This is a genomic window from Anoxybacillus sp. TBDG-1, assembly GCF_054815885.1.
On sequence record NZ_JBTZSY010000006.1, the window covers coordinates 1 to 57,671 of the forward strand.

Consider the following 57,671-nt stretch of genomic DNA (forward strand, 5'->3'; position numbering starts at 1 on the left):
TGTATATAGAGTTTTACAATTTTTTATAAAAACATTTTAACAGCACTTCACCTCCTCGGCAACGAGCTGTAAAAATAGTTGAACGAGTTGTTCAGACGGCTTTCCTCCGCCTGTTTGCCGTTCATAAAAGCGTGTAAATAACGTTTCAATTGGTACATCGGTATACCCTTCACGAACGATTTCTTCTTTCTTTATATAATTCGGGCGAATATGGACAAACCCGTCATACATTTTGCGCAAACGGTGTGTTTCTTCTAATGTTAACGATTGCTCGACATCAATTTCCAAATCAATCCATGCACCGTGGTCGCGCCCTTCTTTGATCCAACGATCCACTTGCGCAAGCCCTTCTGTCGCCCGCCATTTGACGAGTGGACGCCCTTTTGACAATAAATATTCAGAAATCATCGGCGCACAGCGTGGCTGCACGTCAATAATCGTAACGGACTTGCTGTATCCTGCTTCTGAAAAACTGTAAGCAAGCGGCGACCCAGCATAGCGTGCAGGCATGGCGGCATGTCTGACATCTTGCGGACGATGTAAATGACCGAGCGCGACATATTGCGCGCGTGTAGGGAAGCTTGCAGGCGAAACAGTGTACGCTCCTCCAAGCTCAATCGGGCGCTCGGAGTCGCATGTAGCTCCGCCTGCGACATATAAATGGCTCATTGCAATGTTCACCGCATCTTCTCGAAACGATTCGTTCATTTTCGCAAAAATGGCGCGAATGCGTTCATCATATCGTGCGCGCAACAATGCTTCGTCGCACTCCTCTGACAACAATTCGTTCAGTCGCGACTCTGACGGATATGGAAGCGCTCCGATCATTAATGTTTCATCGCTCGATGGAACATGAATTTGTTGCACACGATCCGTCGGAAAGCCTAGCAACGTAATGGCGTGCTGTTCGGCAATCGGAGCAGCAGCGCTCAAACGTCCCGGATGATCATGGTTTCCCGCAATCACGACGACGTGACGCTTGCCATAATCACTTAAACGCGAAAGCGCTTCGTAAAAAAGCTTTTCCGCATCGGCAGGCGGATTGACTGTATCAAACGCATCCCCTGCAAGCAATACGACATCAATGTTTTCTTTTTGTACGATTTCTACGATTTCATCAATCACCGCTTCTTGCTCTCGAAGACGGCTTCGCCCTTCAAGCGTTTTTCCTAAATGCCAGTCAGCCGTATGCAAAATACGCAAATTAATCTCCTCCCATCGGCACAAGTAAAGCGCCATCAAAAGCGTACACGTACGTTTCTGTTACTTCCTTTTTCCAAATGGCTTCAATCGCTTCCCGATATAGCGCCAATTGCCCTTTGTATCGTCGCTTTAATTGCTCTCTCGGCTCGTTCATCCACGATACGCGATCTGTTTTATAGTCAATTAAAACGAGCCCGTGCTCATCTTCAAACACGCAATCAATCACCCCTTGAACGACAACTGTCTCACCGTCCATTTCGTGCGCTAAATAAAACGGCACTTCACGCTCAAGCCGCGTCGCTCGTTGCATTCGTTTGCCAAGTGGAGTGTTAAAAAAAGCGACGATACTTTCTACATCAACAGCTTTTGCCTGTTCTTCCGTTAGCCATTCACCGTTTACCATGCGTGCGATTTGCTCCTGCACCGCATCAACGGTGACTTCTTTTGTGACATCAATATGTTGCATGACAAGATGCATCATTGTTCCTCGCTCAGCTGGCGTCATCGTTTTCGCTTGTAAAAAGCGAGGGCGTTCAATAAGCTCTTTTCGAAACGGTTGTTCCGCATGCCCGCCGTATATGTCACGCTGTCGCTTTAACTCTGATACGCTTTGTTTTGCTCGTAACACCGTGGCGTCGGCATACGTGTACGTCCAAAAAAGGCGGCGCTTTATTTCTTGTTCATATTCGCTTTTCATTGGCACAGACTGCAGTTGTTGAATCGCTTCGACAATGTCTCGATGTTCATTCACTTGCTCATCTTCTTGTTCAAGCGAATGCGCTGACACAACGTGCATCTCCCATAGCGATGCATCGTGAAGCACCGTTTTCGACGGACAAATGCTTTGTGGATGGCGGATGAGAGCATAACCGAGCCAATCCGCATAGCTTTTTGCCTTTTCGATGACATACGCAGGAAGTTCCCACGTCGATGTGTAAGTAACTTCTTGCCATTTTTTCTTTTCCGCTTCGATATCCTTTACCGTCGATACGATATATAACTTTTCTTTTGCCCGCGTCAGCGCGACGTATAAAACGCGCATTTCTTCCGCAAGCATTTGCAGTTTCATTTTTTTCTTTATCGCCAATTGCGCGACCGTCGGATAACTTGCTCGCCACGTCGGATGAACGAAGCGCATCCCTAGTCCGAAATCTTTATCTAATATATAGTCCCCACGTAAATCTTGCATATTAAATGATTTCGCTGCACCAGCTAAAAAGACGACAGGAAACTCAAGCCCTTTACTTTTATGAATCGTCATCATGCGCACAACATCTTCTTGTTCTGTAAGCGAACGTGCCGCTCCAAAATCGTCTTCGCGTTCTTTTAGCCGTTCAATAAAGCGTAAAAAGCGGAAAATGCCACGAAATGACGTTTGTTCATATTGTTTCGCGCGATCATACAACGCGCGCAAATTCGCTTGCCGCTGTTTTCCTCCCGGCATTCCACCGACGTAGTCGTAAAAGTTTGTATCACGATACAATTGCCAAATCAAATCGGCAAGCGGTTTTTGTCTTGCTTCGGTACGCCATTCGAATAAATATGAAAGCCAACGGTTCATTTTTTCGTGCAGTTCATCATGTGGTGGTTGCTCGACAAAAGCAAGCAACGCCTCATAAAATGCTCCGTCTTTTTTCGCTAGGCGAATGCGCGCCAACTCCTCTTCGTTTAAGCCAACAATTGGGGAGCGAAGCACTGCTGCAAGCGGAATGTCTTGATACGGATTGTCAATCACTTTTAAAAGCGACAACATGATTGACACTTCTGTTGCGGAAAAGTAACCGCTAGATAACTCAGCATATACAGGAACGTTTTGTTTGCGAAACTCCTCTAACATTGCTGAAGCAGATGACATCGATCGGCATAAAATGACGATGTCGCGATACATTAAGCGCCGTTCCCCTTTTAAGCGACGGTCGTAAACGAAAAACGGCTCGGCAAGTAATTGTTTAATTTTTTTAGCAATCCAGCGCGCTTCCAACTGCACAGCCGTTACATCCTCTTGTTCTTCTTCATCGCTTTCTTCTTTTGCTTGATTAATCCACACGCATTCAACAGGCACTTGTTTTTCAGGATAATCAAGGGCGCCAAAGCGAAGCGCAGCATCGTCGTCATAACGCATGTCGCCGATCGTTTCTGTCATGAGTTGTCGAAAAATAAAATTCGTTCCGTCTAATATTTCTTTTCGGCTGCGAAAGTTTTTCGCTAAATCGATGCGAAGTCCACCATCGCCTTCTTTCGTGAAGCGACCATATTTTTGTAAAAAAAGCGACGGTTCCGCTAGACGAAAGCCGTAAATCGACTGTTTCACGTCGCCGACCATAAACATGTTGCCCGTTGCTTCATCGTCATTTGATACGAGCCGTAAAATCGATTCTTGCACCATATTCGTATCTTGATATTCGTCAACGAGCACTTCAGCAAATTGTGCTCGATAATAAAGGGCGGCTTCTGACGGCTTCAGCTCATGCTCCATAGAAGAAGCGCGTAAAATGCGTAAACAGTAATGTTCTAAGTCAGAAAAATCAACGATGCCTTTTTCATCTTTTTTCGCTTGCAATAAATTAGCAAACCGTTGCACGATTTGGACGATCGTTGCAGCAATCGGCTTCATTTCGCGCAAATGGCGAATGTATGTCGCCGGTTGAAACGAAAACAACTCTTCTGTTAAACTGCTTATTTCTTTTTTCACTTGGTCGCGCAATTTTTTTACATCGTCCACAAGCTGTTCATCATACGCTCCGTCTTTCGGCTTTCTTTTTGCAGTCGCAAACGATACGTTTTTGATCGCTTCATGCAACTTTTGCCACGACTCATCACGCGCTTCTTTTAGCTTTGCAATGACTTGTTGATCGCTCACGAGCGTATCATGCAAATAATCGGGTCCGCCCGGCTCTTTCGTTTTTTGCAGCGCTTGCAACAATCGTTGTTCCGCTGCTTCAAACGCCAAATCGACCGCTTGAAAAAGGTAGTGAGCATACGGCAAATCGTCGATGCGTGCGTGTTCTGCGACATCGTACATATGAACGATTTGTTTTAGCCATTCGTTTGGATTAGGATGCGAACGTGAAAATTCATATAGACGCAAAATGAGCGTTTGTAAATCTGCATCCGTCCGATCGCTCGTATATCGATCTACAACAGCTAAAAATGCTTCATCGTTGTCGGCGTAATATTGCTCAAATAATGTTTCTAACACTTCTTCTTTTAATAAAGCCATTTCTCCCTCATCCGCAATACGAAACACCGGATCGATGCCGATGACGTAATAATATTTGCGAATGACATCTAAACAAAACGAGTGAATCGTTGAAATGGACGCTTTTTGCAAAAGACTGAGTTGTCTTCGTAAATGGAGCGAATGTGGCTCTTTTTCAAGCGCTCGTTCTAACGCTTCCCCGATGCGTTGGCGCATTTCGGCCGCTGCGGCATTTGTAAACGTCACAACAAGTAGCCGATCGACATCGATCGGTCGCTCTTTATGCAATATTTTTTGAATGATGCGCTCAACAAGCACCGCTGTTTTTCCTGAACCTGCGGCGGCGGCAACGAGCGTATGCTTTCCAGTCGCATAAATCGCTTGCCATTGCTCATCCGTCCATTGACTTTCTCGTGGTTTTGGCGGAATCACATCATCACCCCTTTAACCATTCGTCGATATGTTTCGTTGTTAATACGCGATATTGTTCCGCGTCAACCCCTTCATCGAATTGGCACACATCACGAAACTCACAATATTGACAAGCTGTTTTATTTTTTTGTTTGTACGGTGCAATATGCGTCACACCGTTGATCATTTGTTCACCTACATCGACGACCATACGGCGCACATGTTGCCGTAGCATCGTAAATTGTTGCTCTGTTAACACTTTGGAATGTTGAGCAAACGTCCCGTTTTTATTTAAGCGGACAGGAATAACGAGAGAACTTGTTCCTGGCTCTACTTGTTCATCCATCAGCCGTACCGTTTGTTCATCCGCTAATACGTAGCCCCCCATTTTAAACTGTTCTAAAAACTTTTTCTCTAGCTCGTGTTCATCAACCCATTCATTCAGTTTCATCGTCGGGTTATGAACCGGAAAGTACAACACTCCTGCCGGAAACGCTGATGTGCCAACGAGCTTTTCCGCATACTGAAGCACGACATCTAAATACGCTAACATTTGTAATGCTAAACCGTAATATACTTCCGTTAAATCAAGCGTCTTTTGCTTTGATTTATAGTCGATGATGCGAAGAAGCACACCTTGTTCGCTCGTTGCTTGGTCAACGCGGTCAATACGGCCGACAAACTGCAACACTGTTCCGTCGGATAACGTAAACGAAAGCGGTGGAAGCGGCTCGCCTTCACCGAATCCTAATTCGACGCCAATCGGTACAAATCCGCTTCTTTTTGCGTGTTCACTTAATACGGTCGTCGCTTTCGTCATAATCGTTTGCAATTTTTTCTTCATATATCGATAACGGTGTGTACTTAATAGCACTTCTTGTTGAATGTATGGGGCAATTTGTTCAACCGCCTCATATGACAGTTGCTCGCATTGCTGTTTAGATAGTTGACTCCACGGACGCTGCTCTTGACGCAGACGATCAGCGATCACTTTTAACGCCTGATGAAACAACTGACCCATATCAGGCGCCTTTAACTGAAAGACGGTTCGTTCTTTTAACTTTAATCCATGCGCGGCAAAATGAGCGAACGGACAACGGTTAAACGTCTCCATACGTGAAATGCTCGCCTTCACTTTTTTTCCATATAACTCTTTGGCAAGTTGCTTATTTAATCGTTTTGCGCGATTTTCATAAAATAACGCCCGCCCAACGACCGCGATTCGTTCTTTCCATTGTTCATGTTGCACGTATGCGTTGTATACATCCCACCATATCGGTTCGATAGCATATTGTCGCTTCCATGCTTCCAATTGTTGCACGAGCGGACCGAGCGTTGCGACATCGTTTGTCACATACGACAGCTGTTGTTGCAGTGGAAGTACAAACGGATCGGCTCCCCATTGCATTTTTTTCACGTACGGGAACATGTCCATTAACCGCTTAATAAACATCGATGGCAACAACGTTTTTTCTTGTTCATCAGCTAGCGCATACGTGACATATAAACGTTCAGACGGGCTAACAAGCGCTAAATAAAGCAAAAAAGGTTCGTCAAGTAACCGTTCGCGACTAGCTGGAGCAACATGTAAAGAATAATGGTGCAACAATTCACGATCTGTTTCTGACAACATGCCGTCATCATTTTTGCGCATCGGAATGACGCCTTCGTTTACCCCTACAAGAAACGTACAACGAATGTTCGAAAGACGCGAACGATCGAAATGAGCAATTAACACTTGATCCGTCGCTGGTGGTACGAGAGAAAATTGTAAACTTTCAAGTCCTGTTTCAATAATCGTAAAAAACGTTTCAAGCGAAAGTGATTCATCGCCTAATATTTCAACGTATTCATCAAGCAAATGAATAAACGCTTGCCATACTTGCTCATGATGGCGGGCAGCGGACAAATCGCCTCTTTCTTCTGCTTCATCGCGCAAACGTTCTAATTTTTGCGGAATATGAAGCTGTTCTGCATATGCATATAGCGCCTCGCATCGCTCACGCCCTGTTTTTGCTTGCTTCAACCGCTTTTGTAAAAACAACAGCGGCGAAATGACAAGCTTGCGCCATTCATTTAATTGTTGTTCATATCGTTTTTCTTCATCTGTTTGTGGCGTGTGCACACCTTCGAGCCCTTTATACTTGCGATACGTCCAATGCTCCGTCCATTTGTCTCCTTGTATGCCGGAAGCGAGCACGTAGTTTTCAAGCTGATCGATTGCCATGCGCATCTCATGAACAGGTTGATCAAGCGAGAAAAACAAGTCTGTTTTTGCAGCACGAAACACCGCTTCATAACGAAAGTTCGTCCGCACCGCTTCCATACTTGCGCGCAAAAATTCAATAAACGGATGATCAAGCATCGGTTCTTTTTCATCAATAAAATACGGAATACGATAATCTGCAAATACCGTTTTTAACACGTCGCGATAGTCTGAAACATTGCGAATGAGCAAAGCGATGTCACGATAGCGATATCCTTCATCGCGCACAAGCTGAACAATTTCGCGCGCAATCCCTTCCATTTCTGCTCGTCGCGTTGTCGCTTCTCCGATAGCGATCGCTTCCGTTTGTTTTTTCGACTTACAAACAGGTCGTGCATCGTAATAGGCTTCAAGATGACGAAGTTCTTCATGTTTGTGACGGACGTTGTCATGAAGTTGCACGACGTTTTCAATCGCTACCCCATTTTGTAGTGCAATTTCACGCAGTTGCGCATACGTCTGCCACGTGTTGCGGAATACGTGTAACTCGTTTGGCAGCTGTTCATACGGAGCGTCTAACGTGAGCGCAATCGTCACATGCGGGCAATGAATAAATAGTTGTTCAATGACCATATATTCTTGGGGCGTAAATTCATAAAAGCCGTCCATGTAAATACGGGCACGCTTCATGTAAGAAGAATGGCGAATTTTTTCAGCAAGCAAGCGCAAATAATCCTCTGAATCGACATAATGATGCGCCATATGCTGTTCAAATTGCTCAAAAATCATTGCTGTATCTTTTAATTTATCGGCAAGTACCATTTCGTTTGCTGTCGCATGACGACGCAGCTCTTCTTCCGTTTGTTTTAATGCTGCTGGCGTGACACAATATCGTTTATATTCCGTCAACATTTGTTCCAGTTGTTCAATAAAGCCGCGTTTATCCGCCGCTTTCCGAAAGAGCTTTAACTGTTCTTTTTGCTGTTCAACAATTTTCCTTAGCAACATATGTACGCCTGTTTGCGTTAAATGATGGCGGCTCATGCCGCCTGTCTCTTGCAAGACGCGCCAAGCAAGACGTGTGAAACTAAACACTTGAGCGCGAATCATTCCTTTTATGTTTTCTTTCATTAAAGCGTATTCCGATTGAAACGTCATTTGTTCAGGAACAAGATAAATGATCGGAGCGCCATCGGGTTCATGCGCAAGTTGTTCGATCATTTCTTTTAAACACATCGTCGTTTTTCCGCTTCCTGAGCGCCCGATGATGAAGCGTACAGACATATTCGTTCATCCTTTCTTATTTTCCGTCATGCAATGCGAAACGTTGCTCGACTTTTTTTCCAATATACCAAAGGAGAAAAATGGCGACTGCCACAAACACCGTACGCATCGGTTGGCGAATAAGCGCCACCACATCATAACCAATAAAACTAATCATAAACACCATCACCATTTTTCCAAGCAAAACAGCAAGCATATATTGTTGCATCGCAATGCCCGATAGCCCTGCAACCACATTGACCGCCGCTGATGGTGTAAACGGAAAACAAAGGAGTAAAAAGAGCGGACCGAATCCGCGTCGTTCCACCCAATGCATCATGCGGCGAATCGTCGGGTGGCGATGTAAAAAGGAGAAAAATCGTTGCCTCCCGATTTTTCGAACGAGGAAAAAGACGAGAAGAGAACCCACACTCGTCCCAATCCATGAAATGAGAAATCCTTTCCAAAGACCAAATGCCGCGGCATTTGCCATAACAAAAACGAAAAGCGGCAAAAATGGTAAAAACGCCTCCGCCATCGGCAGCAATACACCAGGAATCACGCCAAACGAACGATATTCCGCTAACATATCAAGCATATGTTTTATCGTAAACCATTGTTTTAACTCCTCTAAACTCATACTGTAACCCCTTTGCCACGTGCTCATGCTTATATTGTACAAGTTTAGAGGAAAAGAGAAAACTACTACGACCATTCCTTTTCCCGTAAATATAATAAATACATCATTTTCCTTTCGCGTGCTTCAATTCGTTCGTTCATTTTTGTTCGCAACTGAGCCGTACGATGTAGCTGATTCACGAATGAATGATGCGAAATACATAGCTCTACGCTCATGCCATTTGAAAACGTAATGCGCGTTTTCCCACCTTGAACATGTTCATGATGACGAATATGCAAATGAGATAGCCATACACATTGAGGATTCATTGGGGAGATCGTTGGAAAAAAGAAAATTTCGTTCGTTGGTTCGACTGCAATTGGTGCTTTATGCGAAGTGCCGATAATATGTCTCGCTCCATCTTTCCTTCCTCTTAAACTTGCGCCATAATACAAACAACTTTGTTCAATAATTTCCATCGGACTTTTTTTCACGATGATTTCTCCATCTTCCTCCAACGCTTTCGTCCATATTTGTTTATCATGAAAAAACGGGAAAAGTCCCATCGTATAGCGCGTCAAATGGAGATGCTCGACAATGAGCATACAGCTCCCTCCCTTATATACACATTTCGACAATATTATACCATAAATATGCGAAAATTTCATAAAAAATCCCCTCGTTTTTTTCGAGGGGATGTTATTTTATGCACTTGTAAATTGTTCTTCTTCTGTTGAACCTTTTAACGCCACCGTTGATGCTTGACCGCCTGTGATAACAAGCGATACTTCGTCAAAGTAACCTGTTCCGACTTCGCGTTGATGGCGTGTAGCTGTGTAGCCATATTTTTCTGCCTCAAACTCCGCCTGTTGCAATTCAGAGTAAGCCGCCATGCCGCGATCGCGATAGCCATGCGCTAACATAAACATACTGTAGTTGAGTGCATGGAATCCTGCTAATGTAACGAATTGGAACTTGTAGCCCATTTTTCCGAGCTCCACTTGGAAGTTTGCGATCGTTTCGTCATCCAATTTTTTCTTCCAGTTAAATGAAGGCGAGCAGTTGTACGCAAGCAATTTGCCCGGGAATTTTTCATGAATCGCTTCCGCAAAACGACGCGCTTCTTCTAAGTTTGGCTCGCTCGTTTCGCACCAAATTAAATCTGCATACGGTGCATACGCTAATCCGCGCGCAATCGCTTGGTCTAAGCCCGCACGCGTACGGAAGAAGCCTTCTGGCGTACGCTCACCTGTAATAAATTCTTGATCGCGCGGGTCGATGTCGCTTGTAATTAAATCCGCTGCGTTCGCATCTGTGCGCGCAATTAATACGGTCGGCACACCCATAACGTCTGCCGCAAGTCGCGCCGCAATTAAGTTACGAATCGCTGTTTGCGTTGGAAGCAACACTTTTCCACCTAAATGGCCGCACTTTTTCTCAGAAGACAATTGATCTTCAAAGTGGACGCCTGCTGCTCCTGCTTCAATCATCGCTTTCATTAGTTCAAATACGTTTAATTGACCGCCAAATCCTGCTTCCGCATCAGCGACGATCGGCAAGAAATAGTCGATATCTTCTTTTCCTTCGACATATTGAATTTGATCGGCGCGTTGAAGCGCTTGGTTAATACGCTTTACAACGTGCGGCACACTGTTTGCTGGATATAAACTTTGGTCTGGATACATATGACCCGCCAAGTTCGCATCCGCTGCCACTTGCCAGCCGCTTAGATAAATCGCTTTTAAACCTGCTTTTGCTTGTTGTACCGCTTGGTTTCCTGTTAACGCCCCAAGCGCATGAACGTAATCTTCCGTATTTAATAAATGCCAAAGTTTTTCCGCTCCGCGACGCGCTAGCGTATATTCAATATCGAGCGAACCGCGCAACTTAATAACATCTTCCGCGCTATACGGGCGCGTAATCCCTTTCCACCGTTCATCCAACTGCCAACTTTCTTCTAACTGTTTCACACGTTCTTCAAACATGCTCTCTCCCCCTTGTTTTTTATCGTAAACCCCTCTGTTTCCGTGCATATGACCCCCAAAAAGTTATGACGCTCTTTTCTCTATGTACGAGCTTTAATACATCTCCCACCCTTCTTGTTATAATACACATTTTTCTTTTGACGCTTTTATTATATAACACAATTTTCAGAAAAGAAAGTATTTTTATGAATTTTTTTTCAAAGAAAATTATCTCGCTTCTATTGTTTCTCTAAAAAGATTATTCGTTCTAAGATCGTCGGATGGCTGTAACGAAATAGTTTGACAATATATGGTGGGTGTACTTGACTTAAGCTTGAACGCGTCAATTGTTGAAATGTTGAGATCGCTGCTTCTTTATTTTTCGTTAGCTCAATCGCATACTTGTCCGCCGCATGTTCTTCATAACGGGAAATGGCATTCATTGCAGGACTTGCCGCAAAACTTAATAGCGAAATCAACAGTAAAAACATCGGCAAAGATGCGAGGTCATTCCATTTTTTAATGCGACAAAGCGCGCCAAAACGTTCAATCATTCGTTTCATCCATCGATTCGTTAACAGCAATCCGATAAATGTGACAACAATGTATAACCCAATTCCCCAATAAATATGTTTCATGACGTAATGAGCCATTTCATGCGCCATAATAAATAAAATTTCATCTTCGCTTAACCGCTCAAGCGTCGTATCCCATAATACAATGCGCGAGTTGCCGCCAATGCCCGTGACATATGCATTTAACGCATTCGTCTTTTCCGACATATTTACTTCAAATACGTGTTCAGTCGGAATGTTCGCCTTTTCCGCTAACGCTAAAATTTTTGCTTCTAGCTGTTTATTTTTTAGCGGATAAAAATCGTTATAAAGCGGATCGATGAAAATAGGTTGAATAAACGTTAAAAAAAGCGTAAATGGAATGGAACAAAGCCAAGCATACACCCACCATCGTTTTTCGAATTTTTTCATAAGCGTATATAATACATAAACGATGACAACCATGATCGCGTAATTTACCCAAAAATCAATGAGCTCGTCACGCATCCAACTCGAAAACGTTTGGATTGAAATGTTATACATTTTCGTGACGTAATAACTTGTGTAACTAATCGGAAACGTAACAACTTGTACGAGAAGCGACAGCCAAAATACGTAAATCGCCGTTTGCATAAACCGACGTTTTGTCGTTGCCTCCGCCCACTGTTGAAAGCGCGCTGACAAACCAAACAACAACACAAAAATATAAATGACCCACTCATATGGAACAGATAAGAAAAATAAAAAGTTTTTTACTTCCGAAAACTGTTCAGCAAGCATCAGTTCTTTTTTCGTTAAAAACGTTGCAGGATCTGCGCTTGTTCCTTTATATTGTGTTGGAATGGATGAGTCTGTCCATTGAAATAAGTAAAATGCAAAAAATATCGCATACATTGCATAAAGGAACAACGTCCAAAAAGCGATTTTTCTCATTGCCCTTTCCCCCTTGTCCATCGTTACTATTAGTTTAGTTTCCCGTTCACGATTTAGAACAACGAAAAAATTCAAATAATTGTCACGTCCCATTCTCCTCATTGGCACGTTGATTATGTATGATGAAAGTGGGAGGGATATACGTTGAAAAAACTATATATCGGTTTTTTTAGCTTACTTGCACTTTGTATTGGCATAGGCATATTTTATTTTTCTTTTTATCGGCAAGAAAAAATGGAGTTTCCAAAAGACGTGACGATGGAAACCGCATGGGGAAAACCGTATGCATTCAACAACATGGAACCGAAAGTGCGCCTATTGGAGTTTGTGTACACAAACTGTCCAGACATTTGTCCAAGTACGTCATTTCAAATGAAGCAGTTAAAAGAGCGATTAGAAAAAGACGGTTTATTTAAAACGAAAGTGGAATTTATTACAATTACGATCGACCCTAAACGCGACACACAACAAGTGATGCAAACGTATGCGAACATGTTCGGGGTAGAAAGCGATGACGAAGGATGGATTTTTTTGCGAGGTAGTGAAGAAGACACAAAAAAAGTAGCGGACGCGTTTAACTTCTTATACCGTGATCCCGGCAACGGCATGCTTATTCATACGACGCTCACATACTTTTTAGACGAAAACAACCGCGTCATCGCCACATTCGGCATGGGCGAAAAAGGGTTTGACAGGGAAAAAGTATATAAACGAATTGTAAAAGAGGCGAAATAGCCTCTTTTACTCTTGTCAGACTACTATATCCCATATTAATATGTTTAATATGTTGTCGTAATAGTACTTTAGAACTATGTAGGGGGAGTATATCATGAAAAAATGGAAAGACCGAAGTCTTATTTTTCGCACGACCTTTTTACTTTCAACAATTGTCGCAATCATTACAATTAGTGCCGTTTCTTTTTTGTTGTACCAGTTTTTAAACGAAGAAAAGCAGTTAACCAAATCATATGCGGTAGCTGAAACAAAATCATATGCACATCGTATCGAAACGCTTTTCGCAAATGCTGAAACGATTGCTGATACATTTGGAAAGTATATGTTATTCGCGAGGAAACATGGTTTAAGTCGTGAGCAAATATTAGAACATATGCACGATTTACTCGATCATAACAAGCAATTGCTCGGTATTTATACGTTGTGGGAGCCAAATGCATTTGATGGGAACGATGCTATGTACAGCAATCAAGAAGGGCATGATGCAACAGGTCGTTTTGTCCCATACGTCGTTCGTAGCGATGGAGCAATTATTGTTGAAGCAAGCCGTGATTATGATAAAGAGGGCGCAGGAGATTATTATTTAACACCAAAAAACACAAAAAAACCGTTATTGCTTGAACCTTACACATATGAAGTGAATGGAAAAAACGTGTTGCTCACATCACTCATTCTCCCTCTCATTGATCCTAAAACAAATCAGTTTTTAGGCATTGTCGGTGTCGACTTTGAAGTTTCGTTTTTACAACAACTGATTAGAAAAGAAAAACCGCTTGGAGGATATTTAAATTTTATTGATGGAAACGGAACGATTATTGCCAGCGGTTTAGATGAAAAGTTTATCCGACAAACAATTACATTAGATAAAGAAAAAACAGCATTAAAACGAATCACAAACCATGAGCATTTTTCCGACGAAATTTATTCTAAACTTGTTCAAGACGATGTTTTGCGCGCTTTTGCACCAATTGATCTGCCGCGCTTCGAAAAAACATGGGCGATTGTATTATCCGTCCCTTCCCATGTCGTGTTTAAACGTGTACAAACATTCGCAATTGAAGGAGCAGTTGGCGTGATCGTCATCGTTTTATTGCTTACCGTTTTTATTACAGTGACGCTCCGCCGTATTTTATTACCTGTACGCCATACAGCACTTGCTGCCCAACAAATTGCTGAAGGGAATTTAAATGTTCGTATCGAACCGTTACCTTATGCAGATGAAGTCGGAACGTTAACAAAATCGATGGAAACAATGGTGAACCAACTTCGCGAGCAAATAGGAACGTTATCTGACGAAAGTAACCTATTAACAAATGAAGCAAATCATATCGCTACAAACGCAAGACAAAACAGTGAAGCAAGTGCCTACGTTCATGAAGTGATGAGTGAAATTACGGAACGAACGACGTCACAAACTGAAGCATTGTTTGAAAGTATGAAGGCAATGGAAGAAATGGCAATTGGAGTTCAAAAACTAGCCGAGTCGACATCAGAAGTAGCTGATTCAGCGAAAGAAATGTCCGATGAAGCAAAACAAGGAAAAGAGCAGCTTGAACAAACAGTAAAGCAAATGAATCAAATTCAACAATCTTTCGCTCTTATTAACAAACAAGTGAATAGTCTCACATCATATTCTGAACAAATTGGACATATCGTCGCAACTATTAGTGCGATTTCATCACAAACAAATTTGCTTGCTCTAAATGCCGCCATTGAAGCAGCCCGAGCAGGAGAAGCGGGAAAAGGATTTGCAGTCGTTGCCGAAGAAGTTCGAAAACTAGCCGAACAAGCAGATGAAGCAGCAAAACAAGTAAGTGATCTCATTGGACACGTCCAACATCAAGTGGAGGAAGTTGCCGAAGTAACAAAACAAGGTGCCGGCGACATTAAGCAAGGTAGCACAGTCATTGCAAGCACGACGCAAACGTTTGAACGGATTGTCCAAAAAACAAATGTTGTTTCAGAAGAAATTCAAGAAATATCTGCAGCAACAGAACAAATGTCGGCTGGTGTTGAACAAGTCACCGCATCTATCGAAAATATTGTAGAAACAGCAAAAGATGTTCAACAAGAAATTCAAGAAGCGACAAACTCAATTGACGAACAAGCAAACATTTCAAAACAACTAGATGAGTCTTCAAAACAACTTGCTCATATTTCAATGAAACTACAACAACTAATTCAACGCTTCACCTTGTAGATCAGCCAATGGCTGATCTACTTTTTTTTCACTGTACTTTTCTCGTCAAGCATCATTAAAATATATGAAATAATGAAATAAATATGGATTTTTTTTGTTTCATCAACATGACGCAAAATATTTATAATTTTCTCTTCTACCTCACTTTTATCCTCCGTTTGCTCTATCCGTTCATTTGCGACTAACCAGTCTATTGAAACATCGAGGGCGCGACTAATTGGAATAAGCAAATCTACCCTTGGGGTAACTGTTCCATTCACAATCTTATTGATTGTACTTTTCGACTGTCCTGTTTGTTCAACTAAATCTTTTTGTTTTAAATTCAACTGCTTGAGCCGCTGCTTAATCCTTTTGCTGATGACACCTTTTACATCATCCACATTCACCATTCCCTTCATGTTTTGTTTCTTTTTTGGATTTTTTTATTGAAAAATTCCTAAAAAGAAACTATAATATACACGAACAAACCTTTCTTCATTTTTTTCGCTGTAATAAGGCGGTGAGTTCATGGACGTTTATGCTTATGCAAAACGTACCATTTATACATTAGTCATATGTTGTTATACAATTGTTTCCTTTGTCCTCATCTACATCGGTGTTTCAAAAAGTTTTTATATCATATGCTCATGGTTCGTAGCCTTGTCCTTGTTTATCGTTATTGTTGAAAAGAAAATAAGAAAATTAAAAAGTTTCAAAAAAGAAGAAAATGAGCATGGTGTTTACAAATACATATATGTATTAAAAAAACAACCGTTAACAATAATAAGTGTTACATCACTTTGCTTTTTTGTGTTCATCTCCTTATTGTTTTTATTTCAACTGCCAAGTGAGCATTTTATCGTTGCAATTTGCTTATACGCGTTATGGCATCCGATCATCTTTCACATTACTTATCGTTCTTTACAAAAAGTGATTGAACATGATGTTTGTTATTTTTTTAAACGCGGTTATCAAAGTGCCGTGATGGCAACAGATTTTGTTCATTTATCACACTTACAAAAAATGTTCCACTACGGAATAGGAATAATTGGCATAACCTTTACGTATATGTCGTTTACCGAACATTTTTTTATTCAAAATAAAATGAGCATGACGTTTTTTTTCGCTTCTTTTGTTTTTTTCATCGTTTTCTTAGCATTCTATATTGGAATAAGTTATATTACATCAAAATATATAAAGCAGACGTTTCATTGGCTTCGGCAACAAACAGGAGATAAAACGATCGCAAACATATTTATCGATGAGATGACTTTACTCGTTCATACGCTAAACATATATAATGATAAAACAAAATACGCTCTATCTTTGCTGGCGGAAATAGAGAAACAAAGCGATGAACATAAATATATTGCTGAACATTCACGACGCGTTGCGAATTATTGTTTGCAAATCGGTGCACATATTGGCTTATTAGATGACGAGTTGAATAGTTTATATCACGCTGCCCTTCTTCACGACATTGGAAAAATAGGTATACCTGACTATATTTTATTAAAAAAAGAGCCTTTATCTAAAGATGAATTTTCAATCATAAAGCAATACCCGATAATCAGTTACCTTTTGACAAAAACAATGTTTCAAACTACAAACAAAGACTTATTACATGCCGTCCTCTATCATAAAGAATATATAGATGGAACCGGATACCCGAGTCAAATAAAGGATAATTCGATTCCTTTACTTGCTAAAATTATTTCTGTCGCAGATGCTTTTGATGCAATGATGTCATTTCGACCGTATCGAAACAATAAAAGTAAACATGAAGCCATTCGTATTTTAAAAGAGGGAAGCGGAACGAAATGGGATGCAGAAATCGTTCATATTTTCACCCATTTATTAACTAAAAAAGAAATTAATATGATATATTAGCGATAAGAAGCTTTCGACTTCGTATCGCTTTTTTCTTGGGATGGAAAGGAGAAACGTTCATTGAACTGTACGAACTTATTAAAATCAACTCTCTCTTGTTTTGAACAACAAATCAATCGACCAACTGTTTTAATGATCAATGAGACGATCATTTTCTCACACCATTTATCAGATGATGTGAAATATTTTTTTTATAAAAATGAATCTACAATTAGAGAAGATTCATTCCGTATATCCACGCCTACATTATTGCAGTATGGCGCTGCACAATGGGAAGTTTGTCCGATCGAAACCAATTTGAAGGGCGTAAAATCTTTACTATTTGTTGCGCGCCCTTATCACTATGAAGCACATCATTATATTGAATGTCTCATTGATTTATTTGGACTAATTATTGCAAAAGAGTATAAAGAAAAATTATTAGCAGATCAAATTGCACAACTATCCGAACGGGAAAAACAAGTCTTTTTTCTATTAATAAAGGGGTATAGTAACGAAGAGATTGCGAAGGAGCTCATTTTAAGCAAACATACAATTAAAAATCACATTAATAACGTCTTTCAAAAACTTGAAGTAAGACGTCGTTCGCAGTTGATCGCAAAATTTAGCCATTTGTTATAAATTAGGTGATAAAACATGGACATTTACGTAGGTAGACAACCAATTTTTAATAAAAATTATGAAGTCATCGGATATGAGCTGCTATATCGGAACGGAGACAAAAATTTTTATGATGCAATTGATGGAGACAAAGCGACTATTGATGTACTAATCAACAGTTTTATGAACATCGGTATTGAAAAATTAACGAATGGCGCGCGTTGTTTTGTTAACTTTACGGAAACTTTATTAAAAAAGCAATTGCCCTTTCATTTCCCAAAAAATTTAGTCGTTGTTGAAATTTTAGAAAGCATCCCATATTCAAAGGAATTGTTAGATATTTGTAAGAAACTAAAAGAAGAAGGATATATGATCGCTCTTGATGATTTTATTTTTTACGATCAATACATCTCTCTTTTTCCATACATCGATATAATAAAAATTGATTTCTCGAAGCAAAATGATTATAAACAATTCAAACCGTACATTGATATGTATAATATTCACTTGCTCGCAGAAAAAATTGAAACGAGGAAACAACTAGAAAAAGCATTTCACGATGGTTTTTCTTATTTTCAAGGCTACTTTTTCAGCAGACCATTGATAGTAAAAGAAAAATCTTTGCCAAAAATCGCGTACACATCTCGTCTTTCTTTAATTAAACAATTAAACAAAAATGAATTAAATTTTGAGGAAGTTGTTGCAACAATCGAAAATGATCCTTCTTTAACATATCGCTTATTAAAAACGGTTAATTCATTTTTTTTATCTTCAACACCAAAAATCAAATCGATTCGACATGCAGCGATTTTATTAGGAACAAATCATTTAAAAAGTTGGCTCACCGTTTTAGCTTTCCAAGAGCCTAATGAGCCATTTAAAAACGAAGTAATTATTAATAGTCTCGTTCGTGCAAAAACATTAGAACAGCTAGCTGAACTTATTCATTTACGAGATGAAAAGGACGTGTTATTTTTTATGGGTATTTGTTCGTCTTTACATTTATTACTTCATCGCCCATTACATGAAATATTACAAGAACTACACGTTGATGAAACAATTCAACGTGGACTAAATGGTCATTCTTGCATTTATTCACTTTTATACGAACTTGTCATTGCATTAGAAACAAATGATACAAAAAAAATAAGCGATTTGACAAACACGTTGCGTATCTCTCCCCGAGAAACATTGGCTATTTACCAACAGAGTATCGAATGGGTTGTGCAACTACAAAAATATAGCCAATTAAGTTAAAGTAAAAAAGACTTGTAACAAGCCTTTTTTACTTTAACTTAAACTGATTCATCATCTCCGTTAATTGATCAGCTAACTCTTCTACTTGTTTTGCTTGATCAAAAATTTGGTGGGCAGCTGCAGCTTGTTGTTCTGTCGCTGCGCTTACTTCTTCAATGCTTGCCGATGCTTCTTCCGTAACTGCTGCTACATCTTGCATATGTTCTGCAATTGTTTTACTATCGTTTTGCACTGTATGAATGCGTGCAATGACAAGATCACTTCGTTCACTTGTGTTCGTTAAATTTTGTGAAATGTGTTGAAATGCTTGTTTTGCTTCAGTCACTCGTTCAAAAGCAAGATTAGCTACTTTACTTCCTTCCGTTACAATAGCTATTGCTTGCTCGGTGTCGTTATATGTTTGCTGAATCATTTGAGCGATCTTATCTGTTGCTTTCTCTGTTTCTTCTGCTAGCTTTCTTACCTCGCCAGCGACAACCGCAAATCCTCGTCCTGCTTCGCCAGCCCGCGCCGCTTCAATAGAAGCATTTAATGCTAGTAAATTCGTTTGCGATGTAATATGACTAATAACGTTAACGATTTCTCTCACTTCCCTTGAGCGTTCACCTAATCGTTTCATCGCTTCAACTGCATCACTTGAATGTCTAGTAGCTGACATCATTGTTTCACTCATCGTTTGGAGAATCATTTCTCCTTGCAATGACACTTGCTTAGCTTCAGTTACTGCTTTCTCCATATTTTCCGCATCTTCTATTAAAAGTTGCAATTCTTTCATCATCCGATTCACTCGTTCTGTTACATCTTGAACAGAATGTGCAATCGCTGTTGAACCGTGCGCCATTTCGCTCATCGTCACAGCCACTTGATTCGTTGTTTGTTTTGTTTCATCGCTAGCAACGACAAACATTTGCGAGTATTGACGAAGCTGTTCAGCTGAATGATGCAACTGTTGTAGCATATTGCGCATATGGTGCACCATTTGTTGAAAATATTGCCCGAGTTGTCCAACTTCATCTTTACTTTGATGATCAATCATTACCGTTAAATCACCGCTTGCTACTTCTTTCGTCAATTGACTTAACTTTTGCAATGGACGAACGAGTCGGGAAGCAAATAAAACAATGACAACAGCCGCAAATAAAATTACAACACCCGCTGTAACAAACGATAAAATCGCTAAATAATATAACTTTTCTGTCGCTTCGTCAACAGGCACTGTAAGCACAAGCCCCCATCCCGTCGACTGAATCGGTGCATAAAAGGCGTATTTTTTTACCCCTTCAAATTCATATATACCCATTCCCTTTTTTCCAGCTAATGCATGTCTTAATAACGAAACGAGCTTATCATTTTTTTCTTGTAGTAAATTTTTCTCTAATACATATTCTTTCTTTGGATGTGCAATCAGTACACCATCTTGTTGAATTAAATAGCCATATCCCGTTTTTCCAATTTCAACGTCAACAACAAGATTTGTGATTTCTTCTGTTTTTACTGTGCCGAGAAGCACGCCGGTAATTTCGCCTTTTTCACGAATCGGTGAAGCAATGACGATCACTTTCTCCCCTGTCGCTCGCGAAACGATGACATCTGAGACAACTATGTTCCCACGTAACGCTTCTTGAAAATACGGGCGATCACTAATCTCCAATTGCTTTCCGCCTGCATACGCTTTTCCAGTCCGATCAGCTACTGCGATTAATTCAAATGTTGACCATATTTTTTGTATATGCTTAAGCCGATCCTCATTTTGTTGTAGTTCGACAACATTCCATCCTCCTTCACTACTTAATCCTTCAATTAACTTTTTATGATCTGTAACCCATTGATCGACCGCAGTTTGCAGCCGTCCAAGCTCCACTTTCGCTGTTTGTTCAAATTGATCCTCTAAAAACTGTTTTGCTTTTTGATGGTTTAAATATGCCACTAAAAATAAAGAAATAATGACAATTGGCATAATGACCAACAGTAGCTTTCCCCTAATACTTCTCATAACTTTTCCCCCTCGCCGATAATTTTTCATATATGTATTTATCATAAATAAAATAAGTATGTAATAAAAGGAGGTAAATTTGAATATTATGATACAATTTATTTAAAATATTCATCCTCATTTTATATGTTGAAAAATCAACATGTTTCGACAATAATAGACATATATTCTATTTTTCTTTAAGGAGGAGCTTGGAGTGGAAAAACATATACATATACCACATGCCCTGCTTACAAATGAACATCTTTTGTTTAACGTCATGGATCAATTGTTTGATATCGTTTTTTTAATGAAAGTGGAAGAAGGACCACGGTTTCGATATGAACGTGTCAGTCCAGCTGCTCTCCATTTAGCGAGTTTAACGGAACAAGATATCGGAAAATGCATCGAACATATATATGATCACCACGTTGCGAATCTTTTAAATGAACAATATACAAAAGCATGGAAAACAAAATCGCTCGTTACCTTTCGCGCTCGCATGAACGTAGAAGGAATGCGTTTTGCGGAGTCTACGTTAATTCCGATTTTAAATGAAAACGGCGACGTCACACACATTGTTTCATGCACGCGCGAAATTACCGATATGTTGCAAAAAGAAGAGCAGTTAGAAGAAGCACAACAATTAATTGATTCTTTATTTACCCATTCACAAGAAGCATTTATTTTATTTGATTTATTCGGACGAATCATTCGCGTGAATAAAGAAGTAGAACATTTATTCGGATTACAGAAAGAAGAAATTATCGGAAAAACACTTTCCGAAATCATCCCAGCGTATAAAGAAAATATTGAACAAACATTGGCGCGACTAAGTGAAGGAAAACCGTTACATGCCATTCGTTTAACGATGAAGGCGCAAAACAATGACAACATATACGTTTCCGTCAATGCTTCTCCGCTTTTAGACAAAAACGGAAACATTATCGCAGGTTTTGCTAGTCTGTTAAATATTACAGATCTCATTCAAACACAAAAGCAATTAAAACAAAGCGAAAAGTTGCATCGTCACATTGTTGAAGCATTTCCTGACGCGATTATCATTTGTACAGACGATAAAATCACATACGCCAATTCCGTTGCCCTTCATATATTTAAAGCAGCGACGCTTGACGATTTAAAAAACAAGCCGATTCAACAATGGATCAACACAGTCCAACAACCGACGATCACAGCAATAAATGGCGAAACAATCCCCGTGCAAATCGACGTACTCCCATTTCCATACGAGAAAGAACGGACTGAATTGATGCTCATGAAACCAATCGAACCGATTGCCGCAAGTGAAAAAGATGAAACATATATAGATAGAAACCATTTTGTCGAAAAGCTAACCGATCTTCTTTTTACACATGAAGGGGTCGCTGTCCTTTTAATTGACGTATACCAATTTAAATTTATTAATAGCTTTCTCGGATATGAAAACGGCAATGATTTATTAAAACAAATGAGTCTCCGTCTTAGCAAAGCGGTCGATACTAAAGCGCTATGGACGCAAATCAGTAGCGATGAATTTGCGATTGCTCTTTCGTATGAAAGACAGGATGAAGTGAAACAGCTTGCGCATACGATAAAAGAAACACTCCAAGAACCTTACACCATCGGCGATCAATCGATTCGAATCGGCGTTCATATTGGCATTAGCTACGCATTCGACGCTCAATTATGCGCAGAAACACTTATCAATAATGCCGAAAAAGCATTATATTTCGCGAAAATGGAAGGAACAAATATTATTAAGCCATACGAGCCGCATATGTCAAACGCTTTTACCCGAAAAATTCAGCTTGAAAACGCCCTTTCATCAGCTGTAGAAAACGAAGAGCTTTTCTTACTTTATCAACCGAAAGTAAATTTCCATGCGTGCTCGTTTAGTGTAGAAGCTCTCGTCCGTTGGAAACATCCGCAGTTTGGATTGGTCAGCCCAGCTGAATTTATTCCTATGGCGGAAGAAACGAACGTCATTTACGACATCGGAAAATGGGTGTTACGTCAAGCATGTCGCGATCTTGCATTTTTGCGTCAAAGTGCAGTAGGATGTATGAAAGTCGCTATCAACTTATCCGCAAAACAATTTTTAGACGAACATCTCGTGGAAGATATTCAACATATTGTACAAGAAGAACAGTGCGATGCATCATGCTTTATTTTCGAAATTACCGAAACGACGATTATTAAAAATCCTGAACACGTCGCAAAAACGTTAGAACAGTTAAAACAACTCGGCTTTTCGATTGCGGTAGACGACTTTGGCGTCAGCTACTCATCGCTTGAATATTTAAATCGCTTCCCAATCGACGAAGTGAAAATTGACCGCTCATTTATTCGAAACATCGTAAACAATGAAAAAAGCAAAGAAATTGTAAGTGCCATTATTTCTCTAGCGCACAATTTACAGTTAACTGTAACTGCCGAAGGAGTCGAGACGAAACAACAAGCGCAATTTTTAATTGAAAAACAGTGTGAGCAACTGCAAGGTTTTTATTTTAGCCGCCCAGTATCGCTCGAACAACTGCCAAACACGATCGTATCATTACGACAAATGGTTAACACATTAAAATCCCCGATGTAACTCGGGGATTTTTTATACGAGCACCGCGCGATCACTGGCAAATTGACTGCCGCGAATGCGCTGAAACTCTTGAAGCAACGCTTCGACAGTGAGCTTTTTCTTTTCTTCTCCACTCGCTTCAAAAATGATTTGTCCACCGTCCATCATAATAAGCCGATTGCCTAATTGAACGGCTTGCTCCATATTATGTGTCACCATTAACGTCGTTAAACGATATTGTTCAACAATTTGTTTCGTTAAATTTGTAATGAGCTGGGCACGTGCAGGGTCTAACGCTGCCGTATGCTCGTCAAGAAGGAGAACATGCGGCTTCGTAAACGTCGCCATTAACAGCGACAACGCTTGCCGTTCTCCACCAGATAATAAGCCGACTTTGGCGTGCAGACGATTTTCTAATCCAAGCTGAAGCGTAGCAAGCGTTTCTTTAAAAAATTCGCGCCGTTTTTTCGTTACCCCGAACTGTAGCGTCCGTCTAACCGTTCGGTTATAAGCGATCGCTAAATTTTCTTCAACCGTCATATTTGGTGCCGTTCCCGCCATCGGATCTTGAAAAACACGCCCGATATAACGCGCACGGTCATGTTCACTCATCGTTGTCACATTTTTTCCATCAATGACTACTTCCCCTGTATCTGGCGCAAGTCGCCCTGAAATAATGTTCATGAGCGTTGATTTTCCTGCCCCGTTGCTGCCAATAATTGTGACAAAATCACCCGACTGAAGCGACAGCTCAATGTGTTTTAGCGCCACTTTTTCATCGAGCGTTCCTTCGTTAAACACTTTCGTAATCTGCTTGAGTTGAAGCAACGGCTGCACCTCGCTTTCTCGCTTTTCGCTGTTTTTCCGCACGCGCTGCGATCATTTGCGGAACGACAAGCGCTAAAATGACGATCAAAGCAGTAATGAGCTTTACATCACCCGTTTCTAAAAATTGGACACGCAACGCAAGTGTAATGACTATGCGATATACGATCGCTCCTAAAATGACCGCAAGCGTCGCGCGCACAATCGTTTTTGCCCCAAACAGTGCTTCCCCAATAATGACTGATGCTAAACCGATCACGATCATTCCGATGCCCATGCCAATATCGCTAAAGCCGCTATATTGCGCAATTAACGCCCCTGAAAATGCGACAAGCGCATTCGACAAACCAAGCCCGATAATCGTTAAACGATCTGTATTGCCTGAAAAACTAGCAATCATTTTTTTATTGTCGCCAACTGCCCGAAGCGCCAAACCGACTTCCGTTTTTAAAAATAAGTCAATAATGATTTTCACCAACCCAACTAACAGCACACCGAAGACGATAATCGCCCATGTTTTCGGAACAAAAGGAATGATTGTTGCTAAAGCTTGATCGAAACGTTGAAACGCTTTCGTGATTATCGTCACAACTGTTTCTTGTTGTAAAAGCGGAACGTTCGGTTTATCCATAATGCGCAAATTGACCGAATATAAAGCAATCATCATTAAAATGCCTGACAATAGCGGATTAATTTTCCCCTTCGTATGCAAAAGCCCTGTCATACACCCTGCTAAAAAGCCAGCGCCAAGCGCCGCAAGCGAGGCGATAAACGGATTGACACCACCGACAATGAGGACGGAAGCAACAGCCGCTCCCGTCACAAAACTTCCGTCTACCGTCAAATCAGGAAAGTCTAAAATGCGAAATGATATATACACACCGAGCGCCATGAGCGCGTATAACAATCCTGCTTCTACGGAACTAAACAATGCTGTAATCATACGATCCATCCTTTGCGTTATTCGATAAATTCCGCCATGCTATCCCATTCACCACGCCATGTGACACCCATCTCTTCCGCTGCTTTTTTGTTGATGACAAGCTTCAACTTTTGCGGATATTGTACTGGAAGTTCAGCTGGCTTTTTCTTTCCCTCTAAAATGTCCGCCGCCATCAAACCCGCTTCATAGCCGATATCATAGTAGTCAAAACCGTACGCCGCAAAGCCGCCGCGTTTCACAGAATCTAACTCTCCAACAAAAAGCGGAATGTCTCGGTCGTTTGCCACTTGAATGACCGACTCAAGCGCAGAAACAACCGTGTTATCCGTAATGACGTAAAAACAATCCACTTTGCCAACTAACGATTCAGCTGCTTGCTTCACTTCCGCTGACGTCGACACCGACACAGGTACGATCGTTAATTCTGTCCCTTCCATCGCTTTTTTCACCGCATCAATTTGGGCAACGGAGTTTTGCTCCCCTGCGTTATAAATCATACCGACGCGATTGCCATCTATAAATTGATCAATAAATTGCACCGTTTTCGGGATCGCATCTGGATGTGTATCCGTCGTCCCTGTCACATTCCCACCCGGATTTTCCATCGACTGCACAAGTTTCGCTCCAACCGGATCCGTCACAGAAGTAAAGACGATCGGAATATCTTTTGTTGCATTTAATGCGCCAAGCGCGCTCGGTGTCGAATTAGCGAAGATTAAATCAACGCCATCTGCAACAAAGTTGTTGGCGATCGTTTGGTTATTGTTCATATCTCCTTGCGCAATTTGCACATCGTATTCTACTTTTAATCCTTTATCTTCAAGCCCCTTTTTAAATCCGTTAAACGCCGCATCAAGCGATGGGTGTTCAACAATTTGTGTCACGCCAACTTTATATGTTTTCTCCCCACTCGTTTCTTTCGACGTTTTCTCCCCAGAGCATCCTGCAAGCACGCTTCCTGCAAGCAACAATGCTCCACACATATTCAACCATTTCATTTTTATCCCCCTCACTTTTTCGCTGTTTCGCTTTTATGCGTTAAATTATACAAATATATTTTCTAAATATCAAGTAAATTCTAAAAAATAAATAAAAAACGGTGCTTACATCGCACCGCTTTGAGAGATGACTTGTTCTTTTAACGCGCGTCTTAAAATTTTTCCAGTTGTATTTTTTGGCAACTCTTCTAAAAATTCAATTGAACTTGGCACTTTATATTTCGCTAAATGCTCGCTGCAATAAGCGATGAGCTGTTGTTCGGTTAGTTGTTTATTTTTGCTTACGACAAAACATTTGACCGCTTCGCCAAAATTCGGATCCGGTACACCGATCACTGCCGCTTCCACGACATCTGGATGGCTGTAAAGCACTTCTTCTACTTCACGCGGATATACGTTATATCCTCCGACAATAATCATATCTTTTTTCCGATCGACAATGTAAAAATACCCTTCTTCATCCATTTTCGCTAAGTCACCTGTATATAACCATCCATCCCGAATCGTATGCGCTGTCTCTTCTGGCATATTATAATATCCTTTTATGACGTTCGGACCGCGCACGATCAGTTCCCCTACTTCCCCAACAGGCACTTCTTCTCCTAATTCATTGACAATTTTATTTTCGACATGTACAATGCTCGTCCCAATGGATCCCGGTTTGCGCGGACGATCGAGCGGATTAAAGCATGTCACCGGCGACGCTTCCGATAAACCGTACCCTTCAGAAACGATCACTTGAAATTTTTTCTCAAAGTTTTTCAATAACGCAACAGGCATTGATGCACCGCCTGAAATACATAGACGAATGTGCGCGAAATCTTCTGCCTTGCCTTCTGGATATTGATATAAAAAGTTATACATCGTCGGCACACCCGCAAAAACGGTCGCTTTTTGTTCACGTGCCACTTTAAACACTTCTGCCGGACTAAATTTTGGAAGAATAAGCACCGTTCCACCGTTCATGAGCGGCGCATTGAGCGCAACCGTTAAGCAAAATACATGAAACATTGGCAACGTCGCAATCACTCGGTCATCTTCATTCATTTTTAAGTAATCCGCGACATCTTGGGCGTTGCTGTATAAATTTTTATGCGTCAACATCGCTCCTTTCGGTTTTCCAGTCGTCCCTGATGTATATAAAATGACCGCGACATCATCATCGTCAAGGGCTGGACCAACAAACGGAACATCACCTATCGCAAGCACATTTGTAAACGATTTCATTTTTTCTGGCACAACAATGCCTTGTTCTTTTCCTTGCGGCGTTTCGCAAATAATGATGTGCTCGACATTTGGCAGGCGCCCATCAAGCTTCATCAGCGTCGGAATGACTAGGTCAAGCGCAATGACAACTTTCACATCGCCGTTTGTTAAAATGTAATGAATTTCATCAGGTGTATAGATTGGGTTAATTGGAATAACTGTCGCCCCCGCGCGCATCGCGCCATACAAACTGACGATAAAATAAGGTGAATTGCCTAATAAAAGTGCCACATGATCCCCTTTGTTTACCCCGAGCTTTGCTAGCCCGCTCGCAAATTTCATAATCGCACCGTTTAATTCACCGTACGTTGCAGACGTCTGTTCAAACACATACGCCTCCTTTTCCGGCTTTTGCGATGCAATTTGCTGTAACCGTGAAACTAAATTCATCTTCCCCACCCCTTTAGTGAATGAATGATCATTCATTTTAAAATTAAAAAAATTCTAAATGTATTATATTTTAAAATAAAAAAACAGGCAAGCAGGATACCAATTGTATTTTCAAAAATCACTACCATAAAAGCATCCGCTTGCCATCTTGCTTAATTCATCTCCGTTAAAACCGCTCGTTGTACAGGTGGGCAGTATGTTGCCGCAACATTTTAATCATCCCTCTATCATTCATATTTTACCATAAAATAAAAAAAGGGGACCCCCCTCAAAACGACAGTGAGCGCATTTGGCTATCTGTTGCCCGCAACAGTTCTCCCCATGTTTGATAACCACGCAGGCGGAATTGTTCTAATAGCTCCACGAATAAATACGCGGTCGTAAGCGCATCACCAATCGCGGAATGTCGTTCGTACATGCGCGTGCCGAACGCTTGTGCATATCGCTCTAAATCGCGCATATCGTACGACGGTGCGATAAAACCAATTAAATCGAGCGTATCAATAAACGTCGGCTTGCGAAATTTTATTTTTTCACGGCGCAATTCGTGCTTCATAACAAATAAGTCAAACGAAATGTAGTGACCGACAAAGCATACACTTTGTTTTTGTTCAACAAACTGGAAAAATTGCTGCAATGCTCCAATTGCTGTAGGGGCATGTTTTACTTTTTCCTCAGTAATATTCGTTAGTTCAACAATAACTGGCGGAATGTCGCGATCTGGATTCACATACGTATGAAACGTTTCGTCTTCCAGCACGGTCGTTCCTTTTACTTGCACCGCACCAATTTCAATTAATCGATCTACTGTTGCCACATTAAATCCCGTCGTTTCTGTATCAAAAACTGTAAAAACAACGTCATCGATCGGCGTCGACAATGGGATGTTATCGTTTAACTTATAGTCCATCGCCTTTCGTAAAAAAAACATCATCATCCCCCTCAAAAATGAGAAAATAATTGTGTTTGCAGTTGCTTTAACGTTTTTAAGCTTAAAATAAGTTCATCTTTTTCACGCGTTGTCATCGTTGTAAACGACAAGACAGACGATGATTGTTTATTCGCTTTATAATGATTCCATTTATGACGAATGTAAATGGATAACACGTTTTCCGCCGCTTTCTGTACATCTTTCGCAAACGATGGGGACAACACTTTTTTTTCTTTTAGCTTCTCGATTCGCTCGAACGGTGTACCGCATACAATCCCATGAATTAATCCTAAAATTTGCACGCTATGGTGGTAAGGAAATAGCACTTCTTTTTTCATATCAATCGTTTTCCGTTCAAGTCCAAAAATCGAACGAATCGGACGATCAAGCGTTGGAATTTCATTTTGCCTTTCCATCTCAACAAGCCGAAAAAAGAAAATTTTTGCCCGATTTAACTGCTCGCGAATTTGTTGTTCAAACGTACGGTGCAAATCGATGTCCCCATATATAAACCGATACGAAAAAAAGTTTTGCGCTAACAACAAATTGTCATTTGTCGCGTGAATCATCCATTCACGCAATCGGTCTTTCCACGTCTCTAGCGAACCGCGCCACGCTCGTTCGCTCGCCATCATTTTCCCTTTACACCGCTCATATCCAGCTTTCTCCATGACACGTACAATCGACTCACCGAGCTCCGCAAAATACGATGCGTGTTCGTCACTTTCATACACGAGAAAATGGTCTTGATCAGTCAATAAAAATTGCTCTCTCCGTCCACCTGATCCCATTAAATAAAAAGCAAAGCGACATGGCGGCGACCCTACTTCGTTTAGCGCTAACGCCATACAACGTAAGACGAGCCGATCATATAGTTTCGTAATCATATTTAAACATTGAGAAATCGGCACTTGATCGCGCAACATTGTCGCTAGTAAATCGTAAATGGCTGTTTTCATTTTCGGCAACGTTTGTTCATCAGCATGGTCGATTTGTTGAATCGTACGCATCATACTTGCGTTTTTCTTCCTCATTAAATCGGAAAACGTCACAATTCCTTGCACTTTTCCATCATCTACAACCGGTAAATGTTTTACCCCACGTTCAATCATCATCGCAAGTGCATCGTAATAATACGCAAATCGTGAAATCGTTGCGACGTTCTTCGTCATCACTCGTTCAACGACCGTATCATACGGAAGAGACTGTCCGAGCACTCGTTCAACGAGATCCGTTTCCGTTAAAATCCCACACAACTTTTGTTCATCTGTCACGATGATCGAACTAATATGAGTTGCCGCCATTTTTTTTGCTGCTTCTTGTACCGTTGCGGTAGGCGGTAAAGTGATGACATCACGAACCATTAAATCTTGTACGGGAACAACAAACGATGTAGAATCACCAAATTTCCGCGCCTGCTTAATTTGTTCTGCAAGCGACACATACACATCTTTTAAACGGACACATGCCTGTGTAAGCAAATAATCATGCACGTTCGGATCATCCCACAACCGCGATAAAACAGAAAACGGAATAATTAACACTTCGCATCGTTCCGCTGCCCTGACCGCGACAAGCTCTTCTTTGCCTCCTTTGGATGCACCTAAAAAATCGGCTAAGCTTGAAAAACCGATTAGTCCCCCTTTTTGCACAACTTCGAGCACTTCATCATATCCTTCATGCTCGACATATACTTCCGCCACCCCATTTAACAACAAGACGAGTCCTTTACGTTGCTCATTTTTCCCTAAAATCGTATCGTCTTTTTCAAACGTTTTTTGTTCACATTGAGCAACGAGTCGATCAATTTCTTCATGTGATAAACTGCTAAATAGTGGATGCATCTCTATCCCCTCCCTTATAAAAACGGCATCTGTGTACACAGATGCCGAACGTATTATCTCATCCACACTTGACCGTCTTTATATGTCATTTGCTCTGGATAACGAAGGTCATATACTTCTTCTTGTACAGATTGCGAAGGCTCTTTTGTCATTAACGAAACGACGATATTTGCTAACATGGCTGCAACCGCACCAAATACCCCTGCACCTGTATCAACAATACCCGCAATGGAAAAACCACCATACTTCGCTGCTAAAATGTAGCCCAACGAAACGGCTAAACCGACAATCATACCTGCAATGGCCCCTGCAGCGTTCGAACGTTTCCACCACACACCAAGTACAAGTGCTGGGAAGAATGTGCTTGCTGCAATAGCAAACGCCCATGCAACAATTTGCGTAATTACGCCCGGTGGGTTTAAAGCGACTAAACCAGCTAATACCGTAGCAGCAACGATTGAAATGCGCGCAACGAGCAAACGATTTTGCTCTGATGCATTTGGACGTAAAATGCGATAGTAAATGTCATGAGCAAACGATGACGAAATAGCAATCATTAAGCCACCTGCTGTCGATAACGCTGCTGCCATCGCTCCTGCTGCTACTAAGCCGATAACGAACATGCCAAGGTTTGCAATTTCTGGTGTTGCCATAACGACAATGTCGTTGCTAATGACCATCTCTTGCCATTGTAAAATACCGTCGCCATTCGCATCAGCAATTTGCAATTTTCCTGTGTTAATCCATTTCTCTGTCCAAGCTGGCAATTCGCTAATTTTTTGACCGACAACATTTTTAATTAAAATGAAACGTGAAAACGCTGCATACGCAGGTGCTGATAAATAAAGTAAACCGATAAATAAAAGTGCCCATGCACCTGACCAACGTGCCGCTTTCATCGTTGATACCGTATAAAAGCGAACGATGACGTGCGGAAGACCAGCTGTGCCAGCCATTAATGTAAACATAAGTGCAAGGAACTGCCACTTACTACCTTTCAAAAATGGTTCTGCATACTGTGAAATACCTAATTGCTGATCTAACTCTTGAAACTGACCAACAATTTTTCCGTAAGAAAGCCACGGAATCGGGTTTCCTGTCAACTGGAGCGACATGAAAACGACCGGAATTAAGTATGCGATGATTAAAATAACGTATTGCGCAACTTGCGTCCATGTGATTCCTTTCATACCACCAAACGCTGCATAAAACGCAATTAACACAACACCAATCATCGTACCGACTTTTGCGTCTACTTCAAGCAAACGTCCAATAACAACTCCTGAACCAGAAAGCTGACCGATCGAGTAAACGAATGAGATGATGATCGTACAGAGAGCTGCAATTACACGAGCCGTATGACTTTCAAAACGGTCGCCAATAAACTCTGGTACTGTATAACGACCGTATTTCCGAAGTTGTGGAGCAAGTAAAAATGTCAGCAACAAATAACCGCCCGTCCACCCCATAATATATGCAAGACCGTCATACCCTAACAACATAATCGTACCGGCCATACCGATAAATGACGCTGCGCTCATCCAATCTGCTGCGATCGCCATTCCGTTTGAAAACGGCGAAATACCGCGACCTGCGACATAGAAATCAGAAGTTTCTTTCGCTTTGTTATAAATGGCAATCCCAATATATAATGCAAATGACGCAATAATAATGGATAAAGACACGAGAAATTGTGTATCCATGATGCTCCCCCTTCCCCTTTGTTCTCTTAATGATCGAGCGCTTTTCCAGCGCTTAATTGTTCATTTTTCTCTTCGCTAATGCCGTATTTTTTATCGATGCTGTCGCTTACTTTTGCGTTAATAAACAACAAAATAATGAACGTGACTACTGCACCTTGTGCCCCCATAAAATAATGGAACGGAAAACCGTTGAATGTCATGGCTTTAAACGACTCTGCAAACATGACAACACCGAATGAAACAATAAACCAAATAATCAAGAAAATAACAATTAATCGCACACGTTCACGAAAGTACGAATCAGCTACTTTTTTATCAATTTGTTTCAAACAAACACACCCCCAAGTTAAAAATAAATTTGACCGTTTCAAAAAATGGAGCTGGGAACGTTATGACTTCAAATAAAAAGTAAGCGAAGACTGACAAGAATGGAATGAGTAAAAAGAAAGGTTTTTGCTTGCGAAAAGCAACATACAAGCTCACGATCGTAATCCCTAAGATGAGGTAAAACACAATCAAACAAATACCCCCTTTAATTTGTAAGCGTTATCATTTTATTTTAACACCCACCTCCTAACACGTGTTACTAAATTTTAAGAAAATTCTAACACACCCATATTATCTCTACTTTTCAATCTATCGTCAAGCACCTGTTCAAAAAATTTTCAAAATTTTTATTCTGTATTATAACAAATACAACAAAGAATCTAACTGAAAAAGGCTAATCCCAAACTGTAAACATGTTTTGAGATTAGCCCCATCATCTCCATTTACTCTATAAAAGGAAATTTAATATCAAAAAAGTATAAAATAACAAGTATAGTGGTCAAAACAAGCGTTTGAATGCTGTCACGTTTAAGTAAAACGCGATGCGAAGGTTTACACTCTTGTTTTGATGTCCAGCGATGAGTAACATAGGAAGAAAACAAAAACCAACAAAAAATAACTATATAGCTAACTATTCCATATTGCCACCACGTCATTTGAATCACCTAAAAAGAGAGATAGCCAATCACTTATCCGTTACAGAAAACTTACAAAACTTTATAAATAATCTATTGATTATTTATAAAGTTTACGTTTCCTTCCTTGTTCATCGCGCCCGATTTCGCCGAAGCTACTCTCGTTTGCTCGGCGCTCCGAAGGCTTCACTTCCCCACTAACGTATGGGTACATAGTCATGTCACATCATGGATTCGGCATATTGTTTCAAGTTGATGCTTGCATTCAAATCGCGATCGATTTCTATCCCACACGCCTCACAACGGTACGTCCGTTCCGATAAAGAAAGGTGGTCTTTCACATGACCGCAACGGCTGCACTTTTTGCTTGACGGATAAAAGCGATCTACGACGATCAACTCGATACCATGCCATGCACATTTGTACGTCATTTGCCGCTTGAACTCGTGGAATGTTTGTTGTTGAATCGCTTTCGATAGCTTCCGATTTTTTAACATGCCACTTGTGTTCAAGTCTTCCATCACGACATACGCTGGCTTGGCTTTCACCAACGTCGCTGTGATGTGGTGAGTATGGTTAAGCTGCATATTTTTCAGCCTTCGGCGTTTTTTCAAAACAAGGAATTCAATTTTCTTGATGTTTTCCGTTTTTCTGTAACGGAATTCACCTCCTTCTGTTTTCGTTTTATTCATTTCGTACTTTCGTGATATTCGTCTTTGCATGCGCTTCATTGACTTTTCCAGCTTTTTTACTTTCGGTGTTTGGTTGATGTTTGGAAACGTCATGCCATTGCTGACGGTAGCTAACGACTTTACCCCTAAATCAATGCCGATGCCCTCGTTGTACGTTTCATGTTTTACTTCCGCTTCTTCTACACCGACCGTTAAAAACCAATGTATTCCGTCAAACACGATGCGTGGATTGACGTATGTTACATGTTTTCCGTGCGGAATACGTCCTCGCTCCGCCAAACGAATCCAATTGAGCTTCTGTCTATTTTTCTTTTTGGAAGGCGTCAGTTTCTCTAGTTTCACATGCGTGTCGGTGATTTTGATTTTTGCGGTGTCTTGATAAAAACTTGGGCGTGTTCGTTTCTTCGTTTTAAATTTTGGACACTTCGCCCGTCCTGCAAAAAAGTTTTTGTAGGCTTGACACGCATCTTTTATTGCTTGTTTTGTGATGTTGTTGGAATAATTGTTGAGCCAACTATATTCTTTCGTTTGTTTGAGCTGCGTTAATCTTTTTCTTAATTCACCATCATTTAAAAATTTACCGCCTTGTTTATGATTTTCTTGTTGTTGTGCCAATGCAAAATTGTACGCCCATCTGGCAACACCCGCACACTCAACTAATTTTGTTTTTTGTTTGTTATTCGGAAGTAGCATAACCTTATATGTTTTAATCACTTCCGGTCAGCTCCTTAACCATTCTCTTGGCTTTATTGGCTCTTTTGCCTTGTAATTTTTTATAAATTGTATATAGAGTTTTATTGATTTTCACAAAAATATTTTAACAGTTACTAACCTTCCCACGTCCATCTTGTTGTTGCTAGTTGGACATCGCCATGGAAAATCGTTTTTGCTTCGTCGACAAGTTGTTCAACGTTACCGAAATGAGGCAAGTGCGTTAGTAGCAATGTTTTAACACCAGCGTCGCGCGCGATCGTTGCCGCTTCTTCGCTCGTCATATGTCCTGCCTGTTTGGCGTTTTGTCCTGCGTAAAAGTTGCATTCACAAATGAGCAAATGGGCATGTTTCGCAAAAGGAACAAACTGCGGTAAATAGCTCGAATCCGCTGTATACACAACCGTTTTTCCTCCTGCTTCTATGCGCATCGCATAACAAATCGCCGGGTGTTCAGTTTGCATAAACGAAATCGTAAACGGACCGATGTGAATCGTCTCGTTCGGATCATATGCCACCGCTTTTGTCACTCCTTTGTGAGCAAGGCGTGCGAATCCATCCCGATCAAATGAATGTCCATAAATAGGAAGCTCAGGCAAATGTGCGCCTAAATTTTTCTTAATAAGTCGGGCATATTGAAGCGGGCCGATATCTGCCACGTGATCGTGATGATAATGCGATATGATCACCGCATCAAGTTGTTCAATATCAATGACGTTTTGTAGCTGCGCTAACGCTCCGCTTCCGCAATCGACTAACAGACGAAACCCGTCGTGTTCAAATAAATAACATGACGTTGCTTCATTTTTTTTCGGAAATGCTCCCCAATAACCGATTACTGTCACTTTCATATGTATTCACCCTTTCTATTGAAAATGTGTACAACTACACAATACCAAATTTTCGTCTTCATTTCACATATCACAAATGTTATAAAACAACTATTGACAAATGTATATCTGTTATAATACAATGAGATTAACAAAAACGAAGGGGATGGGGAGTTATGTTAGAAAAAATGTCTGAATTTTATAAAAAGTTACCACCAAAAACATGTTGCGAGTGTGGGAAAGAAATGGAAGAGCAACATGAATGTTATGGCAATGTTTGCGTTCAATGTTTAAACGTCACTTGTTAAAGTAAAAAGCAGCCACGCAGGCTGCTTTTTACTTTAACTTATATACACGTGCTTCATACGGTTTTAGCACGATCGTGTCAATGGATTCATTTTCATCAACTGCATAGTTGCTGATGAGCAATTGTTTTTCCGTAAACGTGATGTGTGCTGGCAATGTAAATGTCGGTTGCTCGCTGCTAAAGTTTGTGATGACAAGCAACTGTTCATTGTTGAACTTGCGCACGTATGCATAAATTTGTTCATCATCTTCAAGCAATAACTCGTATGAACCGTACACGATAATTGGATGCTCTTTTCGAAGACGAATGAGCTTTTTATAATAATGAAATACCGAGTTTTCATCTTTTAACGCTTGTTCAACGTTAATGTCGCGATAATTCGGATTTACATCAATCCATGGGGTGCCTGTCGTAAATCCTGCATGTTGTGTCGCATCCCATTGCATCGGTGTGCGCGCATTGTCGCGACCACGATAATGAATTGCTTTTAAAATTTTGTCTGGGTCTTCCCCTTTATTGACGACAACATCGTTCCATAAGTTAATCGTTTCCACATCGCGATAATATTCGATCGACGGGAAAGCAACGTTCGTCATTCCAATTTCTTGCCCTTGATAAATGTATGGCGTTCCTTGCATCATATGTAGCCATGTGGCTAACATTTTTGCGCTTTCCACACGATACGTTTTGTCATCACCAAAACGCGAAACAGACCGCGGCTGATCGTGATTTTCTAAGTAAAGAGAGTTCCACCCTTTTCCATGCAACTCAACTTGCCATTTGCTCATAATTTTTTTCAAATCAGTCAACTTCCATGGCTGAATGTCCCATTTTCCAAGATGACTCCCCGGTTTTGAGTCAACGTCCATATGCTCAAATTGAAATAGCATATTCATGACGCCGTCTTGCTCGTTTGTAAATTGAATCGCATCATCCGTCGTCACCATCGGTGTTTCACCGACTGTCATAATGTCGTATTTGCTTAACACTTTTTCTTTCATTTCACGCAAATAGTCCATTAATTTTGGACCGTTGACAAAATATTGCCCGCCCCATTGATAGCGGTCATTCGGATTCGTCACCGGGGCATCTGGCAATCCCTCGACTTTTGACAATAAATTAATCACATCCATGCGAAATCCATCAATGCCACGGTCTAACCACCATGTCATCATGTTGAAAATTGCTTCGCGCACCTTTTCATTTTCCCAGTTTAAATCCGGCTGTTTTTTCGAAAATAAATGTAAATAATATTCTCCAGTCGCTTCGTCGTACTGCCATGCTGAACCGCTGAAAAACGATTGCCAATTGTTTGGCTCTTTTCCGTCTTTTCCTGCACGCCAAATGTAATAGTCGCGATACGGATTATCTTTCGACTTACGCGACTCGATAAACCAATGATGCTCATCAGACGTATGGTTGACAACTAAATCCATTACTAACTTCATGCCGCGTGCATGCATTTGGGAAAGAAGCTCATCCCAATCAGCAAGCGTCCCAAATTCGTCCATAATATCTTGGTAGTCGCTAATGTCATAGCCGTTATCGTCGTTTGGCGACTTATATACAGGCGATAACCAAACGACATCGACGCCAAGCTCTTGTAAATAATCTAACTTTTCGATAATACCGCGTAAATCGCCAATCCCATCCCCGTTCGAATCTTTAAAACTGCGCGGATAAATTTGATACACGACCGCTTCTTTCCACCATTGTTTCGTTTTTGAAATCGATTCCATTCTCTTTTCTCCTCTCCATTATTCTTTCACTGAACCAGACGTTAAACCAGATACGATGCGACGTTGGAATAATAATACCATAATGACGAGCGGAATAGTAACGATAACGGTCGCAGCTGAAATCTCACCCCATGGAATCGTATATTGCCCTTGGAACATCGCAATACCGACTGGCACCGTTTTATAATTTTCCGCTGTGTTAATGGTTAAAGCGAATAAAAATTCGTTCCATGCTGCAATAAAGACAAGAATGGATGTCGTAAAAATACCTGGTACTGCTAATGGCAAAATAACTTTAAAATACGTTTGAAGCGGTGTGGCTCCGTCCATTTTTGCCGCTTCTTCTAAATCAAACGGAATTTTACGGAAAAACGTCACTAACAACCAAATAGAAAGCGGCAACGCGAATGTTGTATACGGAATAATTAATCCTAAATAACTATTCGTTAACTCAAACTTTTTCACAAACATATAAATTGGTGAAATTGTTGCGATTTGCGGAAACATAGATACCGATAACACAATGCCGAGAATAACTGACTTTCCTTTAAAATCTAAACGGGCAATCGCATACGCCGCAAACGCTGCCACAAATACGGTATATACCGTTGTAATTGTCGCGATAACTGTACTGTTCCATAAATATTTTAAAAACGGATAATTGACAAAAACAGAAACATAACTTTTTAACGTCGGATGGCTCGTAAACCAATTAAACGCTTCTTCACCAAACAGCTCGCTCAATGGTTTAATCGAGCTTAATAAAATCCATAAAAACGGAAACATCACTAAAAAAACGAAAATAAATAAAAACACATAAAACAATGGACCGGCTTTCTTTTGCATCGTTGCACCTCCTATTTTCGATCAGAAATGAGGTCAGCACCTAAAAACTTAATGTAAATCGTCGAAATGATCGCTACGCAAATAAAGACGATCACCGCTAACGCTGAACCGCCGCCGAAGTTTGTTTGCGAGAACATGACTTTATACGCTAAAATCGAGATCGTTTCTGTCGAGTTCGCTGGTCCGCCACCTGTTAAAACGAAAATTAAGTCAAATACACGAAACGCATCAAGCGTACGGAACAAGAGCGCAACGAGAATACTTGATTTTAAAAGTGGTAACGTAATTTTGACGAACTGTTGCCACTTTGTCGCACCGTCAATCGATGCTGCTTCGTATAGTGAGCTTGGGATCGTTTGCAATCCCGCAAGCAACAATAATGCCATGTACGGAGTTGTTTTCCATACGTCAGAGAAAATAACAGCAAACATCGCCCCCGCACCTGTCGTTAATAGCTCGCTCATATTATTAATAATGCCAATATCCGCAAAATATTTTGCGACAATGCCGTTTTGTCCGTCATATAAAAACTTCCACATCAATGCAGATACCGCTGTCGGAATTGCCCACGGAATTAAAATGGTTGCCCGTACAAGTCCTCGGCCAAAAAACGCTTTATTAATTAATAAGGCAATCGCCAAACCAAGCACTAATTCAATCGATACCGAAATGACTGTAAACACCGTCGTATTCCAAAGTGCTTTCCATAAACGGGAGTCGCTCAAATAGTTTTTGTAGTGTGCCAAACCGACAAAGTTCGGTTCAATGACTGCCCCGCTTAATCCGTTTGCAAGTCCAGTTAATTTATCTCCTTGCTTTAATTGTCCGTTCTCGTTTAACGTTTTTAACGTTTGTTTCGTGTTGTTTATCGTTTTTATTAAATCTTCTGCCGCTTGTTCATCGATTGGGACAATTTTTATTTCTTCACTCGGCACTTCGAAATTGTTTAAAATTTCGTCTACTTGCTCATATCGTTTCGCTACTTCTTCATCGGCGCGAATTTCTTCATCCACTTGCTGCAACTGTTCATGTAACGATGTCAGTTGTTCTTTTTCCTCGCCTGTCGCCTGTGCCATTTCTTGTTTTAATGTGCTCATTAAAAACGGATAACTTTCTAAATATCGTTCTAAGTTTAAGCTGTAATCGAGATGGAGAGAAGATTTCGCTGGGTTGTTCAGACGATAATCAAAAAGACTGAAATAAAACGACTGAATAACCGGCCAAATCGCAACCGCCAAAATAAGCAAGAGCGACGGAGCAACAAGGATATAGGCTAAACGGCGCTCCGATTTTTTTTCGTTTTTCACTCGTTGTTCCCCCTTTATGCAAAGGATTTAGCCTTCAGCGCTCAGATGAGGCTGAAGGCTAACGTGCAACTACTGCATCACTGCTTTAATTTCTTTTTCCATGTTGGCAACTGCTTCTTCAACTGTAATTTGTCCAGCAATCGCTTTTGATACGTTAATTTGAATAATTTCAGATACTTCTGGATAGTTTGGTACAACTGGACGTGGTACCGCTGCATTTAATCCGTTAACAAATCCTTCTTCTGCAAAGAATGGGTTCGCTTTTAACACTTCTTCGTCTTTAAATAGTTCTGGAAGCGTTGGTGCTAAACCGCCATAAATCGCAGAAATTTTTTGACCTTCTGGACCAGTCATAAACTTCACAAATTCCCAAGCTGCTTCTTTATTTTTCGAATATGCGTTAATCGCTGTCATCCATCCACCTAATGCAGCAGCTGAACCTTTATCACCAGCAGGCAGTGGCGCAACGCCAACTTTATCAACAATTTTTGATTGCTCTGGATCGTTCGCTAATGCGTATTGATATGGCCAGTTGCGAATAAATGGCGCTTGCCCTTCAATAAACGCTGTATGAGACTCTGGCTCTGTAAATGTTGTAATGTTGCTTGGCACAACGTCAGATGTTGCAATTTCAACCATTTTCTTTAACCCTTTAATTGTTTCAGGGCTGTTGACGACAACGTTATTGTTTTCATCGACGATTTTTCCACCGTATGCCGCAATAAATTCAATCGCGTTACATACTAATCCTTCGTATTGTTTCGCTTGCATTAAGTATCCGAACTGTGTGCCACCTTTTCCTTTAAACTCACGTGCAGCCGCTAACAATTCATCCCATGTTTTCGGCACTTGAGCTTCTGGTACGATGTCTTTACGATAAAATAATAGTCCTGTGTCAATAAATTTTGGCATCGCCCATTGTTTTCCGTCGAAGTTTCCAGCTGCAAGCGCGCCTTGGTTATATGCGCTTAAATCAATGCCGTCTTTTTCGATGAAACGGTCAAGCGGAAGAACGTATCCAGCTTGCGCAAATTCTGCTGGCCAGATCACGTCTAAGTCCATCACGTCAATTTCAGATGATTTTGCGTTTAACATGGTGACGTATGCATCGTGTTGCGCCCCTGTGTCTGAAGGCATTTCGCGGAACTCTACTTTAATGTTTGGGTATTTTGCTTCAAATGCTTTTACGATTTCGTCTGTCGCTTTTGTTGCATCTTTACCACGAGCATAAACGATTTTTACAACTTCCTCTGATTTTTTCGCATCATCTTTTTTGTCTGTTGTTTCTTTCGTTCCTGCGTCTTGACCGCTAGAGCATGCTGTCAAACCAAGTGTAAGCGCTAACAATGCAGAAGAAAATTTTGTTGCCTTCTTCATGAAAAATCCCCCTTATATTATTTAAATGAAAATGTATGTCAAGCTTCATGTTGATGAAGCTCGCTACCAACTGTCGACGCGCGCACAATAAGCTGAAGTGGAAATTCATAAATTTCTTTTACTTCATATTTTTTTGTCTGAATTTTTTCTACGATAATATCTACCGCTTTTTGTGCCATTTGTTTGACTGGTTGATGCACAGTTGTAATCGTCGGATTCGTTAGCTCGGTAATCGCTTGATTGTCAAAGCCAACAACAGCTAAATCTTTAGGGATGCGATAGCCACATCTTAACGCTTCAGATATAATGCCAGCCGCCACTTCATCGCTTCCGGTAAATACAGCAGTCGGTCTTTCTGAAAGCGCCATCATTTGATGAAACACGCGCTTTCCATCCGCGATGTGAAACACATCACGAAAAGCGTACCGTTCATCGAATGTCAGTTTATATTCTGCTAGCGCTTTTTTAAAGCCGATTTCCCGCGATTGTGCGACATTGCTCCGATAGCCACCAGAACAATAGGCAATTTTCGTATGCCCTCGTTCAAGTAAATGTTTCGTTGCTATGTATCCCCCATACACTTGGTCGAGCCGAACGGTTGGAACGTTTGCACAATCGTCAAACTCATTACAAAGAACAATCGGCCCATATTGTAAAAAAGGTTTTAACTTTTTCCATTCATTTTGAATGGAAGCTAAAATCACTCCGTCAACTTGTTTCGTTTTTAATAAATTCATATAGTTTAATTCTTTTTCTGGCGAGTAGCGCGTTTGACAAATAATGAGCTGGTAGCCATGTTCCGCTGCTGCTATTTCCGTCGCTTCTACAAGCTCACTAAAAAATGGATTTGTAATTCGCGGAATCAATAGCGCTAAAATACTTGTTTTTTGATTTCGCAAACTTCTCGCCGAAGAATTAGGAACATATCCTAACTTCTCCATCGCTTCAAGCACGAGCTTTCGTTTCTCTTCCGACACGTATGGGTGATTGTTTATGACGCGCGAAATCGTCGTCCGTGAAAGCCCTGTTAGCTTGGCGACATCTTCAATCGTCGCCATCCTCCCATTCCCCCTTATTTCAATCGAAAAGAAACGAATGAAATCGTTTTCATATTTATATTATACTCACATCATCTTGTATATGCAAGTTAATTTTTTAAAAATTTTTTTCATTACAAAAAAACTTCTGAAGCGTCTTACGCCTCAGAAGCTTTTTCGACAATCGTTGTAAATTGGCGACGATGTTGGATCGTAAAATACGTCATCGTTCCCGCCATCATCACGACGATAAACATGAGCAACTTTCCGATGTTTTCCCACATAAACGAGAAATCGCCGCTTGAAATGACCGCTTTTAATCCGAAAACAGAATATGTCATTGGAAGCCATGCGTTAAAATGTTGCAACGCACGTGGGATTAATTCAAGCGGGAACGTTCCGGCACTTGTTGTCAACTGTAAAATTAAGACGACAATCCCGATAAATCGTCCCGGATCACCAAAAACAGTCACGAGAAATTGAATGACTGATAAAAAGGAAATGCTTGTCACCACACTAAATAAAATGAATAACGGAACGCTTTTTACTTGTAAATCGAGTCCGAAAAGCAATACGCTGTCAGCAAGGAGTGCTTGTAACACACCTACACCAATGAGTACACCAAATTTCGCAAAAAACCATTGAAATGGTGAGCGCGGCAACCCAGCTGGCTCGCGAAGTGGAAAGACGATTGAAAGTAAAAGTGCCCCAACAAACAATCCTAACGACAAGAAATATGGTGTAAATCCTGTTCCGTAGTTTGGCACTTCATTTATTTTTTTATCTTTTACTTTCACCGGTTCGGCAAACATATTATATACGTCTTCGTTTGCTTTGACGTCGCTTGCTTTTTCGGCACCTTCACTTAATTTATCCGCTAGTTCTCCTGAACCATCCGCAAGCTGATTCATTCCATCTTGTAATGTTCTTGTTCCATTCGTTAGTTCATTCATTCCGTTCGCTAATTGTTGTGCGCCGTCCGCTAAGCGATGTGCACCGTCTTGCAATTGGCTTCCCCCATTCGCAAGAGCTTGCAAACCAGAAGCAAGAGTTTGACTACCATTTGCAAGTTTCGCTGTTCCTTGCTCCGCTTCTTCCATTTTTTCATGTAACGTATTCATGCCCGAAACAAGCTGTTCTTGTCCGTTCACTAACGCATTTGCCCCATCAGCAAGTTGTTGTTGCCCAGCAAGCAGTTGATTTACGCCACCTTTGAGAGCGATATGCCCTTCATGCAACTGCTTTGCCCCATGACTTAACGATGTTGCCCCTGCTTGCAACGCCTTGGCGCCATCGTTTAACTGTGCCACTCCGTTTTCCACTTGCTTGCTTCCTACCGACAATTGCACAACGTTTTGTTTTAGTTGCTCATATACTGCTTTTTGCGCTGGATCTGACGTTTGTGCAATGAGGGCATCAAGTTGAACAGCTAACTTCTCTAACCCGCCTGTCACTTGTGTTGCACCTGTTTGAACTTGCGACGCTCCTTGCCGCCACTCGGCAAGTGATGCAGCTAATTTTTCTGCCCCTGCGCTTAATTGTTCTGAACCTTGTAAAAGCTGTGGCATACGAGCATCGAGTGCTTTCATTCCTTCAAGCACACGATTTGTACCTAAAGCCAGTTTCACTGTTCCTTCTTTTGCTTGCTGTGCTCCTACAAGCAATTGTCCTTGCCCATCTACCATACGCTTCATCCCAGCATGAAGCGTTTGAACACCCGTTTGAACTTGCATTGAACCGTCAGCTGCTTTATGCAAACCGTTCGTAAATGTAATGGATTTTTCCGCAAGCGTTGCTAAATGGCGATACAATTCATCGGAGCCATTTTGCGCTTTTTTCATTCCATCATATAGCTTATTCGTTCCTTCGCTTGCATCAACGAGTCCGTCATGCAATTGTTTTGCTCCGTCGCTCGCTTTTGTTAGTCCATCTGCCAACGTTTTTACTTTGTCAAACATGTTTTCTGCGTACGTTTCGGTTAATGTTTTCGCTACCTCTGTTTTCATTCTTTCAACCGCTGTTCCACCGATTTGCGCAGATAAAAAGTTAAACCCTTCATTTGGCTTGTAAATAAGTTGAAGCTTTTTCGGGTGATTGTCTTGTAACGTCGTTGCGTTTTTTGAAAAATCTTCTGGAATTTCAATAAGCATATAATATCGTTGTTCTTTTAATCCTTTTTCCCCTTCACGCTGGCTTACAAAATGCCAATCAAACTGTTTTTTTTCTTTTAACTTGTCAACGAGATCGTCACCAATATGAAGTTCTTCCCCTTCAAATGTCGCGCCTTTGTCATTATTGACAACAGCGACAGGTAAATCGTCTAAATGATCGTACGGATCCCAAAACGCCCATAAAAACATACCACTATATAAAAGCGGAATAAATAAGACAGCGATAATCGGAATAAGCACTTTCCGATTGGAAGTGACCGCTTTGATTTCTTGTATCAATAATCGGAATGTATGCATATGCTCAACCCCCTTTTTAAAAATATTGACCAATTTGTTCATTTAGTCATTTCTTGCAAAAAAGAGAAGGATCATCATCGAGATAATCCTTTTAATAAGTACAAATCAAACAGTTCGGCCATTTTTTGTTGTGGCAATGGTTCATGTTCTTTTTCCCAATCAACGTTTAAAGCAATATACATTTTAAACATTAAAAATGCTGTTAATTCGGGATCACACGAACGAATTTCCCCTTTTGCCATCGCCTCTTCTATTTTTTCACGAACGTAAGCGATCATTTCTCGGTCAAGCCGCTTCATCACATCACGTACAGCTGGCGTCCCGATATCACGCACTTCTTGTAACAGCTTGATCGTCAATTCATGCTCTTTGCGAAACGTAAAAATACGTTGCAAAGCACGTTGCACGTTTTCTTTAAATGACAAGCGTTGATCAATTACGGCATCTGCCTCGTGCTTAATTTCAAAAATAATCGAAGAAACGATTTCTTCTAACAGCTCTTCTTTGCTTTTGAAAAACGTATAAATCGTCCCTTTACCGACATTCGCCATTTTCGCCACTTGATCCATCGTTGTCGCTTTATAACCAAAAAGCGAAAACGACTTCGTTGCCGCTTCAATAATTTGTTTTCTTTTTTCTGACATAGGCGTTCATCCTTTATTTTGACTAAATGAACATTTTGGTCATTTCGTTTTACATCTTATCATAATGGATATATGTTTGCAAGAAAAAAAGGTGCCTAATATTATAATGACACCTTTTCTTTCGTATAAGCTAAATAATGTAACACTTTTTTTACCGCTTCTTCTCCTTGATCAATACAGTCTGGAAGCCCAAGACCTTCATACGAACTGCCCGCCAAAAAGACGCCAGGGAGTTGTTGTTGCATATTTTGTTTGACGCGCTCGATTCGTTCACGATGACCGACCGTATATTGCGGCATCGATTGTTTCCAGCGCGTCACGATCGAAAACATCGGATTCATCGTCATATTCATCACTTTATTCAAATCGTCCATGACAACTTGGACAATATCATCGTCTGTTTGATCAACAACCGCTTCATCACCAGGTCGACCGACATAACAACGCAACAAAACGTACCCTTCTGGTGTCGTATGTGGCCATTTTTTATGCGTCCACGTACATGCGGTAATCGTATAGTCGCTATCGCGTGAAACGACAAATCCTGTTCCGTTCATATCTTTCGCTACCGCTTCTTTCGGAAACGCTAACGCAACCGTTGCAACAGACGTAGATGGCATCGTTTCAAAAGAAGAAAACATCGTTTCATTTGGAAAAAGCGATGTCAATGATTGATGCGGAACAGCAATAATGACGCTATCCGCTTCTTTTTTCTCTCCGTTGCTTAACGTTAAAACATATGTGTCATCGACTTTTTCGATACGCTCAACACGTACCCCTTTATGCACCGTTCCTTTTTCTAACTTTTGCTCTATCGCATCAACGAGAGATGACAACCCTGTTTTTAACGTTTGAAAAATGCCTTTGTCGCTTTTTTGTTTCGTTTTTTGTTTCGGCATCGATCGCTTTATTCCTAACACGAGGCTTCCGTGTTTTTGCTCTAAATGGAAATATTGAGGGAACGTCGCCATTAAGCTAAGCTGGTCAATATCGCCTGCATAAATACCTGATAATAAAGGTTCAATGAGACGGTCAACAACTTCATTCCCGAGACGACGACGGAAAAATTGTCCGAGCGATACGTCTCCTTCCGCTTTCAACGGTGGCAAAACAAAGTCAGCTGCTGCGCGCAGTTTGCCAAATGGAGAAAAGAGACGCGTCATAACAAACGGTGCGATTTTTGTCGGAATGCCCATCACCGCACCACCCGGAATTGGATGAAGCGTTCGATTGACGAGAATGTACGATTGACCTGCCGTATTATGCACGAGCTCTTTTTCAAGTCCGACTTCGTGAATGAGGCGTGAGGCGCTCATTTTTCGTGCCAAAAAAGAATCTGGTCCTCGTTCAATGACAAATCCATTGCGATAAACCGTCTGTACTTTCCCACCAAGTCGATGACTCGCCTCAATTAATTCACAGGAAATTGGCAGCTGCTTTTCATGAGCCTCTTTTTGCAAATAATACGCTGCCGTTAATCCTGTCATACCACCGCCAATAATGACGACTTTCTTTTTCATAATGATCCGCCTTCTTTACGTAAATGGTTTAACACAACGGTTGCAAGGGCGTCAATAAACTGCGGATGAGCGTTTGGCATCGGCGGACGATAGTAACTCACACCGAGTTCATCCGTTACTTGCTTACATTCAATGTCGTTATCATACAACACTTCTAAATGATCCGCGACAAAGCCAGCTGGAACATATATAAAAGCCTCATAGCCCTTTTCTTCGTATAGTTGCCGCGTTAAATCTTGCACATCAGGCCCTAGCCATGGCTCTGGCGTATTTCCTGCGCTTTGCCAACCAGTGACGTATTCCGAAACACCCGCTTCTTTTGCAATGAAATCGGCTGTTTCTTGTAGTTGTTTTGGGTACGGATCGCCCATCGCAATAATTTTTTCAGGTAAACTATGCGCTGAAACGATCAGCACCGCTTTTTCCCGTTCTCGTTCAGTCATCGAAGCATACGTTTCTTTTACTCGCTCTGCCCAATATTGAATGAATTTCGGTTCAGTGTACCAACTTTCCACACATGTCAATTTCGGTCCGCCTAAACGAGCTGCTTCTTCTTTTGCCCTTCCGTTATATGATTTCACACTAAATGTCGAAAAATGTGGCGCTAATACGATCGAAACCGCTTCTTCTATTCCATCTTCACGCATTTGCCGAACGGCATCTTCAACGAACGGTTCAATATGCTTCAATCCTAAATACATGCGAAATTCAATATTATCTTGCACTTCATTCAGTCGCTCGGCAAGTTTTTCCGCTTGTTGTTTTGTAATGGCTGCAAGCGGAGAAATGCCTCCAATCGCTTCATACCGCCTGCGAAGATCTGTTAACATCTCTTCTGACGGTTTGCGACCGTGTCGAATGTGCGTGTAATATCGCTCTAAATCTTCCTCTTTATATGGCGTGCCATACGCCATGACAAGCAATCCCATTACTTTTTTTGACATCGTTTATTCATCCTTTTCTTTTTGCTGAATAATCGTGAATAAATGCTGTAAGTCGTCTTAACGTCTCCGGCTTGATTTGTGGGAAAATGCCGTGCCCTAAGTTAAATACGTATCCACCTTCATGCACCATGCCTTCATCTAAAATTTGTTTCACGCGCGCTTCAATGACTTCCCATGGCGCAAGCAATACGGCTGGATCTAAATTGCCTTGTAGCGCTTTTGTAAGCCCCATCTCGCGCGCTTCACGAATCGATAAGCGCCAATCTAAGCCGACAACGTCAAGCGGCAAGTCATGCCATTCTTTTGCTAAATGGCTTGCTCCGACACCGAACATAATAAGTGGCACATTTTCATCGCGAAGCGCTGTAAAAATACGCTCCATCGTCGGTTTAATAAATTGACGATAATCCGCAACGTTTACCGCTCCAACCCATGAGTCGAAAATTTGAATGGCGCTTGCTCCTGCTCGAATTTGCGCTTTGACGTAGCGAATCGTCATGTCTGCTAGCTTATCCATCAGAGCAAACCATGCTTTCGGCTCGGCATACATAAACGCTTTCGTTTTATTATAGTTTTTCGACGGTCCACCTTCAATCATATAGCTTGCTAAAGTAAACGGCGCACCAGCGAAGCCGATAAGTGGAACAGTCAGTTGCTCTTTCGTCAATAGACGAATCGTTTCAAGCACATACGGCACATCGCTCTCCGGATCAATTTCTCCAAGACGCTCGACATCCGCAAGCGAACGAATTGGATTATCGATAACTGGTCCGATGCCTGCTTTAATATCGACATCGACACCGATCGCTGGAAGCGGTGACATAATATCTTTATAAAGAATGGCCGCATCGACGTTATATTGTTCGACAGGCAAACGTGTTACATATGCGCATAACTCCGGCTGATGTGTAATTTCAAAAAGCGAATATTTTTCTTTTAACGCACGATATTCTGGCTGCGAACGTCCTGCTTGTCTCATATACCAAACTGGTACGTATTCTGTCGCTTCCCCGCGACAAGCGCGTAAAAATGTATCGTTTTTAATCATTATGTCCATCCTTTCTCGTTATGTAATCGCTTATATTATAGTGTAGCGAAATTGTTTCTTTGTTTCCACTAACACAACTATACCGATTTTTTCACCGTCTGGGTAGTAATAATACGCAACGTTCATGAAATCGCCAAGAAGAAAAGAAAGTGGTAAAATATGAATAGTAAATGGAAGGAGATGATATTGATGTACGTATTTATGACAAATGGCACAATCGACTATTTGCAACGATTGCGCAATCAATATCCGAACGAACATATGTTGCTTGTACATGATGGGGAGAACGGATTGCTCGTGCATGAAACAGAAGGAAAAAGCGTCTTTCACGAGCCGCGTCCATATGAAGTGCTTGATGCGGTTGGTCCATTAGGGGGATCATTTGTTGTTTGCAATAATATTCCTGTTACTGACGAAGGAAGACCGTTATTTGAACATCGTTTTCAACAGCGGGCGCGCTTAATTGAACAAGAACCAGGATTTATCGCCATTCGCGTCTTACGTCCGTTAAAAAGCGATACGTACGTCATTATGACGATGTGGGAAAATGAAAGCGCCTTTCGTCGTTGGCAACAGTCAAAAGCTTACGAAAAAGCGCATGAAAAACGTGGCACAGAAAAAGGAATCGACCAACAACGATCCATTTTCCCACGTCCGTCATATGTGACAACATACACCGTCATAAAAGAAGGCTGATGTTTTGTCAGCCTTTTACCCGTTCCAAGCATTCATGCCGCCACGTACATTCACGACACGTTTAAACCCATTTTTCGCTAATATTTTGGCCGCTTGATTGCTGCGCATACCACTTTGACAAATAACGATCGTCTCTTTTTCACGATCGAGCTCATGTAGTTTATCAGCCAATTGATGAAGCGGAATGTTTTTAAATTGGCGAATGTTGCGCGCACGATATTCCGCTGGTGTGCGTACATCAATAAATTGACGGTCTTTCGTTTGTTTTAATTTTTCTTTTAACTCATCTGGTGTAATATGTTCCACACCTTTTGTTAGTAACATTTTTGTTGCAACAAAATAAATAAGCAAAATAATTAGAACAACATTGATCCATGTGCCCATATATTCTCCTCCTAAATACGTATATGGGTATATTAACCCGTTTTCGACGATTTGTCAACGATGGTATAATGGTAAAAAACAGAAGGAGCGGTGCGTGTGAAAACATTACTATTTGCAAAGCTTGACGAATATTACAACGAAATGGTTACGATTCGTCGCCATTTGCATCAATACCCTGAACTGTCGTTTCAAGAGTATAAAACAGCAGCGTATATTGCAAATTACTACAAACAGCTTGGCATTCCTGTGCGGACAAATGTCGGAGGAAACGGGGTAGTTGCGACTATTCAAGGTCAAACAGGCGGAAAAACGATTGCACTTCGAGCGGATTTTGACGCTCTTCCGATTCAAGATGAAAAAGATGTGCCATATAAATCAACAATTCCGGGTGTCATGCACGCATGTGGACACGATGGTCATACTGCCACACTACTTGTTCTCGCCAAAGCGCTTTATGAATTGCGCGAACATTGGAGCGGCACGATCATTTGCATTCATCAACATGCAGAAGAATATGCACCAGGTGGAGCAAAAGCGATGATTGAAGACGGTTGTTTAGAAGGAGTGGATGCGATTTTTGGCACACATTTATGGGCAACAGAGCTGACAGGCGTCATTCAATATCGTACGGGAGCGATCATGGCAGCTGCAGACCGCTTTCAAATCATCATTCAAGGTTCAGGCGGTCACGGAGCAGAACCACACAAAACGAAAGATGCGATCGTTACCGCATCACAGCTAGTACTACATTTACAGCAAATCGTCAGCCGTCGCGTCGATCCGCTTGAACCTGCTGTTGTTTCCATTGGCTCATTCGTTTCCGACAACGCGTTTAACGTCATTGCAGATCGTGCTACGTTAGTGGGGACGGTACGGACATTTTCGGAACAAGTACGTGACGATATTGAACGAGAAATTGAGCAAATTGTTAAAGGTACATGCATCGCCAACGGTTGTACATACGAGTACACATATATGCGTGGATACCCGCCTGTGGTGAATCATGAAGACGAAACAACATTTCTCGTCTCCGTCGCCCGTGAAATCGAAGAAATAACCGATGTAGTCGAAATCCATCCGCATATGGGTGGGGAAGATTTTTCCTATTATTTACAACATGTAAAAGGAACGTTTTTCTTTACAGGGGCAAAAGCAAAAACGACAACCGCTGCCTATCCGCATCATCATCCAAAATTTGATTTTGATGAACGCGCCATGCTTATCGCGGCGAAAATGCTCGGTCTTACAGCAATTAAATATATGGAAAAATGAAAGAAGCGGTTCAAGCCGCTTCTCTCATTTTTCCTACATAAAACATCATCGCTATATAACATACGAAAACAATAAAAAACGTCGATAGCATAGTGAAAACATCATGAGCCATATATGCAACGATAGCAAAAATAAGCGCTTGGTTCATTCCAATAGTAAATAACGCACGCATAAATGACCGATGCGCCTCAACGGATGACAACGGATAAAGGAAGAACAGCGGATGCCCTCGATGGTACGAACGAAGCGAAAGCAATTGAACGGCTGTCGCATACGAACATAAAAGGGCAAACCACTCGACACCGCGAGGCAACGTAAAAATGAAGACAATGCCGATAACTGTCAAGCGAACGAACAAACCAAAATAGTCGCCGGCACGAAAAAATGTGCGCACATACAAATACGTATACGGTCGCATATGCCAACGATCGAGCAAATGGAAAACGAAACGAAGCAACGTTCGTTTTTTTACCGTATGTTTCATGTGAGGAACATCAACAAACGCGTGGACGAGCCGATAAAATGTTTGCATTCGTCGCTGTTCATCGGCAAGCAACTGCTCCCATTGAAGTCCAACTTTTTTTCCTCTACGCTCTACATATAACACAACAACAATCATAAGCAAAATAATGATCACCATAAATCCGTATTGTTTCACAAGTAAGAAATAAAAAAACAATACGTTCAGTAAAAAACGAACGAACAACGGAAAGAAATGGCGCCCTATTCGAGCATCTTCATTCCATTGGATGAACATATTCCACCCTTTTAACGCCATCATTGCAATCATGACGACCAAAGGCGACTGCTCCGAAAACTTTAAATGAAGAGGGAGAAACATAACGAATACAATGAAGGAAACATACAAATGAACGAAAAAGCTATATATGCTTGCGCGCCAAAAATACGGACGAAGCCGTCGCTCTAATGGAAGAAGAAACACCGCATCCGCTTCCTGTAATAACGTGCGCACCCCGCTTTGTGTGCTAAATAAAGCAAATATAAACGAAGCGATTACAGCATACGGAAACGATATGAGCTCATCGACCGCCCGCTTATAAACAACAGCACCTACTCCTATCCCAATAAACAAGACGAGCAATAAATGGTCATTAAACATATATCGACCATATCGTCTCACTTCTGCTACATAAGCAATAAACCGCTTTTTCCATAACTGTTTTCCATCAATCATCGTTCGTCTCTTCCTTCGTTAATTCGATATATATATCATCGAGCGTTGCATGAGGCATATGTAGCTGTTCCTGAAGCATTGGTAATGACCCCGCCGCTTTCACTTGCCCGTTATGCAAAATGACAAACGAATCGCAATATCGCTCTGCTGTCGCTAAAATGTGCGTCGACATAAGAATCCCCGCTCCTTGCTTTTTCCGTTCATCAATCAGTTGAAGCAATGCTTGAATGGCGAGCGGATCTAATCCGACAAACGGTTCATCAATAATGTAAAGTGGCACATTCACTAAAAAAGCGCATATAATCATCACTTTTTGTTTCATTCCTTTGGAAAAAAAAGCAGGGAACGCACCTAATTTTTTCTCAAGTCGAAACGCCTTTAACAATTTAGGCACACGGTGTTCATATTCCTCATCACGTACACCGTACGCCATGGCGGTCAGGCGCAAATGTTCTTCTAATGTTAATTCTTCGTATAAGGCAGGCATTTCGGGAATGTATGTAAATTGTGCACGATATTGTGTCGGGGCGTCTTGAAACGTTATTCCGTTTATCGTAATTGTCCCCTTGCGCGGTTGCATCAATCCGATCATATGTTTAATCGTCGTGCTTTTTCCTGCTCCATTTAACCCGATTAATGCAACGACCTCCCCTTCATGTACGGTAAACGATACGTCATCTAAAATGTTTTGTTTCGTATAACCGCCGAATAAATGTTGAACTTGTAATAGTGCCATCATCGCTTCCCTTTCGTATATGATTATTTTTTATTTTAACAAATGAATAACGAAAAGAAAAACGGGTTACGATAAGTAGCGAAGAGGGACAAACAAGTAGTAAGTCGCAGTGAGCAACAAAGCAAGTTCAAGAACACGATGAAATGAGGTGTCTACGGGCCGCACATTAAGCTAGCCTGTAACAACGAAAGCACTCCCTGAAAAAGGGGATGGTCATCTTGAACAACGTCATACTCACAAACGCGTAACGGACTCTACTCGTAAATGAGGTGTTCCCAAAAGACACATAAATCATGAAGCTCCCTCTTCAATGGGCAGGATGCGATGCGCATCCTGCTCTTTCCGTTTTCGAAACGACAATCGTGTGGTAAAATAAAGACAAAATGGAAAGAAAGGTGGCGTCATCATGAGCGACTGTATTTTTTGTAAAATTATAAACGGAGACATTCCTGCCGCAAAAGTATTTGAAAATGAGCATGTCATCGCCTTTTTAGACATTAGTCAAGTGACGAAAGGACATACGCTCGTCGTACCGAAAGTACATAAAGAAAATATTTATGAATTAACTTCAGACATCGCCCAGCGTGTATTTGAGGTCGTTCCGACAATCGCCAATGCGATTCGTAAACAGTTTTCCCCAGAAGGCATCAACATTTTAAGCAACAACGGAGAAATTGCAGGACAAACCGTTTTCCATTATCATATGCACATCATTCCGCGATATGGTAAAGGAGATGGATTTGGGGCTGTGTGGAAATCGCATCAAAGCGACTACACGTTTGATGAATTACAACACATCGCTGCGCAAATTAAACAAGCTCTATAAGAAAGAAGGTGTCCTCGTGGGCACCTTCTTCCGTTCGAAACGTTTTATTCGCCTTTTAATGCGTCTTTTAACGATTTGTCTTTAATGTCGACATTCGCTTCTTTCATAAGCTTATCCAGTTTCGATTGCACTTTAGATGCATCGAGTTTACTCTTTTTCACTTCATATTCCATTTCTTCTTTCATTTCATCAAACGACTTTTTCTCTTCTTTATCTGTCACTTTAATGATATGGTAGCCAAATTGCGTTTTCACCGGTTCGCTTACTTCACCGACTTTTAACGTATACGCTGCTTTTTCAAATTCTTCAACCATTTTTCCAGGTCCAAACCAACCTAAATCGCCACCGTTTTGTGCCGAACCTGTATCTTTCGAATATTCTTTCGCTAATTTCGCGAAATCTTCTCCTTTTTCTAACTTCGCTTTAATTTCTTTTGCTGTCTTTTCATCGTCGACTAAAATGTGACTTGCTTTCACTTTCGGCTTATATTCATTGTAATATTTTTCTAACTCTTCATCTGACACTTTAATATCTTCCATCGCTGCTTTTTGGCGCAACAAATCAAGTTTGACCATGTCACGAATGGCTTCTTCTCCATTTTGCTGCACCGCTAAATCATATTGAACACCATACATCTCTTTTAAATTCTCGATTTCCTTATTTAGCTCTTCATCCGTTACTTTAAATTTTTTACTTAACACTTTCTCATGTACGAGATCGCGTAAGACGTCTTTGCCGTAACGTTCTTTCATTTCGTTATACAATTCTTCTTTTGTAATGTTGCCTTCCTTCGTTTCGACGACAACGTCCGATCCGCTATTACAAGCCGAAAGCGCAAGCATCGCTGCTGCCGACATAGCAACTGTCCATTTTTTCATTCTCCCACAACTCCTATCTATAAATGTACACAAGACATACTATACCATATTTTTTCCGAAAGCTAAAATAAAGCAAAACTGCGCCCATACCTTTTCGCTCCTTTTGACATACAATACATTGTCAAAGCGTCGCAACGCCTTCATATATGAAAGGAGGTGTCGTCTATGGGTGCAGGAGTAGGATATGCAAACGGATTTGCGTTAATCGTTGTGTTGTTTATTTTATTAATTATTGTTGGTGCCGCTTGGTTATATTAAACGAAAGAAAGCTGACAGGAACACTGTCAGCTTTTTTACGCAAATAATACTTCGATGTAGGAAGAAATAAGTAAAATCGTAATAAGGACATTAATTGTACGAAATACTTTTGGCTGTTTCTCTTCAGGAATTTCTTTTTGAATACAAAGAGCATTTGTTAGCTGATTAATAATGAAAAGTACAACTGTCGCAAGGGGTATAAAATAAAGCGCCAAACCGGTCCCCTCCTGTTTTTATGTATTTACTCCCCTACTTTACAACGATTTTTTCGATAAATCAATAATAGACATTTTATTTGTACAACTATTCCTGTAAAATAATACACACAAGTAAGCAAAAAGGAGTTTCGAAAGATGAGCATCGAACAACGCATGGAAAAACTCGAATATTATTGTTCACTCATGTTGGACATGATTACACCGGAAAAAAAGCCATTTTACGCGCTTGTCATTCGTTACGGCTTAACAAAAGAGGAAGTGGAAAGTATATTACACCTTTGTGAACAATTAAGCGAACAATATAAGCAACAAAAAGAGGAAGGCTTCGTTATCTTCACCTCGCTTTTTACACAGTTTGCGAGTGCGCTTCACCCGAACCTTCCACTTGCCGAGACGATTGATGCGTTAAAAAAACAACAATTATTCGTTCCGCTTATGACAGAGTTTCAATGTTTATTACATACGCTCAACGAATGAAGCTACTTCTTCTTTTTGCTCATCTTTCTTTTTTAACTTTCCATTTTCTTCAACAAACTCTTGTTCAATGTTTTGGAAAGAACGCTCGAAAATTTCCATAAAATCGTCTCCGTACACATTTCGGATCATACACATGATTTCTAACATTTCTGGAAATTTACCATACAATTCATATAACGGTTGAATTCCTTGAAGAACAGATGTCCGTTTTGGATCATACGACTCCATTAATTTTAATAAAATCTCTTCTCCTTTTTCTGTCAATTCAATGTAAGTATTTCGCTTATCATCTTCTTTTTTCGAAAACGACAACAATCCCCGTTCCTCTAATTTTTTTGAAAAATTGAATGCCGTTGATACGTGCATCACACCAAACTTTGCGATTTCAGAAATCGATGCCCCTTTTAAATGGTATGCGATCCATAAAATATGATGTTCGTTAATGTTTAAGTCAAACGGTTTAATCCATTGTTGCCAATCTTTTTCGATTGATTTCCACAATGCTTTGCTTAATTGGGCAACTCTTTGACTAAATAACATCGCCTCTTTAACAGAATAATGTCGTTCCGTGCTTTTCATCTCTCCACCCACTTTTTCATATTTCCTTATTTTTATCTTTTATTATGCCAGTAAAACAATAAATAATAAAGTATTAAATATTAGAATTTTTAATAAATTTAAATATATACTTTTCGAATTAGGAGGAACAAACATGATCATCGCAACGGCGACGATTGGGTTCATCTTTTTGTATTTGACGATTGCTACGTTTTCTATGTTGAATAAAACGCGCATGTATCCACCGAAAAAAGTGTTAAAGCAGCGTATAAGCGTATTTGGAAGCCTTGCCATTTTTTTTATCGCTGTTACCCTTTTGCTCATGCGTATGCAGTGAGAGTGATATAAGGAAAACCCGACCATAAACGATCGGGTTTTTTATTATTGTTGTGGAACGGTATATGTTCGTCTCATCAGCGACTGTACGATCGGATAGATGACGATCATCGCAACCGTATTGACAAACGCTGTCGGAATGACAACAGCGACGAACAGTCCACCAAACGTTGCTCCCCCTGGCAAACCAACAACGGTCAACGCAACAGTTAAAAACGTCGCACCTGAAATGAACGTACCTACAGCAGTAAGCAATGCCGCTTTTAATGGCGTCGCTTTCGTCTTAAACAACATCAACAACCCAAAAAAGAGTGTAGCTGTCACGACTTTATCAACGACGTTCGGGATAAATCCTCCTGGGAAACTCGTCGTCACCCCAGAAATGATACCTGTAGCAATCGCTAACAAACTAACCGCTGTTTTGTTCGGGAAGAGCATAATGCCTAAAAACATCATCGTGAGCATCATATCGGGCTTCATTCCAAAGAAAAACCCCGGAATGACTGCGTGCAACACCGCACCAATACCTACAAAAAGCGACAACAATACTAACGTTCTCGTATTCATTTCTCATCTCTCCTCATCTCATTCTTTTCTCTTCTCAGCTTGTAAACAAGTTTAACAATATTATAGCACTTTAAAGTGCCGAGGTAAAATAAAAATTTTCAAAAAATATTTTTTCGGAACGTTTCCATAAACTGTACAAGCGCTTCACATGCTTCCATATCAACTGCATTGTAAATGGATGCCCGACAACCACCGACAGAACGATGACCAGCTAGCCCGATCAATCCCTTTTCTTTTGCTTCTGCTAAAAACTTCTTGGTGAGCTCTTCGTTCGGCAACGTAAATGTGACATTCATATGCGAACGGCTTTCTTTTTTTGCATGCCCTTTGTAAAAACCTTCACTTTCATCAATACAACGGTACAATAGCGCAGCTTTTTCC

General features: G+C 40.9%; 50 protein-coding genes (1 of these 50 running past the window's edge). 13 read left to right on the top strand and 37 right to left on the bottom strand.

Translation table 11 applies throughout. The annotated features are described in order from the left end of the window. Positions 1-36 precede the first annotated feature (36 nt). The 7 genes from ACYQY7_RS03140 to ACYQY7_RS03170 form a co-directional block, all read right to left on the bottom strand. Positions 37-1,203, bottom strand: coding sequence for an exonuclease SbcCD subunit D (locus tag ACYQY7_RS03140; RefSeq protein ID WP_461200690.1), 1,167 nt, complete (start codon positions 1,201-1,203; stop codon positions 37-39). 1 nt (position 1,204) lies between these two features. Further along, positions 1,205-4,834, bottom strand: a complete 3,630-nt coding sequence (gene addA, locus ACYQY7_RS03145; RefSeq protein ID WP_461200691.1) for a helicase-exonuclease AddAB subunit AddA — start codon at positions 4,832-4,834, stop codon at positions 1,205-1,207. 4 nt (positions 4,835-4,838) lie between these two features. Beyond that, positions 4,839-8,303, bottom strand: a complete 3,465-nt coding sequence (gene addB / locus ACYQY7_RS03150) for a helicase-exonuclease AddAB subunit AddB (RefSeq protein ID WP_461200692.1) — start codon at positions 8,301-8,303, stop codon at positions 4,839-4,841. Positions 8,304-8,319: 16 nt separating this feature from the next. Continuing rightward, the gene (locus tag ACYQY7_RS03155) at positions 8,320-8,922 is read right to left on the bottom strand and encodes a TVP38/TMEM64 family protein (RefSeq protein WP_183248416.1); all 603 of its coding nucleotides are present in this window, start codon (positions 8,920-8,922) and stop codon (positions 8,320-8,322) included. Positions 8,923-8,987: 65 nt separating this feature from the next. Continuing rightward, positions 8,988-9,506, bottom strand: a complete 519-nt coding sequence (locus ACYQY7_RS03160) for a competence protein ComK (protein ID WP_461200693.1) — start codon at positions 9,504-9,506, stop codon at positions 8,988-8,990. Between the two features lie 99 nt (positions 9,507-9,605). Beyond that, the gene (aceA, locus tag ACYQY7_RS03165) at positions 9,606-10,886 is read right to left on the bottom strand and encodes an isocitrate lyase (RefSeq protein ID WP_461200694.1); all 1,281 of its coding nucleotides are present in this window, start codon (positions 10,884-10,886) and stop codon (positions 9,606-9,608) included. A gap of 218 nt (positions 10,887-11,104) precedes the next feature. Then, entirely contained in the window at positions 11,105-12,352 is a 1,248-nt protein-coding gene (locus ACYQY7_RS03170) for a M48 family metallopeptidase (RefSeq protein ID WP_461200695.1), read from the bottom strand. A gap of 144 nt (positions 12,353-12,496) precedes the next feature. Here ACYQY7_RS03170 and ACYQY7_RS03175 point away from each other — a divergent pair, with 144 nt between their 5' ends. Together ACYQY7_RS03175 and ACYQY7_RS03180 are read left to right on the top strand one after the other, a co-directional pair. Next, positions 12,497-13,087, top strand: coding sequence for an SCO family protein (locus ACYQY7_RS03175; RefSeq protein WP_461200696.1), 591 nt, complete (start codon positions 12,497-12,499; stop codon positions 13,085-13,087). 94 nt (positions 13,088-13,181) lie between these two features. Continuing rightward, positions 13,182-15,287, top strand: coding sequence for a methyl-accepting chemotaxis protein (locus ACYQY7_RS03180; protein WP_461200697.1), 2,106 nt, complete (start codon positions 13,182-13,184; stop codon positions 15,285-15,287). Positions 15,288-15,304: 17 nt separating this feature from the next. Here the strand turns inward: ACYQY7_RS03180 and ACYQY7_RS03185 are convergent, their stop codons facing one another. Continuing rightward, positions 15,305-15,676 carry a helix-turn-helix domain-containing protein gene (locus tag ACYQY7_RS03185; RefSeq protein ID WP_461200698.1) on the bottom strand — a complete coding sequence of 124 codons (372 nt, stop codon included), beginning with the start codon at positions 15,674-15,676 and terminating at the stop codon, positions 15,305-15,307. Positions 15,677-15,932: 256 nt separating this feature from the next. Here ACYQY7_RS03185 and ACYQY7_RS03190 point away from each other — a divergent pair, with 256 nt between their 5' ends. From ACYQY7_RS03190 to ACYQY7_RS03200, 3 genes are read left to right on the top strand one after another with little or no spacing between them, the layout of a single operon-like run. Continuing rightward, positions 15,933-17,156, top strand: a complete 1,224-nt coding sequence (locus ACYQY7_RS03190) for an HD-GYP domain-containing protein (protein WP_461200699.1) — start codon at positions 15,933-15,935, stop codon at positions 17,154-17,156. Between the two features lie 60 nt (positions 17,157-17,216). Further along, complete coding sequence (locus ACYQY7_RS03195; protein ID WP_461200700.1) at positions 17,217-17,777, top strand: helix-turn-helix domain-containing protein; 561 nt, start codon at positions 17,217-17,219, stop codon at positions 17,775-17,777. A gap of 15 nt (positions 17,778-17,792) precedes the next feature. Beyond that, entirely contained in the window at positions 17,793-19,013 is a 1,221-nt protein-coding gene (locus ACYQY7_RS03200) for an EAL and HDOD domain-containing protein (RefSeq protein ID WP_461200701.1), read from the top strand. Positions 19,014-19,041: 28 nt separating this feature from the next. Here the strand turns inward: ACYQY7_RS03200 and ACYQY7_RS03205 are convergent, their stop codons facing one another. After that, positions 19,042-21,006 carry a methyl-accepting chemotaxis protein gene (locus ACYQY7_RS03205; RefSeq protein WP_461200702.1) on the bottom strand — a complete coding sequence of 655 codons (1,965 nt, stop codon included), beginning with the start codon at positions 21,004-21,006 and terminating at the stop codon, positions 19,042-19,044. A gap of 196 nt (positions 21,007-21,202) precedes the next feature. On the opposite strand from ACYQY7_RS03205, the gene ACYQY7_RS03210 reads away from it, so the two are divergent. Then, positions 21,203-23,578 (top strand): EAL domain-containing protein, encoded by a 2,376-nt coding sequence (locus ACYQY7_RS03210; protein ID WP_461200703.1) that lies wholly within the window; start codon positions 21,203-21,205, stop codon positions 23,576-23,578. Between the two features lie 12 nt (positions 23,579-23,590). On the opposite strand, the gene ACYQY7_RS03215 is transcribed toward ACYQY7_RS03210, so the two are convergent. From ACYQY7_RS03215 to ACYQY7_RS03260, 10 genes are all read right to left on the bottom strand, one after another. Further along, positions 23,591-24,385 (bottom strand): ABC transporter ATP-binding protein, encoded by a 795-nt coding sequence (locus ACYQY7_RS03215; protein ID WP_461200704.1) that lies wholly within the window; start codon positions 24,383-24,385, stop codon positions 23,591-23,593. After that, positions 24,351-25,325 carry an ABC transporter permease gene (locus ACYQY7_RS03220; protein WP_461200705.1) on the bottom strand — a complete coding sequence of 325 codons (975 nt, stop codon included), beginning with the start codon at positions 25,323-25,325 and terminating at the stop codon, positions 24,351-24,353. The genes ACYQY7_RS03215 and ACYQY7_RS03220 overlap by 35 nt, the downstream gene beginning before the upstream one ends. A 17-nt stretch (positions 25,326-25,342) precedes the next feature. Then, entirely contained in the window at positions 25,343-26,323 is a 981-nt protein-coding gene (locus ACYQY7_RS03225; RefSeq protein ID WP_461200706.1) for an ABC transporter substrate-binding protein, read from the bottom strand. A 105-nt stretch (positions 26,324-26,428) separates the two neighbouring features. Beyond that, entirely contained in the window at positions 26,429-27,979 is a 1,551-nt protein-coding gene (locus ACYQY7_RS03230) for a fatty acid--CoA ligase family protein (protein WP_461200707.1), read from the bottom strand. 268 nt (positions 27,980-28,247) lie between these two features. Continuing rightward, a complete protein-coding gene (locus tag ACYQY7_RS03235; RefSeq protein ID WP_461200708.1) occupies positions 28,248-28,910 on the bottom strand; it encodes a 3'-5' exonuclease in 663 nt (220 codons plus the stop codon). Positions 28,911-28,921: 11 nt separating this feature from the next. Next, positions 28,922-30,754, bottom strand: coding sequence for a DUF294 nucleotidyltransferase-like domain-containing protein (locus ACYQY7_RS03240; RefSeq protein WP_461200709.1), 1,833 nt, complete (start codon positions 30,752-30,754; stop codon positions 28,922-28,924). 53 nt (positions 30,755-30,807) lie between these two features. Next, positions 30,808-32,457 (bottom strand): sodium:solute symporter family protein, encoded by a 1,650-nt coding sequence (locus tag ACYQY7_RS03245; RefSeq protein ID WP_183248397.1) that lies wholly within the window; start codon positions 32,455-32,457, stop codon positions 30,808-30,810. A gap of 26 nt (positions 32,458-32,483) precedes the next feature. After that, positions 32,484-32,786, bottom strand: a complete 303-nt coding sequence (locus ACYQY7_RS03250; RefSeq protein WP_032100864.1) for a DUF4212 domain-containing protein — start codon at positions 32,784-32,786, stop codon at positions 32,484-32,486. An 854-nt stretch (positions 32,787-33,640) separates the two neighbouring features. Next, the gene (locus ACYQY7_RS03255) at positions 33,641-34,825 is read right to left on the bottom strand and encodes an RNA-guided endonuclease InsQ/TnpB family protein (RefSeq protein ID WP_461200710.1); all 1,185 of its coding nucleotides are present in this window, start codon (positions 34,823-34,825) and stop codon (positions 33,641-33,643) included. A gap of 113 nt (positions 34,826-34,938) precedes the next feature. Further along, a complete protein-coding gene (locus tag ACYQY7_RS03260; protein ID WP_461200711.1) occupies positions 34,939-35,673 on the bottom strand; it encodes an MBL fold metallo-hydrolase in 735 nt (244 codons plus the stop codon). A gap of 155 nt (positions 35,674-35,828) precedes the next feature. Between ACYQY7_RS03260 and yhfH the strand changes: the two genes are divergently transcribed. After that, positions 35,829-35,960, top strand: a complete 132-nt coding sequence (gene yhfH / locus ACYQY7_RS03265) for a protein YhfH (RefSeq protein WP_461200712.1) — start codon at positions 35,829-35,831, stop codon at positions 35,958-35,960. 28 nt (positions 35,961-35,988) lie between these two features. Here the strand turns inward: yhfH and ACYQY7_RS03270 are convergent, their stop codons facing one another. From ACYQY7_RS03270 to hemE, 10 genes are all read right to left on the bottom strand, one after another. Further along, positions 35,989-37,698 (bottom strand): glycoside hydrolase family 13 protein, encoded by a 1,710-nt coding sequence (locus ACYQY7_RS03270; protein ID WP_461200713.1) that lies wholly within the window; start codon positions 37,696-37,698, stop codon positions 35,989-35,991. Positions 37,699-37,716: 18 nt separating this feature from the next. Further along, positions 37,717-38,544, bottom strand: coding sequence for a carbohydrate ABC transporter permease (locus ACYQY7_RS03275; protein WP_006319062.1), 828 nt, complete (start codon positions 38,542-38,544; stop codon positions 37,717-37,719). Positions 38,545-38,555: 11 nt separating this feature from the next. After that, positions 38,556-39,851: an ABC transporter permease subunit gene (locus tag ACYQY7_RS03280; RefSeq protein WP_461200714.1), complete on the bottom strand. Its 1,296-nt coding sequence runs from the start codon at positions 39,849-39,851 to the stop codon at positions 38,556-38,558. 69 nt (positions 39,852-39,920) lie between these two features. Beyond that, a complete protein-coding gene (locus ACYQY7_RS03285; RefSeq protein WP_461200715.1) occupies positions 39,921-41,228 on the bottom strand; it encodes an ABC transporter substrate-binding protein in 1,308 nt (435 codons plus the stop codon). 38 nt (positions 41,229-41,266) lie between these two features. Next, complete coding sequence (locus ACYQY7_RS03290) at positions 41,267-42,286, bottom strand: LacI family DNA-binding transcriptional regulator (RefSeq protein WP_461200716.1); 1,020 nt, start codon at positions 42,284-42,286, stop codon at positions 41,267-41,269. A 137-nt stretch (positions 42,287-42,423) separates the two neighbouring features. Further along, positions 42,424-44,733 (bottom strand): YhgE/Pip family protein, encoded by a 2,310-nt coding sequence (locus ACYQY7_RS03295; protein WP_461200717.1) that lies wholly within the window; start codon positions 44,731-44,733, stop codon positions 42,424-42,426. Positions 44,734-44,807: 74 nt separating this feature from the next. Then, on the bottom strand, positions 44,808-45,377 hold the full coding sequence (locus ACYQY7_RS03300) for a TetR/AcrR family transcriptional regulator (protein WP_461200718.1): 570 nt from the start codon (positions 45,375-45,377) through the stop codon (positions 44,808-44,810). A gap of 101 nt (positions 45,378-45,478) precedes the next feature. Next, the gene (gene hemY / locus ACYQY7_RS03305; RefSeq protein WP_461200719.1) at positions 45,479-46,897 is read right to left on the bottom strand and encodes a protoporphyrinogen oxidase; all 1,419 of its coding nucleotides are present in this window, start codon (positions 46,895-46,897) and stop codon (positions 45,479-45,481) included. Continuing rightward, on the bottom strand, positions 46,894-47,841 hold the full coding sequence (gene hemH, locus ACYQY7_RS03310) for a ferrochelatase (protein ID WP_461200720.1): 948 nt from the start codon (positions 47,839-47,841) through the stop codon (positions 46,894-46,896). Before hemH ends, hemY begins: the two co-directional genes overlap by 4 nt. 7 nt (positions 47,842-47,848) lie before the next feature. Continuing rightward, entirely contained in the window at positions 47,849-48,898 is a 1,050-nt protein-coding gene (hemE, locus tag ACYQY7_RS03315; RefSeq protein ID WP_461200721.1) for a uroporphyrinogen decarboxylase, read from the bottom strand. A 180-nt stretch (positions 48,899-49,078) separates the two neighbouring features. Here hemE and ACYQY7_RS03320 point away from each other — a divergent pair, with 180 nt between their 5' ends. Next, on the top strand, positions 49,079-49,585 hold the full coding sequence (locus ACYQY7_RS03320) for an antibiotic biosynthesis monooxygenase family protein (RefSeq protein WP_461200722.1): 507 nt from the start codon (positions 49,079-49,081) through the stop codon (positions 49,583-49,585). Positions 49,586-49,600: 15 nt separating this feature from the next. On the opposite strand, the gene ACYQY7_RS03325 is transcribed toward ACYQY7_RS03320, so the two are convergent. Then, positions 49,601-49,969 carry a rhodanese-like domain-containing protein gene (locus tag ACYQY7_RS03325; RefSeq protein ID WP_461200723.1) on the bottom strand — a complete coding sequence of 123 codons (369 nt, stop codon included), beginning with the start codon at positions 49,967-49,969 and terminating at the stop codon, positions 49,601-49,603. A gap of 96 nt (positions 49,970-50,065) precedes the next feature. On the opposite strand from ACYQY7_RS03325, the gene ACYQY7_RS03330 reads away from it, so the two are divergent. Then, entirely contained in the window at positions 50,066-51,241 is a 1,176-nt protein-coding gene (locus ACYQY7_RS03330; RefSeq protein ID WP_461200724.1) for a M20 family metallopeptidase, read from the top strand. 10 nt (positions 51,242-51,251) lie between these two features. Here ACYQY7_RS03330 and ACYQY7_RS03335 read toward each other — a convergent pair whose 3' ends face one another. Both ACYQY7_RS03335 and ACYQY7_RS03340 read right to left on the bottom strand, forming a co-directional pair. Continuing rightward, positions 51,252-52,436, bottom strand: a complete 1,185-nt coding sequence (locus ACYQY7_RS03335) for an ABC transporter permease (RefSeq protein WP_461200725.1) — start codon at positions 52,434-52,436, stop codon at positions 51,252-51,254. Further along, a complete protein-coding gene (locus tag ACYQY7_RS03340; protein WP_461200726.1) occupies positions 52,429-53,175 on the bottom strand; it encodes an ABC transporter ATP-binding protein in 747 nt (248 codons plus the stop codon). Before ACYQY7_RS03340 ends, ACYQY7_RS03335 begins: the two co-directional genes overlap by 8 nt. A gap of 403 nt (positions 53,176-53,578) precedes the next feature. Here ACYQY7_RS03340 and ACYQY7_RS03345 point away from each other — a divergent pair, with 403 nt between their 5' ends. Beyond that, on the top strand, positions 53,579-53,998 hold the full coding sequence (locus tag ACYQY7_RS03345; protein ID WP_461200727.1) for an HIT family protein: 420 nt from the start codon (positions 53,579-53,581) through the stop codon (positions 53,996-53,998). 44 nt (positions 53,999-54,042) lie between these two features. On the opposite strand, the gene ACYQY7_RS03350 is transcribed toward ACYQY7_RS03345, so the two are convergent. Next, the gene (locus tag ACYQY7_RS03350) at positions 54,043-54,876 is read right to left on the bottom strand and encodes a peptidylprolyl isomerase (protein WP_461200728.1); all 834 of its coding nucleotides are present in this window, start codon (positions 54,874-54,876) and stop codon (positions 54,043-54,045) included. Positions 54,877-55,041: 165 nt separating this feature from the next. Between ACYQY7_RS03350 and ACYQY7_RS03355 the strand changes: the two genes are divergently transcribed. Then, positions 55,042-55,134, top strand: a complete 93-nt coding sequence (locus ACYQY7_RS03355; protein ID WP_009362001.1) for a YjcZ family sporulation protein — start codon at positions 55,042-55,044, stop codon at positions 55,132-55,134. Positions 55,135-55,169: 35 nt separating this feature from the next. Here the strand turns inward: ACYQY7_RS03355 and ACYQY7_RS03360 are convergent, their stop codons facing one another. Then, positions 55,170-55,349: a hypothetical protein gene (locus tag ACYQY7_RS03360; RefSeq protein ID WP_032100882.1), complete on the bottom strand. Its 180-nt coding sequence runs from the start codon at positions 55,347-55,349 to the stop codon at positions 55,170-55,172. Positions 55,350-55,487: 138 nt separating this feature from the next. On the opposite strand from ACYQY7_RS03360, the gene ACYQY7_RS03365 reads away from it, so the two are divergent. Continuing rightward, complete coding sequence (locus ACYQY7_RS03365) at positions 55,488-55,829, top strand: YhaI family protein (protein ID WP_461200729.1); 342 nt, start codon at positions 55,488-55,490, stop codon at positions 55,827-55,829. On the opposite strand, the gene ACYQY7_RS03370 is transcribed toward ACYQY7_RS03365, so the two are convergent. Further along, positions 55,809-56,408 (bottom strand): HTH-type transcriptional regulator Hpr, encoded by a 600-nt coding sequence (locus ACYQY7_RS03370; RefSeq protein WP_180271060.1) that lies wholly within the window; start codon positions 56,406-56,408, stop codon positions 55,809-55,811. The genes ACYQY7_RS03365 and ACYQY7_RS03370 overlap by 21 nt on opposite strands. A gap of 133 nt (positions 56,409-56,541) precedes the next feature. Here ACYQY7_RS03370 and ACYQY7_RS03375 point away from each other — a divergent pair, with 133 nt between their 5' ends. Further along, a complete protein-coding gene (locus ACYQY7_RS03375) occupies positions 56,542-56,724 on the top strand; it encodes a hypothetical protein (RefSeq protein ID WP_461200730.1) in 183 nt (60 codons plus the stop codon). Between the two features lie 44 nt (positions 56,725-56,768). Here ACYQY7_RS03375 and ACYQY7_RS03380 read toward each other — a convergent pair whose 3' ends face one another. Then, the gene (locus ACYQY7_RS03380) at positions 56,769-57,290 is read right to left on the bottom strand and encodes a tryptophan transporter (RefSeq protein ID WP_461200731.1); all 522 of its coding nucleotides are present in this window, start codon (positions 57,288-57,290) and stop codon (positions 56,769-56,771) included. Positions 57,291-57,388: 98 nt separating this feature from the next. Beyond that, positions 57,389-57,671: the 3' portion of a 3-phosphoserine/phosphohydroxythreonine transaminase gene (gene serC / locus ACYQY7_RS03385; RefSeq protein WP_183248358.1), read on the bottom strand. The gene runs 794 nt beyond the window's last position; the window shows 283 of its 1,077 coding nt (coding positions 795-1,077); the start codon falls outside the window, past its right edge; the stop codon is at positions 57,389-57,391.

Coding starts and splice junctions, on each gene's coding strand:
- ACYQY7_RS03205 (WP_461200702.1), bottom strand. CDS start 21,006: ATGAGAAGTATTAGGGGAAAGCTACTGTTGGTCATTATGCCAATTGTC.
- ACYQY7_RS03295 (WP_461200717.1), bottom strand. CDS start 44,733: ATGCATACATTCCGATTATTGATACAAGAAATCAAAGCGGTCACTTCC.
- ACYQY7_RS03270 (WP_461200713.1), bottom strand. CDS start 37,698: ATGGAATCGATTTCAAAAACGAAACAATGGTGGAAAGAAGCGGTCGTG.
- ACYQY7_RS03380 (WP_461200731.1), bottom strand. CDS start 57,290: ATGAATACGAGAACGTTAGTATTGTTGTCGCTTTTTGTAGGTATTGGT.
- ACYQY7_RS03225 (WP_461200706.1), bottom strand. CDS start 26,323: ATGAAATGGTTGAATATGTGTGGAGCATTGTTGCTTGCAGGAAGCGTG.
- ACYQY7_RS03240 (WP_461200709.1), bottom strand. CDS start 30,754: ATGCATCCACTATTTAGCAGTTTATCACATGAAGAAATTGATCGACTC.
- ACYQY7_RS03340 (WP_461200726.1), bottom strand. CDS start 53,175: ATGATGGCACTATTACAAGTTCAACATTTATTCGGCGGTTATACGAAA.
- ACYQY7_RS03235 (WP_461200708.1), bottom strand. CDS start 28,910: ATGTTTTTTTTACGAAAGGCGATGGACTATAAGTTAAACGATAACATC.
- ACYQY7_RS03325 (WP_461200723.1), bottom strand. CDS start 49,969: ATGGGCACATGGATCAATGTTGTTCTAATTATTTTGCTTATTTATTTT.
- ACYQY7_RS03290 (WP_461200716.1), bottom strand. CDS start 42,286: ATGGCGACGATTGAAGATGTCGCCAAGCTAACAGGGCTTTCACGGACG.
- ACYQY7_RS03220 (WP_461200705.1), bottom strand. CDS start 25,325: ATGATTACAGCATTGTTTAGTTCCGTAGAAGCAGGATTGTTATACGCG.
- ACYQY7_RS03345 (WP_461200727.1), top strand. CDS start 53,579: ATGAGCGACTGTATTTTTTGTAAAATTATAAACGGAGACATTCCTGCC.
- aceA (WP_461200694.1), bottom strand. CDS start 10,886: ATGTTTGAAGAACGTGTGAAACAGTTAGAAGAAAGTTGGCAGTTGGAT.
- ACYQY7_RS03375 (WP_461200730.1), top strand. CDS start 56,542: ATGATCATCGCAACGGCGACGATTGGGTTCATCTTTTTGTATTTGACG.
- addB (WP_461200692.1), bottom strand. CDS start 8,303: ATGTCTGTACGCTTCATCATCGGGCGCTCAGGAAGCGGAAAAACGACG.
- hemY (WP_461200719.1), bottom strand. CDS start 46,897: ATGAAAAAGAAAGTCGTCATTATTGGCGGTGGTATGACAGGATTAACG.
- ACYQY7_RS03180 (WP_461200697.1), top strand. CDS start 13,182: ATGAAAAAATGGAAAGACCGAAGTCTTATTTTTCGCACGACCTTTTTA.
- ACYQY7_RS03350 (WP_461200728.1), bottom strand. CDS start 54,876: ATGAAAAAATGGACAGTTGCTATGTCGGCAGCAGCGATGCTTGCGCTT.
- yhfH (WP_461200712.1), top strand. CDS start 35,829: ATGTTAGAAAAAATGTCTGAATTTTATAAAAAGTTACCACCAAAAACA.
- ACYQY7_RS03185 (WP_461200698.1), bottom strand. CDS start 15,676: ATGGTGAATGTGGATGATGTAAAAGGTGTCATCAGCAAAAGGATTAAG.
- ACYQY7_RS03230 (WP_461200707.1), bottom strand. CDS start 27,979: ATGAATTTAGTTTCACGGTTACAGCAAATTGCATCGCAAAAGCCGGAA.
- ACYQY7_RS03300 (WP_461200718.1), bottom strand. CDS start 45,377: ATGTCAGAAAAAAGAAAACAAATTATTGAAGCGGCAACGAAGTCGTTT.
- ACYQY7_RS03365 (WP_461200729.1), top strand. CDS start 55,488: ATGAGCATCGAACAACGCATGGAAAAACTCGAATATTATTGTTCACTC.
- ACYQY7_RS03335 (WP_461200725.1), bottom strand. CDS start 52,436: ATGATTGATGGAAAACAGTTATGGAAAAAGCGGTTTATTGCTTATGTA.
- hemH (WP_461200720.1), bottom strand. CDS start 47,841: ATGTCAAAAAAAGTAATGGGATTGCTTGTCATGGCGTATGGCACGCCA.
- ACYQY7_RS03320 (WP_461200722.1), top strand. CDS start 49,079: ATGTACGTATTTATGACAAATGGCACAATCGACTATTTGCAACGATTG.
- ACYQY7_RS03200 (WP_461200701.1), top strand. CDS start 17,793: ATGGACATTTACGTAGGTAGACAACCAATTTTTAATAAAAATTATGAA.
- ACYQY7_RS03275 (WP_006319062.1), bottom strand. CDS start 38,544: ATGCAAAAGAAAGCCGGTCCATTGTTTTATGTGTTTTTATTTATTTTC.
- ACYQY7_RS03155 (WP_183248416.1), bottom strand. CDS start 8,922: ATGAGTTTAGAGGAGTTAAAACAATGGTTTACGATAAAACATATGCTT.
- ACYQY7_RS03370 (WP_180271060.1), bottom strand. CDS start 56,408: ATGAAAAGCACGGAACGACATTATTCTGTTAAAGAGGCGATGTTATTT.
- ACYQY7_RS03260 (WP_461200711.1), bottom strand. CDS start 35,673: ATGAAAGTGACAGTAATCGGTTATTGGGGAGCATTTCCGAAAAAAAAT.
- hemE (WP_461200721.1), bottom strand. CDS start 48,898: ATGGACATAATGATTAAAAACGATACATTTTTACGCGCTTGTCGCGGG.
- ACYQY7_RS03160 (WP_461200693.1), bottom strand. CDS start 9,506: ATGCTCATTGTCGAGCATCTCCATTTGACGCGCTATACGATGGGACTT.
- ACYQY7_RS03285 (WP_461200715.1), bottom strand. CDS start 41,228: ATGAAGAAGGCAACAAAATTTTCTTCTGCATTGTTAGCGCTTACACTT.
- ACYQY7_RS03245 (WP_183248397.1), bottom strand. CDS start 32,457: ATGGATACACAATTTCTCGTGTCTTTATCCATTATTATTGCGTCATTT.
- ACYQY7_RS03355 (WP_009362001.1), top strand. CDS start 55,042: ATGGGTGCAGGAGTAGGATATGCAAACGGATTTGCGTTAATCGTTGTG.
- ACYQY7_RS03170 (WP_461200695.1), bottom strand. CDS start 12,352: ATGAGAAAAATCGCTTTTTGGACGTTGTTCCTTTATGCAATGTATGCG.